This window comes from Pseudorhizobium halotolerans, from assembly GCF_902153235.2.
Lineage (GTDB): Bacteria > Pseudomonadota > Alphaproteobacteria > Rhizobiales > Rhizobiaceae > Neorhizobium > Neorhizobium flavum.
This window is the reverse complement of record NZ_CABFWE030000011.1, coordinates 2,589-59,207: the sequence shown is the minus strand read 5'-3', so window position 1 is coordinate 59,207 and position 56,619 is coordinate 2,589. Positions and strand designations below refer to the sequence as shown.

At 58.4% G+C, this 56,619-nt stretch carries 56 protein-coding genes and 1 pseudogene; 22 read left to right on the top strand and 35 right to left on the bottom strand.

The features are described 5' to 3' along the window. Window positions 1–107: 107 nt before the first annotated feature. The 8 genes from FN060_RS23155 to FN060_RS15650 all read right to left on the bottom strand — a co-directional run bounded on the left by FN060_RS23155 (window position 108) and on the right by FN060_RS15650 (window position 5,453). Window positions 108–512 carry a PDZ domain-containing protein gene (locus FN060_RS23155; protein ID WP_244665828.1) on the bottom strand — a complete coding sequence of 135 codons (405 nt, stop codon included), beginning with the start codon at window positions 510–512 and terminating at the stop codon, window positions 108–110. Further along, on the bottom strand, window positions 509–1,498 hold the full coding sequence (locus FN060_RS15675) for a trypsin-like peptidase domain-containing protein (protein ID WP_244665827.1): 990 nt from the start codon (window positions 1,496–1,498) through the stop codon (window positions 509–511). The genes FN060_RS23155 and FN060_RS15675 overlap by 4 nt, the downstream gene beginning before the upstream one ends. A gap of 11 nt (window positions 1,499–1,509) precedes the next feature. Further along, window positions 1,510–1,833 (bottom strand): DNA-directed RNA polymerase subunit omega, encoded by a 324-nt coding sequence (locus FN060_RS15670; RefSeq protein WP_183950037.1) that lies wholly within the window; start codon window positions 1,831–1,833, stop codon window positions 1,510–1,512. Between the two features lie 8 nt (window positions 1,834–1,841). Next, window positions 1,842–2,471, bottom strand: coding sequence for an NADH dehydrogenase ubiquinone Fe-S protein 4 (locus tag FN060_RS15665; RefSeq protein ID WP_244665826.1), 630 nt, complete (start codon window positions 2,469–2,471; stop codon window positions 1,842–1,844). A gap of 182 nt (window positions 2,472–2,653) precedes the next feature. Continuing rightward, window positions 2,654–3,160 (bottom strand): Hsp20/alpha crystallin family protein, encoded by a 507-nt coding sequence (locus tag FN060_RS15660; RefSeq protein ID WP_142588927.1) that lies wholly within the window; start codon window positions 3,158–3,160, stop codon window positions 2,654–2,656. 90 nt (window positions 3,161–3,250) lie between these two features. After that, window positions 3,251–3,730 (bottom strand): Hsp20 family protein, encoded by a 480-nt coding sequence (locus tag FN060_RS15655; RefSeq protein ID WP_142588926.1) that lies wholly within the window; start codon window positions 3,728–3,730, stop codon window positions 3,251–3,253. A gap of 268 nt (window positions 3,731–3,998) precedes the next feature. Continuing rightward, window positions 3,999–4,502: a DUF6653 family protein gene (locus FN060_RS23465; protein ID WP_142588925.1), complete on the bottom strand. Its 504-nt coding sequence runs from the start codon at window positions 4,500–4,502 to the stop codon at window positions 3,999–4,001. A 36-nt stretch (window positions 4,503–4,538) separates the two neighbouring features. Next, window positions 4,539–5,453: a LysR family transcriptional regulator gene (locus tag FN060_RS15650; RefSeq protein WP_142588924.1), complete on the bottom strand. Its 915-nt coding sequence runs from the start codon at window positions 5,451–5,453 to the stop codon at window positions 4,539–4,541. A 218-nt stretch (window positions 5,454–5,671) separates the two neighbouring features. On the opposite strand from FN060_RS15650, the gene FN060_RS15645 reads away from it, so the two are divergent. The 9 genes from FN060_RS15645 (at window position 5,672) to FN060_RS15605 (ending at window position 12,844) form a co-directional block, all read left to right on the top strand. Further along, on the top strand, window positions 5,672–6,286 hold the full coding sequence (locus tag FN060_RS15645) for an NADPH-dependent FMN reductase (protein WP_142588923.1): 615 nt from the start codon (window positions 5,672–5,674) through the stop codon (window positions 6,284–6,286). Window positions 6,287–6,344: 58 nt separating this feature from the next. After that, on the top strand, window positions 6,345–7,541 hold the full coding sequence (locus FN060_RS15640; RefSeq protein WP_142588922.1) for an MFS transporter: 1,197 nt from the start codon (window positions 6,345–6,347) through the stop codon (window positions 7,539–7,541). A 231-nt stretch (window positions 7,542–7,772) separates the two neighbouring features. Next, window positions 7,773–8,024 (top strand): FitA-like ribbon-helix-helix domain-containing protein, encoded by a 252-nt coding sequence (locus tag FN060_RS15635; RefSeq protein WP_142588921.1) that lies wholly within the window; start codon window positions 7,773–7,775, stop codon window positions 8,022–8,024. After that, window positions 8,021–8,452 carry a type II toxin-antitoxin system VapC family toxin gene (locus FN060_RS15630; RefSeq protein ID WP_142588920.1) on the top strand — a complete coding sequence of 144 codons (432 nt, stop codon included), beginning with the start codon at window positions 8,021–8,023 and terminating at the stop codon, window positions 8,450–8,452. The genes FN060_RS15635 and FN060_RS15630 overlap by 4 nt, the downstream gene beginning before the upstream one ends. A 323-nt stretch (window positions 8,453–8,775) precedes the next feature. Further along, a complete protein-coding gene (locus FN060_RS15625) occupies window positions 8,776–9,387 on the top strand; it encodes a hypothetical protein (RefSeq protein WP_142588919.1) in 612 nt (203 codons plus the stop codon). An 80-nt stretch (window positions 9,388–9,467) separates the two neighbouring features. Further along, complete coding sequence (locus FN060_RS15620; protein ID WP_142588918.1) at window positions 9,468–11,342, top strand: methyl-accepting chemotaxis protein; 1,875 nt, start codon at window positions 9,468–9,470, stop codon at window positions 11,340–11,342. Window positions 11,343–11,543: 201 nt separating this feature from the next. Next, complete coding sequence (locus tag FN060_RS23555) at window positions 11,544–11,699, top strand: hypothetical protein (protein ID WP_425312189.1); 156 nt, start codon at window positions 11,544–11,546, stop codon at window positions 11,697–11,699. Next, complete coding sequence (locus tag FN060_RS15610) at window positions 11,650–12,135, top strand: LysR substrate-binding domain-containing protein (protein ID WP_425312188.1); 486 nt, start codon at window positions 11,650–11,652, stop codon at window positions 12,133–12,135. The genes FN060_RS23555 and FN060_RS15610 overlap by 50 nt, the downstream gene beginning before the upstream one ends. Before the next feature lie 376 nt (window positions 12,136–12,511). Beyond that, complete coding sequence (locus tag FN060_RS15605; protein ID WP_142588915.1) at window positions 12,512–12,844, top strand: WGR domain-containing protein; 333 nt, start codon at window positions 12,512–12,514, stop codon at window positions 12,842–12,844. 165 nt (window positions 12,845–13,009) lie between these two features. Here FN060_RS15605 and FN060_RS15600 read toward each other — a convergent pair whose 3' ends face one another. The 4 genes from FN060_RS15600 to FN060_RS15585 all read right to left on the bottom strand — a co-directional run bounded on the left by FN060_RS15600 (window position 13,010) and on the right by FN060_RS15585 (window position 16,055). Further along, entirely contained in the window at window positions 13,010–13,354 is a 345-nt protein-coding gene (locus FN060_RS15600) for a hypothetical protein (protein ID WP_142588914.1), read from the bottom strand. Window positions 13,355–13,718: 364 nt separating this feature from the next. Beyond that, a complete protein-coding gene (locus tag FN060_RS15595; protein ID WP_142588913.1) occupies window positions 13,719–14,774 on the bottom strand; it encodes a hypothetical protein in 1,056 nt (351 codons plus the stop codon). Between the two features lie 96 nt (window positions 14,775–14,870). Beyond that, window positions 14,871–15,233: a phosphoglycerate kinase gene (locus FN060_RS15590; protein WP_142588912.1), complete on the bottom strand. Its 363-nt coding sequence runs from the start codon at window positions 15,231–15,233 to the stop codon at window positions 14,871–14,873. A 36-nt stretch (window positions 15,234–15,269) separates the two neighbouring features. After that, on the bottom strand, window positions 15,270–16,055 hold the full coding sequence (locus FN060_RS15585; protein WP_142588911.1) for a hypothetical protein: 786 nt from the start codon (window positions 16,053–16,055) through the stop codon (window positions 15,270–15,272). Between the two features lie 292 nt (window positions 16,056–16,347). On the opposite strand from FN060_RS15585, the gene FN060_RS15580 reads away from it, so the two are divergent. After that, complete coding sequence (locus FN060_RS15580) at window positions 16,348–17,457, top strand: hypothetical protein (RefSeq protein ID WP_142588910.1); 1,110 nt, start codon at window positions 16,348–16,350, stop codon at window positions 17,455–17,457. 1,156 nt (window positions 17,458–18,613) lie between these two features. Here FN060_RS15580 and FN060_RS15575 read toward each other — a convergent pair. The 13 genes from FN060_RS15575 to FN060_RS15515 form a co-directional block, all read right to left on the bottom strand. Further along, window positions 18,614–19,981, bottom strand: a complete 1,368-nt coding sequence (locus FN060_RS15575) for an amidase (protein ID WP_142588909.1) — start codon at window positions 19,979–19,981, stop codon at window positions 18,614–18,616. An 89-nt stretch (window positions 19,982–20,070) separates the two neighbouring features. Next, entirely contained in the window at window positions 20,071–20,670 is a 600-nt protein-coding gene (locus FN060_RS15570; protein WP_142588908.1) for an ANTAR domain-containing response regulator, read from the bottom strand. Continuing rightward, on the bottom strand, window positions 20,670–21,803 hold the full coding sequence (locus FN060_RS15565; protein ID WP_210310811.1) for a transporter substrate-binding domain-containing protein: 1,134 nt from the start codon (window positions 21,801–21,803) through the stop codon (window positions 20,670–20,672). Before FN060_RS15565 ends, FN060_RS15570 begins: the two co-directional genes overlap by 1 nt. After that, on the bottom strand, window positions 21,800–23,164 hold the full coding sequence (locus FN060_RS15560; protein WP_142588907.1) for an amidase: 1,365 nt from the start codon (window positions 23,162–23,164) through the stop codon (window positions 21,800–21,802). The genes FN060_RS15565 and FN060_RS15560 overlap by 4 nt, the downstream gene beginning before the upstream one ends. Window positions 23,165–23,304: 140 nt before the next feature. Beyond that, window positions 23,305–23,991 carry an ABC transporter ATP-binding protein gene (locus FN060_RS15555; protein ID WP_210310810.1) on the bottom strand — a complete coding sequence of 229 codons (687 nt, stop codon included), beginning with the start codon at window positions 23,989–23,991 and terminating at the stop codon, window positions 23,305–23,307. 4 nt (window positions 23,992–23,995) lie between these two features. Beyond that, window positions 23,996–25,813, bottom strand: coding sequence for a branched-chain amino acid ABC transporter ATP-binding protein/permease (locus tag FN060_RS15550; RefSeq protein ID WP_142588906.1), 1,818 nt, complete (start codon window positions 25,811–25,813; stop codon window positions 23,996–23,998). A gap of 8 nt (window positions 25,814–25,821) precedes the next feature. Further along, complete coding sequence (locus FN060_RS15545) at window positions 25,822–26,688, bottom strand: ABC transporter permease subunit (protein ID WP_142588905.1); 867 nt, start codon at window positions 26,686–26,688, stop codon at window positions 25,822–25,824. 147 nt (window positions 26,689–26,835) lie between these two features. After that, window positions 26,836–28,047 carry an urea ABC transporter substrate-binding protein gene (locus FN060_RS15540; RefSeq protein WP_142588904.1) on the bottom strand — a complete coding sequence of 404 codons (1,212 nt, stop codon included), beginning with the start codon at window positions 28,045–28,047 and terminating at the stop codon, window positions 26,836–26,838. 430 nt (window positions 28,048–28,477) lie between these two features. Continuing rightward, on the bottom strand, window positions 28,478–28,813 hold the full coding sequence (locus FN060_RS15535) for a hypothetical protein (protein ID WP_142588903.1): 336 nt from the start codon (window positions 28,811–28,813) through the stop codon (window positions 28,478–28,480). 449 nt (window positions 28,814–29,262) lie between these two features. Beyond that, window positions 29,263–29,994 carry an FtsH/Yme1/Tma family ATP-dependent metallopeptidase gene (locus FN060_RS15530; protein WP_142588902.1) on the bottom strand — a complete coding sequence of 244 codons (732 nt, stop codon included), beginning with the start codon at window positions 29,992–29,994 and terminating at the stop codon, window positions 29,263–29,265. Continuing rightward, the gene (locus FN060_RS15525; RefSeq protein WP_142588901.1) at window positions 29,987–31,969 is read right to left on the bottom strand and encodes an AAA family ATPase; all 1,983 of its coding nucleotides are present in this window, start codon (window positions 31,967–31,969) and stop codon (window positions 29,987–29,989) included. Before FN060_RS15525 ends, FN060_RS15530 begins: the two co-directional genes overlap by 8 nt. Beyond that, window positions 31,969–32,349, bottom strand: coding sequence for a hypothetical protein (locus tag FN060_RS15520; RefSeq protein WP_142588900.1), 381 nt, complete (start codon window positions 32,347–32,349; stop codon window positions 31,969–31,971). The genes FN060_RS15525 and FN060_RS15520 overlap by 1 nt, the downstream gene beginning before the upstream one ends. Before the next feature lie 88 nt (window positions 32,350–32,437). Next, window positions 32,438–33,337: a hypothetical protein gene (locus tag FN060_RS15515; protein ID WP_142588899.1), complete on the bottom strand. Its 900-nt coding sequence runs from the start codon at window positions 33,335–33,337 to the stop codon at window positions 32,438–32,440. Between the two features lie 892 nt (window positions 33,338–34,229). Between FN060_RS15515 and repA the strand changes: the two genes are divergently transcribed. The 3 genes from repA to repC all read left to right on the top strand — a co-directional run bounded on the left by repA (window position 34,230) and on the right by repC (window position 37,821). Beyond that, on the top strand, window positions 34,230–35,444 hold the full coding sequence (gene repA, locus FN060_RS15510; protein ID WP_142588898.1) for a plasmid partitioning protein RepA: 1,215 nt from the start codon (window positions 34,230–34,232) through the stop codon (window positions 35,442–35,444). Then, a complete protein-coding gene (gene repB, locus FN060_RS15505; RefSeq protein ID WP_142588897.1) occupies window positions 35,441–36,451 on the top strand; it encodes a plasmid partitioning protein RepB in 1,011 nt (336 codons plus the stop codon). Before repA ends, repB begins: the two co-directional genes overlap by 4 nt. A 155-nt stretch (window positions 36,452–36,606) precedes the next feature. Continuing rightward, window positions 36,607–37,821 carry a plasmid replication protein RepC gene (gene repC / locus FN060_RS15500; RefSeq protein ID WP_142588896.1) on the top strand — a complete coding sequence of 405 codons (1,215 nt, stop codon included), beginning with the start codon at window positions 36,607–36,609 and terminating at the stop codon, window positions 37,819–37,821. Between the two features lie 386 nt (window positions 37,822–38,207). On the opposite strand, the gene FN060_RS15495 is transcribed toward repC, so the two are convergent. The 4 genes from FN060_RS15495 to FN060_RS15480 form a co-directional block, all read right to left on the bottom strand. After that, window positions 38,208–38,417, bottom strand: coding sequence for a hypothetical protein (locus FN060_RS15495; RefSeq protein ID WP_142588895.1), 210 nt, complete (start codon window positions 38,415–38,417; stop codon window positions 38,208–38,210). Window positions 38,418–38,608: 191 nt separating this feature from the next. Next, window positions 38,609–39,760, bottom strand: a complete 1,152-nt coding sequence (locus FN060_RS15490) for a site-specific integrase (protein ID WP_142588894.1) — start codon at window positions 39,758–39,760, stop codon at window positions 38,609–38,611. Further along, window positions 39,750–40,166, bottom strand: coding sequence for a type II toxin-antitoxin system VapC family toxin (locus FN060_RS15485; protein ID WP_052642616.1), 417 nt, complete (start codon window positions 40,164–40,166; stop codon window positions 39,750–39,752). The genes FN060_RS15490 and FN060_RS15485 overlap by 11 nt, the downstream gene beginning before the upstream one ends. After that, window positions 40,166–40,492 carry a type II toxin-antitoxin system Phd/YefM family antitoxin gene (locus FN060_RS15480; protein ID WP_425312178.1) on the bottom strand — a complete coding sequence of 109 codons (327 nt, stop codon included), beginning with the start codon at window positions 40,490–40,492 and terminating at the stop codon, window positions 40,166–40,168. The genes FN060_RS15485 and FN060_RS15480 overlap by 1 nt, the downstream gene beginning before the upstream one ends. A gap of 99 nt (window positions 40,493–40,591) precedes the next feature. On the opposite strand from FN060_RS15480, the gene FN060_RS15475 reads away from it, so the two are divergent. Then, window positions 40,592–41,758 carry an RHE_PE00001 family protein gene (locus FN060_RS15475; protein ID WP_052642620.1) on the top strand — a complete coding sequence of 389 codons (1,167 nt, stop codon included), beginning with the start codon at window positions 40,592–40,594 and terminating at the stop codon, window positions 41,756–41,758. Window positions 41,759–41,818: 60 nt separating this feature from the next. Here FN060_RS15475 and FN060_RS15470 read toward each other — a convergent pair whose 3' ends face one another. From FN060_RS15470 to FN060_RS15455, 4 genes are read right to left on the bottom strand one after another with little or no spacing between them, the layout of a single operon-like run. Then, window positions 41,819–42,439, bottom strand: coding sequence for a PIN domain-containing protein (locus FN060_RS15470; RefSeq protein WP_052642622.1), 621 nt, complete (start codon window positions 42,437–42,439; stop codon window positions 41,819–41,821). Then, window positions 42,414–43,604, bottom strand: coding sequence for an XRE family transcriptional regulator (locus FN060_RS15465; protein WP_052642623.1), 1,191 nt, complete (start codon window positions 43,602–43,604; stop codon window positions 42,414–42,416). The genes FN060_RS15470 and FN060_RS15465 overlap by 26 nt, the downstream gene beginning before the upstream one ends. Then, the gene (locus tag FN060_RS15460; protein ID WP_244467743.1) at window positions 43,588–44,982 is read right to left on the bottom strand and encodes a 7-cyano-7-deazaguanine synthase; all 1,395 of its coding nucleotides are present in this window, start codon (window positions 44,980–44,982) and stop codon (window positions 43,588–43,590) included. Before FN060_RS15460 ends, FN060_RS15465 begins: the two co-directional genes overlap by 17 nt. Then, window positions 44,963–45,535: a hypothetical protein gene (locus FN060_RS15455; protein WP_052642625.1), complete on the bottom strand. Its 573-nt coding sequence runs from the start codon at window positions 45,533–45,535 to the stop codon at window positions 44,963–44,965. Before FN060_RS15455 ends, FN060_RS15460 begins: the two co-directional genes overlap by 20 nt. Window positions 45,536–45,975: 440 nt before the next feature. On the opposite strand from FN060_RS15455, the gene FN060_RS15450 reads away from it, so the two are divergent. The 8 genes from FN060_RS15450 to FN060_RS15420 all read left to right on the top strand — a co-directional run bounded on the left by FN060_RS15450 (window position 45,976) and on the right by FN060_RS15420 (window position 55,125). After that, window positions 45,976–47,784, top strand: a complete 1,809-nt coding sequence (locus tag FN060_RS15450) for an ATP-dependent nuclease (RefSeq protein ID WP_280514340.1) — start codon at window positions 45,976–45,978, stop codon at window positions 47,782–47,784. Next, complete coding sequence (locus tag FN060_RS15445; RefSeq protein WP_142588891.1) at window positions 47,781–49,529, top strand: UvrD-helicase domain-containing protein; 1,749 nt, start codon at window positions 47,781–47,783, stop codon at window positions 49,527–49,529. The genes FN060_RS15450 and FN060_RS15445 overlap by 4 nt, the downstream gene beginning before the upstream one ends. A 166-nt stretch (window positions 49,530–49,695) precedes the next feature. After that, window positions 49,696–51,231 carry an ATP-dependent nuclease gene (locus FN060_RS15440; RefSeq protein ID WP_142588890.1) on the top strand — a complete coding sequence of 512 codons (1,536 nt, stop codon included), beginning with the start codon at window positions 49,696–49,698 and terminating at the stop codon, window positions 51,229–51,231. Next, a complete protein-coding gene (locus tag FN060_RS15435) occupies window positions 51,231–52,073 on the top strand; it encodes an HNH endonuclease (protein WP_142588889.1) in 843 nt (280 codons plus the stop codon). The genes FN060_RS15440 and FN060_RS15435 overlap by 1 nt, the downstream gene beginning before the upstream one ends. A gap of 65 nt (window positions 52,074–52,138) precedes the next feature. Continuing rightward, window positions 52,139–53,317 carry a hypothetical protein gene (locus FN060_RS15430; protein WP_142588888.1) on the top strand — a complete coding sequence of 393 codons (1,179 nt, stop codon included), beginning with the start codon at window positions 52,139–52,141 and terminating at the stop codon, window positions 53,315–53,317. Between the two features lie 10 nt (window positions 53,318–53,327). Next, on the top strand, window positions 53,328–53,450 hold the full coding sequence (locus tag FN060_RS23405; RefSeq protein ID WP_280514334.1) for a hypothetical protein: 123 nt from the start codon (window positions 53,328–53,330) through the stop codon (window positions 53,448–53,450). Between the two features lie 62 nt (window positions 53,451–53,512). Further along, entirely contained in the window at window positions 53,513–53,848 is a 336-nt protein-coding gene (locus FN060_RS15425; RefSeq protein WP_142588887.1) for a Pepco domain-containing protein, read from the top strand. After that, window positions 53,845–55,125 (top strand): M48 family metalloprotease, encoded by a 1,281-nt coding sequence (locus tag FN060_RS15420; protein WP_142588886.1) that lies wholly within the window; start codon window positions 53,845–53,847, stop codon window positions 55,123–55,125. The genes FN060_RS15425 and FN060_RS15420 overlap by 4 nt, the downstream gene beginning before the upstream one ends. 208 nt (window positions 55,126–55,333) lie before the next feature. Here FN060_RS15420 and istB read toward each other — a convergent pair whose 3' ends face one another. Continuing rightward, window positions 55,334–56,146 (bottom strand): IS21-like element helper ATPase IstB, encoded by an 813-nt coding sequence (gene istB, locus FN060_RS15415; RefSeq protein ID WP_142588885.1) that lies wholly within the window; start codon window positions 56,144–56,146, stop codon window positions 55,334–55,336. Next, a pseudogene (locus tag FN060_RS15410) lies at window positions 56,136–56,619 on the bottom strand (IS21 family transposase); the annotation flags it as partial. The gene istB and the pseudogene FN060_RS15410, both read right to left, overlap by 11 nt.

Here is a 56,619-nt window from a genome sequence, read left to right as displayed (position 1 = left end):
TCTTGAAGCGGCAAATCATCTGCATGAGTCATCTACCAGATGGCAGCCGGTGCGCCACAATCTGGTCCGGTGCGGCCTCTTCCGGCCGCTCGGCCGCCCGTCAGACATTATTTGGCAATCAGGAGCAGATGCCTCCCATCTCGGATGATCTCTAAAGCAAGAGTGGATGGCCGGGCAGCAATTGCGTTCTGCAGCGCCTCTACCGACTCCACGCGGCTGCGGTTGACGCTTACGAGGATGTCTCCCTGCCGCAATCCGGCACGGTCTGCCGGGCTGCCTGGATCGATTCGCTCGATCATCAATCCGGCCCCGTCTGCCGCCCGGCTGAAGGTGACGCCGTCCAGCGGCGTCCCGGCTGCGTCTATGGAAGCCAGATTGTCAGCCGTTATGACAACTTCTATGGCAAGCTCCTCGTCGCCGCGCGTCACAGATAGAACCACCTTGCTGTCCACGGGCATGAGGCCGATGTGGTTCCTGAGATCCCGTGCACTCTGGATGGTGCGCCCGTTCACAGGGGTACCACGTCTCCGGGTTGCAGTCCGGCCTGTTCCGCAGATGAACCAGCCTCAACATTTGCGATAAGGGCACCTCGCAAGCCGGTCAATTGGAGGGCTTCCGCAATGTCAGGTGTGAGGTCTTGAATGGCGATGCCAAGTCTGCCGCGTCGAACTTTACCATGGTCAATCAACTGCTGAATGACAGACACTGCGATATTGCTCGGAACAGCAAAGCCGATCCCGACATTGGCTCCGGCCGGACTGAGAATGGCCGTGTTGATCCCGATCAGTTTGCCGTCTAGGGTCACCAAGGCTCCTCCTGAATTGCCCGGATTAATGGAGGCGTCCGTCTGGATGAAGTCCTCATAGGATTCGATATTGAGCCCACCTCGCCCAAGCGCGCTGACGATCCCGGAAGTAACGGTTTGGCCGAGACCGAACGGATTTCCGATCGCGACCACGTAGTCGCCGACTTTTAGCTTATCGGAGTCGCCGACCGCGATGGCGCTCAAATTATCAGGTGCAATCTTCAAGAGAGCAATGTCGGTGTCCTTGTCACTGCCGATCAGTTCGGCGGCAACCTCACGACCGTCTTTCAGAGTCACCGAAATCTCGCTTCCTCCTTCGATGACATGGTGGTTGGTCACGACATATCCTTCGCTGGCGTCGACGATGACACCGGAGCCAGCGCTCATTTTTGTCTGCGGCCGCTGTTCAGGCAGGCTGAAGAAACGCCGAAAGTTGGGGTCGGCATATAGGGGATTGTCATGGATCGGTGTCCGCGTCAGGACCGAGATGTTGACCACTGCCGGCGTCACATTTTCCAGCATGGGCGCGAGTGTCGGCAGGGAGGTGGAAGACGATGGCGCCGCTTCCGACGACGCGGGTATGCTGCCGGGCGTGAGCGCGGCGGTCGCTAAAGCGAGTGTCATTACGGCGGCAACCTTGCAGGCTCTTATGGACGTCAGCACCATCGTCTGCTCCTTCAGTTCTTTCGCCAACCTTCTCCGTTTCAAGTTCGGCAATTCGCCGCATCCGCCAAGGAGTATCTGGCGGGACCCGACACGCCCAGTTTCGCTGCATTCGTTCGGCCGACCGCAGGCGCCGCCAGCTTTGCCGCGGGCATTTGATCGGTCAGAACAAGCGCCAGTTCATGGCTGGCGAACGCGCCGTTGGCGATCTCCTGCAAGGCGATCTCGGCGGTACTTGCGTTGGCTGCCGTTGCTCGTGGTTCCGCACCCGCATTCAGCGCGTGAGCGCGTGCGGCGGCGGCAATTGTCAGCACAAACGGGTTTGGCAGCACTTTCTGACACATGAAGACGACATGAGGATCCATGGCCCACCTCAAGCAGCTTCTCGCTCCACAGCGTCCTCTTTGCGGCCCGCCTGTCGTTCCAATGAGAGCAGTGCGTGCTCGACCTCATCCAGCCGGGCCGGCCGCCTGTATTCCGGCATACCCTCGCTTGTCGCCTGATCGACGAGATACTCGGTCCACGCCCAGTTCATCAAGATCGACCGCTTCTCCGACAAGGACAGTGCCGGATCGTTGACCACGTCCATTGGCGAGGACCAAGTCCCCGGCCGTGCTGCCTCGCCGGCGTGATCAGCGTCATCCAGGGCCTGCCCGTAATCCTGCTGAAGGGAAGCAAGCCCCAGCCGATCCAGCGTGGCGTCGGTGAATGCCGCAGATGGTTTGTGTCCTTGGCGGCTCGCCTCTCCCTTTGCCCCGGCACGACGCTTGTCAGGTTTGCACTGTACCACATAGGCCAGTCCATGCCGCTGCGCATAGCTGACAGCGGATCGGAGCGTTGGGAAGCTCAGCTCCACCTGTGGCAGCGGATCCCTGCATCCAGTATAGCCGATGAGAGGATCTAGGAACGGGCGGCTGCGACGCTCGAAGGCAAGCCGCCAGCCCTTGGTGAGGGCTGTTCCAGATGTCGTTACCGAGCGGGCCGGCTTATAGATGCGCGCCATTGAGTCGGCTGGAAAGATGGATCGAGTGGTGCTGCGCCGGCAAGTATCATTCGAGGGGCCCAGCCCGGCGAATAACTCAGTAGGGGTAGCGTTTTCCTTTACGATTTTCTCCATGGTTCATCCCTCCCGCAATTGCGAAGGACCTGGACGGCCGCCTGATGCGCGGCCGCCCGCGTGTTGGTTCAGTGCCTGATGGTGATGCGCTTCATCCTCGAGTGCGCCTTCTCCGACTTCGGCAACACGACGGTCAGAACACCGTTCTTGAACTGAGCGTCGACTTTGTCCTCCTCAACCTCGTAGCTGAGAGGAATTCTTCGCTCAAAGCGGCCATAATGGCGCTCGGAGAACTGCCGTTCCTTGTCCTCGATTTCCGAGCGCTTCTCGCCTCTCAGTGTCAGGACACCGTCGTTGAGCAGGACCTCTATGTCCTTCTCGTCCATGCCGGGCACTTCGGCCGTCACCTTGATCTCCTGGTCGTGGTCGGAGATCTCGACGCTCGGCCATACGTTACCGAAGCCAGCACCGCCATTCAGTGAGGGAAGGCCTACACCGAAGCCGCGGAAGACGTCGTCGAACAGCCGGTTAACCTCTCTGTGCAGGGAGAGGAAGGGGTCGCGCCCTTCATTGAAGACCGTGGGTGTGGAATGGCCGTTATTGCGGCCCCAGGGGATCAGATCACGAATGGTCATATGTTCCTCCTTTCTGTTCCTCGAAACCAGACGCCGACCTGGGCGCCGGGTGTCACCCCGGCGCCTGCCGTCGTCTCTGATGTTGTCGGTTTAGGCTGCGACCTTGTCGCCTTCGATCTGCTTCGTGTCGTTCCCAGGAAGAGCCAGATCGCTCTTGATCTCGATCAGGCGAGGCTTCATTTCTTCCGGAACCTCACGCTTGAGATCGACCGTCAGCAGGCCATCGGCGAGGTTGGCACCTGTCACCTTCACATGGTCAGCGATCTCGAAGCGACGTTGGAACGACCGTCCCGCGATCCCGCGGTGCAGATATTCGCCGTCTTGGTCGTTTGCTTTCTGGCCCGACACAAGGAGCATATTCTGCTCCTGTGTGATGCTCAACTCGTCCTGAGAGAAGCCGGCGACCGCCATGGTGATGCGATAGTCGTCATCGCCGGTCTTGACGATGTCATAGGGCGGCCAGTTGTCGATCGTTTCTATACGGCTTGCCGCTTCGAGAGCGCCAAGCAGCCGATCGAAGCCAACGCTCGACCGGAACAGGGGAGAGAAGTCAAAAGTCGTGGTTCTCATAGCCACATCCTCCTTTGAAGCAACATGGATACAAGAGAAGCGCCAAGTCCGAAGCGTCCTCGACGCCAGCTCAGCATTGCCGGATCACCATTGTGCATCCGGCTGAAACTATCTAGTAAAGCGGCTTTTTACGTTCAAGGGTGTCGCGTGCGGCCCGCTTGGCGGCAGGAGGATTATTAATGGCTTCAGGTACTCAGGCAGGTGGTGCCGGCCAGTCCGACCAAGCCCACGGTCTCACTTCCAAACATGCTTGCAGCACATGAGTCGGTCAGCCGTGGCGGCCAACATCGCTGGAACAGCTTCGTTTGGTCTCGTACAGCCAGGCGAAGCGATCGAGTAGCCACGCCTGTCCAAAAAACATGCCAGCAGCGCCAAATGCAGTTGCCCAAGGGTCGAGCCAAACCAGACCTATGATGAGTGGTACGCTGCATAGACTGCTTCCGGTTGCTATCCACCGTACTGCCCGCAGATGATCATCCCGTATGGCGGTAACGTCGCGATCGAGCCAAATCCTCTCTCCGAGGATCGCCCGCGTCTCCCACCGCTCGTCGGTTTGGGCTGGAGCAAATATCCGTGTGTTGAGCCAAAGGAATACGATGATCACAATGACGGGCAGGAGGCTCCACCACCCGAGCCACATCCGAGCGTATACTGCCAGCGCAAATGCCGGGATAGTCGCAAGGCGGGTCCAAACGCTCCATGGATTGGCATGACGTTGCCATTCGTCACTGTCCATACCCATTGCGCGGTTTATGACATGGTCAAGTCTCATCGTTCTGTGCCCTTGTTCAGCGCTGGCAGGTGCGCGTTAGCATGTTCGACAGTACTCAGAGGAAACTGATGACCGGCTCCGCACTGCCGATCGCAGCGCCTCCGCTAGTGCCCGCACACCTGGGCTTGCTCCCACAGCGTCACGGAAGACCAGAAACAGTTCAACGGATCTTCGTGCACGTTCAGCCATCGGCAGTTCCTTCAAGGCGCCGGTCTTGAGGTCCTCCTCGATGAGAGTCTCCGCGAACCAGCTAAACCCCAGACCGCGTCGTGCAGCCTCGATCGATGTCGACGTCTGAGAGAACACGATCCGGTTTTGTGACACGTGCCAGGCACCTTGGTCGGCCCGGCGTTCGCCGCTGTCTCGAATGATGAGATGATGGTGATCTCGAAGGTCATGCAACGTCACTTGATCAAGCTTGTGGAGGGGATGCGTTGGCGCCGCAACCGGCAGAAACGATACGCGCATGATTGGCTCGCCGAGGAACCCGTCGGGAACTTCAGGCGCAATTGCCAGATCGACCTTTCCATCTTCAAGAAGCCCACTGAAGCCAGACACGACTGTTTCAAAGACTTCGACACGAACCGTTAGTCGGTTTGCGGCGTGACGTTGGATGGCTTCTATGAGAATGGCTGGGGGAAACATGATGTCTGCCGCCAATCGCAATTCGGCCTCATGACCAAGAGCCATTTGCGCAGCAGCTTTTTCCAGTCGGTTTGTCTCGGACAAGAGATATCTGGCGCGGAGGTATACTGCCTTGCCTTCGGCCGTCAGAACCGCCTTCCTCCCCTGGATCCGGAAGATCTGGACGCCGGTCCGCTCTTCGATCTGTGCCACTGCATAGCTGACGGAGGACTGGCTTTTGCCAAGCGCCTCTGCAGCCAAGGCGTAGCTTCCAGCATCAACGACGCCGACAAGGGCACGCCATTGCTCAAGTGAGATTAGAAGCATCCACTCATCCGATCGATTTGGTCAAGAAATTGCGCTTTAATATCCATCCACATGATCTATCTTCTCTTCAGCCCTGACGAAAGGGCTCAACCAAAGCAGAAAGAAGTAAGTCAGCTAGATCGCGCGCACGAAGCGCGTCGGCTCCGATCGTGCAGATCCGTGTGGACCACGCATCCGCCTGCCGGCGCTGCAGTACCTGTGATGAAGGAGAAAGGATCATGTCAGCTAAGCCAATCCACCTCGCCATCCTCGTGGGCAGCAATCGCGAGGGCCGACTCGCGCCCACCGTTACGGAATGGTTCATCGAGCAGATTCGATCGGACGACAGCTTCTCGGTTGATGTTATTGATCTGGCAGAGGTCGATTTGCCGGGGGTAATTTCGGACACGCCCGGTCCTGAAGCTGTCGCGTTCTGCCAGCGTCTTGCCGATGCCGATGCCTTTGTGTTCGTTGTGCCGGAGTACAATCACAGCTTTCCAGCTGTTCTCAAGCACGCCATCGATTTTGGCTATCAGGAATGGCAGGCCAAACCGGTGGGATTCATCTCCTACGGCGGGTTTGGGGCAGGCCTCCGCGCGGTGGAGCACCTGCGGGGTGTAATGGCGGAACTGCACGCGGTGACGATGCGCGACACCGTCAGCTTCCGGAACGCATGGGATGCCTTCGATGATCAAGGACGGCCGGTTGACCCAGCGAGTTGTGCAGGGGCCGCCACTGTAATGCTGCATCAGTTGAAGTGGTGGGCCACGGCCTTGCGTCGGGCGCGCGCCGACGAGCCTTACACGGCTGCGCCAAGCAAGAATGAGGGAGGTGAACTGGTCGACGCCGCATAAACGCCGGTCGCAACTTCCCATCCGTCGGCACATCCTTTGGTTGTGGGAGACGTACATCATGTCTGTTGCACATCATCTTGAAAACGCCCGTACGGGGCGGGTAGGCTGGCTTGTCGTATTTGCCGTTGCCGGGACAGGTGTCGTTTCCGCGCTGCAAGTGGGAAAGGCACCGATTGCGCTAAGCCTCATCCAAAGCGACTTGGAGGCCAATCTTGTTGTTGCTTCCTGGGTCATCTCTGCCTTCTCGATCGTTGGGGCTACTTGTGGCGCGCCGATCGGACTAGCGGTGGATCGGCTTGGTGCCAAGCGTATGGTGGTGGGAGGGCTTTTGTTGCAAGCCCTGGCATCTGGACTCGGCGCTACTGCCGGCGGCGCCGGAGATCTGATCCTGTGGCGTGTTCTGGAGGGATTTGGCTTTATCTCAGTGTTCGTGGCCGCGCCCACATTGATCTTCGCCATTCCTTCGCCGAAGCTACGCGAGTGGGCGATCGCCATCTGGGCGACCGTCATGCCCGTCGGAATGGCGCTAGCCATGCTTTGCGCGCCGCTGTTGAGCTATCTCGAATGGCGCGGGTTTTGGATGCTGAATGCCGTGCTCCTGCTCGGCTACGGATTAGTTTCTGTCGCGTCAATTCCGGCAACAACAGTTGGGATGAAGGACCGGTCGGTTAAGGAGCAATTGGCACAGGTCGCTGTCGCACCTGGACCTTGGGTTCTAGCTGCACTTTTCGCGGCCTTCTCCACGGCCTTCTTTGCGATCTTTGGCTTCCTGCCAACGCTGCTTCAAGAGCAGGCCGGGCTCAGCCAAAACCTCGCAGGGGTCGTTTCCGCCATCTCGATAGCGGCTGGTGGGATCGGAAATCTCGCCTCCGGCTTCCTGCTTGCAAGGTGGAAACGCCCGACCCGCGTTTTAACGGGAGGATTCCTCGCAATGATGGGATTTAGCTATGGCATCCTGGCAGCCGGTCTGGCTTGGCAGTTCGTCGTCAGCTTCTCTGTTCTGTTCTCCTTCATGGCCGGGTTGGTCCCGGTCGTGCTGATGACATGCCTGCCAAGACTGGCACCTAGACCGGAACTGGTTGGCGGGACTATGGGCCTGGCCATGCAAGGCAATAATGTTGGGATGCTCGTGGGGCCCGCAATGGCTGGTGCGCTCGCGCCCAGCTTCGGCTGGGGCAGCGTCGCGCTTGCCGTCGCTGCCCTCCTGGCGGCCGCGATAGCAGTGGGCCAGGTTTGGCTACCGGCCAAGACGTGAGCAGTCGGGTTGATCCCCCGCCGGGCCCGCTGAAGAGGCAGGGTCCGAGGGATGAACCTCGCACCATGTGGTACTGTCGGCCGGAGTCGATGGACCTGCGCGGGTTCGATACCTGTCAAAGCGGAGAGAGGCGCCTCTGATCTTCCTCCTACCTCTCCGAGAGCCACTTGAACAATGATATCACATGCACTACCTTGATATCATTGTTGGTGACTAGATGAGGTCGTGAGGATGCCGGCAGTTACCATTCGGAATCTTTCTGATGAAACCCACCGCGCATTGCGTGTGAGAGCAGCTCATCATGGCCGAAGCACTGAGGCGGAAATTCGCGACATCCTGGAGGCCGCTGTTCGCCCGTCTCAGCGCGTAAAGCTTGGCTCATTGCTCGTGGACATCGGTCGGGAGGCCGGCCTGTCAGACAGGGATGTTGAAGCTCTGCAAGGGCGCGATAAGACGCCAGCTGAACCGATGACTTTTGAATGATCTTGATAGACACCAACGTGATTTCAGAGCCGTGGAAGCCGGCTCCTTCTGCAGCGGTTGTGGCTTGGCTGGATGCCCAAGCGATCGAAACGCTCTTCATCTCTGCGATATCGGTTGCGGAGCTTCGGTTTGGCATAGCATCAATGCCTATCGGGCGGCGTCAAACCATCCTCCATAACCGTCTTGAGGATGAGGTGCTACCACATTTTGTTGAGCGTGTTCTGCCCTTCACCGTAAGCACCTCGCGGTTCTACTCTGACCTGATGGCAAGCGCGCGAGTATCCGGCAAAGCGATCGGGAAGGCCGATGGATTCATCGCGGCCATAGCTGCAGAGAGGGGTCTAGTTGTGGCAACGAGAGACACAAGCCCGTTCAAGGCCGCTGGATTGAAAGTCATCAATCCGTGGAATGGTCAGAACTTCGACTAAGAGGCCGTCGGTTCAGATCCCATCAAGAGCGAAGACGCGGGTCAGGAAGCTGACTCGATGCCCTCTGCTGCTCACGATGGTAGCCAGAACGCTTGAGGTGACGCCATACGCGCGACCCAGGTTCAGAAATGGGGGCCTCACGATATGACCGCGAGGTGGAGGTTTCGGGCTAGGGCAGTAGGCGGAGCTTACCGTCGCAGGATCCCCGGAGGTTCAACGGCATTGTCGAAATCTAGATGCTGTCCGCTGCCAGTAAGGTCAGCAACTACATTAAGGAATCCTTCAAGGAGGCGTGCGAGATTCGGGTTCCAAAGGGGACAGATATGACTTCATCTCGCATACTCCTATCCGCGGCATTCGTCGTGGCAATAACCCACACAGCGCAGGCGCAGCCTCCCACGCCGGACGCGGAGGCGCTGATCAATGCGAAGGTTCTCCGGGAGATCAGCGACTGGATCAACACCGACATTGTCCGGGTCACCATCGCCGCCCAGAACAAGCGCTACGACAAGCTCGACGCGTCGTCGATTGCAGCGCTTGATAATCAGTGGACTCAGGAACGCGAGAGCGACGACAAGCCCCTGATTGCGGCCACACTGTCGAACCCCTTGTCAGTCTATCTGTCGCGCATGCAGGGAAGGTCGCTCGGCCTCTATGCAGAGATCTTCGTGATGGACCAGAATGGCCTCAATGTCGGTCAAAGTTCCATCACCAGTGACTTCTGGCAAGGCGATGAAGACAAGTTCCTGAAGACTTTTAACGTCTCCGCCGACGCCGTCTTCATCGATGAAGCCGAATTCGACAGCGACTTCGGCATCTGGCGAGCCCAGGTAAGCATGACTGTACAGGATGCCCAGGCGACGACCCCAATAGGCGCGGTGACGGTGGAACTGAACCTTACGGAGCTCGAGCGCCGTTCGGTATCTGGAACGTGAGGAAGCGGTCGCTATCGGCGCTACCGTTCATCCACGAATGAATTCGGAGCCTGAAGCGGCTCAAGTACAGGACTTCCCACATGATCAGAAATATCTCTGTTACCACCAAGGGCCTGGTAGCATTCGGCATACTGGCGGTTATCGCCGTCGCATCCAGTGCCTACATCTTCAACCGCGCTGTGGTCGCGAATGAGCTTGTTGAAAACAATCAGACGATCATGTCGCTGCTGAGCGATACCGACGACCTGGCGGCTACGGTCACGGCAACCGACCTGGCTGTGAAGAGTTTTCTATTGACCGGCAATCGCGACTTTGTCGACATTTACGACACCCTCGGCACCAAGTGGGCTGAGCAGTCCAAGTCACTTGAGCAACGATACTCCACTCACGCTGCTGATCAACTTCCGGCCCTTCGGGCGGCGTTCGCTGGGATCCAAGACTGGCGGACAGAGATTACCGATCACCAGATCAGGTTGATGCGGGATCCGCTCACGGTAGAGTTGGCTCGCGCATTGGAAGCGACCGACGCTGGCGAGGACGCGCTGAACAGCATATCCAGTCAGCTTGGAGAGATCAGCCAGGCTCTGGAAAAGCACGCCCAAGACGCGGCTACAGAGCAGAGAACAGCTTTGGACCTGGTGACGTTGATGGGAGCTTTGTCGGCAATCCTCACCACCTTGATCGCGGTTCTTATGGGTTATCTGAACCTCCGGCTGGTGTCGCGGCCCTTGCGCCAGCTCAGCGAGATCATGTCCCGACTTGCCGATGGTGACCTCAATGTTCCCTCTATTAAGGCGGGGCGAGACGAGATTGGGACGATGGCGTCGACACTGGAAATTTTCCGGGATGCTGCCGTCGCCAACAAGCGTCTGGAGGCTGAAGCTGAAGAAGCTCGTCAACGCGCGGAGAGCGACAGGCTCTCGGCGCAGGAACGTGCGGAGGCGGAGGCGGCGGAGCGCCTGCAGATCGCAACTTCCGGCCTGGCTGCTGGTCTCAGAAGGCTCGCAGATGGCGACCTTTCTTGCCAGCTTGATGTGCCCTTCGCTCCCGACTTTGAGCCCCTCCGCCACGACTTCAATCAGAGCGTGGCTCAGCTTGCTTCGACCCTGTCGGCCATTTCCAATGGTGTGAGCAGAATGGAGGCAGGCACTCAGGAGATCGCGCATGGAGCCGACGATCTTTCGCGGCGCACCGAACGACAGGCTGCTTCTCTAGAAGAAACTGCAGCGGCCGTTGAACAGATCACAGTCAACGTTGCGAACTCGTCGAGGCGCACAGGAGAGGTGCGAGACGTTGCTGCTCGGGCAAATACTGCAGCATCGCAGTCCTCGCAGGTGGTCGGGAACGCAGAAGAAGCAATGCGCCGGATCGAGGATAGCTCCAAACAGATCTCCAACATCATCGGCGTCATCGACGAAATCGCGTTCCAGACCAACTTGCTCGCTCTGAACGCCGGTGTCGAGGCCGCCCGCGCCGGAGATGCCGGAAAGGGCTTTGCCGTCGTCGCTCAGGAAGTGCGCGAGTTGGCGCAGCGATCGGCAAATGCAGCCAAGGAGATCAAACAACTAATTCAAACGTCCTCAGCTGAAGTGTCTGGTGGTGTTGATCTTGTCCGCAAGGCTGGCGAAGCTCTTAGAACCATCGGCGGCTTCATTGAGGAAATAAACACGCACGTCGATTCGATTGCGACTTCTGCGATAGAGCAGTCGACGGGCCTGAGTGAGGTCAACCAAGCTGTGAACTCGATGGACCAGACCACGCAACAGAATGCAGCGATGGTCGAGCAATCGAGCGCGGCTTCCGCCGCCCTTGCATCCGAGGCGGCAGGTTTGCAGCAGCTTGTCCAGAAGTTCCGCCTTTCTGACGACACCGGCAGAGCGAAGCCACAGGAGATCGCTCTGCACATGCCCGCTACAACGCAGGCTGTCGGGAGGCGGGCAGTCGTTCACAGGTAGTCTAGTTTATCTGACTTGCTGGGCTCGTCTACGAAGGGAGCGTCATATTATCGGCCATTAGGTGGTGTCGGTATTGTGTTCCCTCCGTCCGGAGAAGCCAGCCTTAGAGGCGAATATCCTCCGCCAGTACCAGATATCAAGGCCGGCACGTTTGGCGATACGCTTTTGAGGGTCGCCTTTCCGCATAGTCTCTCCACCACCATGCTGCCGCCCGTTATTGCCCGCTTCCGCGCCGAGCATCCACAGGTCACCGTCGAAATCCTGAGCGGCCCCTATGATGCCATCGAGCGGATGGTGCAATACGCGCATTGCCGATCTGGGCTTTGTCCGGCTTCCTGCCGAGCAGCACTCGTTTGAGGCGCGCCCGCTCATGTCGAGCGGCACAACATGCGTCATGCCTGCCGGCCATCCCCTCGCCTCAAAGCCATCGGTTGGTGTGAACGATCTTGCCCGCAACGACTTGATCCTGCTGGGCCGCCAGCGCGTCAATCGAAACGAACTGGAGCATGAACTGCGCCGGATGGCACCAACCTATCGTTGCAGCCTCGAGGTCCATTCGGTCGAAACGGCCTGCGCATGTGTTGCCCAGGGCCTGGGCCTTGCCATTGTGCCGACCTTGATCGCCGAGTTCTTCCGCAGTGACGCCGTCGCCATGCGCCGCTTCGTGCCAGACAAGGCGGCTGACTATGGGATCATAACCTTGTCGGGTCTGCGGCTATCGTGGACTGCCGAAGCGTTCATCGGAGCGTTGAGCGACAGCCGGTACCAGAAACTTGTTGTCGAATCTTCTTAAGCCTTGAAGTTTACGGGCACGTTCTAACGGTTATAGCTCTATATCGTGACCTGCCATGCCATTGTTCCAATTGCTATCGCGGTCTCGATTCTTCATGCAGAAAACACTGCTTTCTTGCGCGGGGGCAACGCTATTAAATCATCGCTGGGCTAACGCGCTCCCTACAACTCCCGTTGCAGGGAGTTAAATGTCATTGTCAGATGAAAACTTCTGCTTGGGCGTGCAGGCCGGATCCTGATCCTTTGCGGCGACGGCGATGCTGCACAAGCTCGGCAGAGATTACCAACGTAGAGATATCAACGATCTGAATCGGTAGGGTGCGATCGATTCAAATTAGTCGTTAGACCGGCAGCGCTCGATCCTCGAAAATAGCAGCATGGATACTGACGCTTCCGCAATCAGCCTTGAACGAGTCGACGGCAGCAGAAACATGGCGCGCTTTTATCAGCTATCTGTCGAAATCGACTTGTTCGGACATGTCGTTTCTGTGCGTCGCTGGGGTCGGATCGGCAGTCATGGACGGCAGGTCACGTTTCTTCAACGCTCAGTGGCCGAAGCGCTAAGCGAAATTCAGCGACGCGCTGACGAGAAACGGCGTCGTGGCTATCACGACGTTGAGCCCTTACGGCCGGGAGGCACAGCTGAAACTGCCTGCCTTGCCGGAGTTGCGGCGCAGGAGAAACCGATTCCGCTGCAAACGACGTTATAAGAAGTAACGGGGGGACACGGACGGTCAGGAAGATCGACGTTACCGGACCTAAGGGAACAGCGAACGGAAACTCGCAGGTGGCCGTAAGGCAGCGTAACCCGGTGAAGCTTGCGTGGTCACCGTGCGCTCGCTCCCTACGAAGCCACGGCTGACATTCCTGATGCCTCATGCATCCGCAGTGGGATCGCCAGGTTCAGAACCAAGATGGCGCTTTGGCCGGAATGGATAGATGCCATCGGAGTACTTGCGTACCAACTTGTCAAAGACATCGTAGCTTTCCTGGTCGTCAAAGCCCTGCTGCTCAAGACCGGCCACGATCTTGTCTGCCATCTTCCCGATCAGCTCCTTGCCCTTCGCCCCATCCTTTTGAGCATCGGTGACCACCTGCCAGAGCCACAGGCGGGCAATATCATCGCGCGACGGCCGGCGCACTGCCCGGGCCTTCTTGCGGACTTCCTGTTGGCGACGCGCCTGCTCGGCATTGCGTTGCTTCTTCGACCGTGCGGCCATGGTTTGATCTCCTTCGTCTAGACCCCGCGTCCCATTGAGGTCGTCGATTGTGTGCAATCCGGCTCAGTTGGAGCCGGCGTGAAAACGTTCATCTCCGCCCAGCTTAAAGCAGCACGCCGTTTGCATCGGAATCGCAATTGCAGAAGCTGGAATCGAAAGTTCTGAACCAGGAACCGCGCCAGCGTAAATTGAGATGACGCAACGTGAGGTGCAGGCAACGTATGACGATGTTCGGACAATCGATCTGCCGTGCCGCAGTGATGACTCGACAAGCGCGACTGCACGACGGATGTCGCGGCCTCGCAGTCCCCTCCGCTGCGACTGAGAAATCTCGCTGCCCTGCCGTCCACAAGTCTCAAGCAATTCAGGACCCATGGCATCCGCCAAACGAACCCACTTGCAACGACACCGGCCGCTCATCCCATGCTTCCCGAAGGAATTCGATGACGGTTCGCGCATTCTGCGCGTCATCGATGGCTTCTGCGATTGCCGAGCCGCGGCCCAATTCAAGGACGCGTTCTGCCGCCTCAAGGCAGCTTTCATTGAAGCTTGATCCATTCCGGAGGTGATCAGCCGCGGCAGTTACTTCCCCCAGCAGCTCACGTTCGTCTGCCAGCCGTGACAGGTAGTGGGCCACCTCGTCGACAGATAATCGCGCGATGTACTGCTGCACCAGGTCGGGCACGTAGCGATTTACCAGTGCCACCCGTTCATGGAGGTAGGAGGGAGAGAGCTTTTCCGCATCGATGATCTCGACCGCAGGCTGAGCGGCAGGTGTCCTTCCCTGGATACGGCTTGCGAGATCGAGGGCTTCGGGGAATTCGCGCAGCGAAAAGCACTGGTGCGGAGCCAGCGTCTGCCAGGGGGTTCCGTGTTCGAAGTAGACGTGGCCGAACCGGGAAACGCGGATGAGGGGTTCTTGAGAGCGCAGAAAAAGGTACCCCCCAATCAAGGCATAGCGCTGCAGAACCTCGATCCGTTCAGCAACTTGAGCATCAACCAGAGCCTGATCATAAGACCCGCGCTTGCGATCTCCGATCCGTCTCGGTTCGGCGATACCCCTTTTATTGAATAGGACCTTCAGAGCTTCTCGCTCCGTTCGCCCGAAGAATTTTGCGACGTCTCTCATCCGCAGCAGGCCGGGCAGGTCAAAACGCCAGTCACCGAATCTTGCCCTGAATGTTGCTTCATCCGCCGGCAGACGCCCCAGCTGCCAGTAGAACTGTCCCGTCCCGTCAATGCGGAACTCGTCGATCAGGCCGCGCATGCGAGAGACTCTTGCCGCCACAGGCACGGTTGCCTCTTCCAGCTCCGGGATACGAACTGTCAGGTCGAGCGTTCCCATGATCAGCTTACTGCCGCCGCCGCGGGAGAACGCTCTCGTCACGACGGGAAATTCAACTTCGATGTCGGTGGTCATGTGGTACACTCGCTTCTTGGACTGCGGAGCCTGGCGCTCATTAACGCAGTGATCTGGTTCGCTAGGAAGACTTTGGATGCGAAGTCTCGACAGTTGCTACCACCACGAGGAATAGTAGACCGTGTACCCGTCGCGGATGGCCGCACGAGCCAAGGCTACAAATTCCAGGTCACCCTCCACCTCGGTGCCGTCGCTTTCTCCAAAGAAGAAGCCCGCGGTATAGGGTAGGTTGCCCTCCCGAATGTCTGTCTCCAGGCGATCGAGGTCATCCAGCGTCAACCGCACGGGCGTGAGGTTGAATACACGCTTGCCGCCTTTGCTGACGTAGAGATCTTCCATCCAGCCGTGCAGATCGGGATGTTTGCGCCAGTAGTAGAACTCTTCGTATTGATCGCTCTTGAAGTCCACCATTTTGGAGATCTTCTTCTTCGTCTTCCTTGCATACATGTCCAGTCCCATAGGGCATTCCTTCTGCTGTAGAATGTTCAGAAATATTCACGGTAAGTTGCTGAGGGTCTCTCGTCGGGCGAAGCTCTCCCGCGCTGCCTCTCGGACAAGCCGCGGCGGACAGCCTGTCCTGTATCGCGCTGGCTTCTTGACCTTTGCTGATGTGTCGTTCCTCTGAGGCGGTTGGTATTCCTGGCCGGATGCGGAAATGATTTCCGCATCCAGTTCTTCCTGCGCCAGGTTGGCGGACGTAAGCCTGGTCGTTCCCGGCCGGCCTGGAGCGACAGCTCTGGCTGCCATCGCCATCACCTCCATCCGGGATCCGGAACGGGAGAAGCTTTCAGCTTCCTCTGCCATTCGTGCCTCTGCGACATCGTCTGGAAGATTGGCGGAGCGTCCGTCGTGGACTGGTTCCTGAAGTGCCAAAGCACCCCCTCGACGACTGGAATTCCGTCTGCGAAGTAGTTTGCCGCGTTGGCCTTCTCGACCAGCGTCGCGCAGCCGGCCCAGGATCAGGGCGGGCAATGGGCGATCGATCAGAGCCGACATCCGCCGACCAGCCGTGCAGCCTTCAGGAAGGGGAATAGAAACGAGGTACGGCTTGGGGGCAGTATAGAGGTGCTCAACCCGGATCCCACCACGCGCAGAGATGTAGAGCGTGAAGCCAGATAGGGGATAATCAGGACCCCAGCCCGCAAGGTCGATGACGGTATCATTGATCGATCCTGGCGCCGCCGCGAGCTCCGCCCACACGTCGGCCGTTTGACGCGCTTCCCGCACTGGCTCGGAGCGTGCATTGGACTCTGCGATGGCTTGTGCGAAGTTGTGAGTCATCCGTAACCCTCTCTTACGAGGGCGGAATTCGGCGCCTGGATGCCGACGAAGAACCGCCCGTTTGCTGATCCAACTTATGCCTGACACCACCTTCGGTCGATAGGTCCGGCGCGGAACACGCTGGACGCGCGGGACACGCGCGGATAAAATGCAACTTCAAGAGGTGCGCACGTCAGCTCTACACGTCGGCTCCAGCCACTAAGACGTGCCGATTATTAGGCTATCCTTCACCTTACGAATTTGGGCACCGTTAGGAGATTGACTGTAGGACGTTTGGCAGAAGGAGAGCCCTATGCGAGACCAGGTTTCAGACGAAAAAGGCGTGCCGTTTGATTGGCAGGCTGCGATGCGGTCAATGAAGACGAGCGATCCGAACGATCCCGACGCTGACGGATACCAGGAATTCTACATGTGGCGCGAGATTCTGATCGAGAACGTCCGCAGAGGTATTACGACACCCGACGAAGCGGAGAAGATCGTTGAAGCTCGGAAGGCATCGCCTTTGCGCAGGATCCCTGAAGGGATCGATCGATTCAGCCCTGAGATGAGGCTTTGGACGCCTGAGATGTTGCTCGCATGGATAGCTGCACGCGATCCTGCGGACGTCCATCGCCACTTTCCCTCATCCTATGAGGGTGTCCATGTCTGGACCGAAAGCTTGTACAGGTATTCGGTAGAGACGCAAAAATCCGTTCTAAGGGCCGCGCGGAGCGTACCGCCAAGCACCTTTGAAAGCGGCTCTACTCCTCAGGAGTTGCGAGAGGTCTCCGGCATAGTCCGACCCGGCTATCAACTTCACGAGTTGCGAGAAGTCTTTTATCCGGACGGCTACCACGGTTTTGACGGCGAGCAGAAGGATTTCCCCGATCTCCAGGCCGTCTTCCCGGAGCTCCGGACGCACCTTGAACGGGGCACGATTGAAGCAACCGGCCTACCGCAGGCTAAAGGCGAACCTTATGAGATCGACAAGAGGCTTTGGGGGTATGCGGCCTTCAACGTAACTCGAGCGTTGGGAGGCGTCCTTTCGCTGAACGGTGTCGATCAATACCACCGGGTGAAATTCAAAGCATCGGGAGTTCTGATGGCGTACCCCCCGAAGCCAGGAATCCACCTGTCTAGGATTACTGTGCAGCGGTGGACGCAGATGATCCAGACCGATGGAGATTACAAGGAAAAGATCCTTCGAAAGTTGCAGGAGAAATATCCCGACGGTCTTCCCTTCACGAAGACGGTCAAAGAGCGCGATGAGCTGATCCGTCAGGCTCTGGATGAAAGCCATCTTGAGCGATGGAGGCCTACCCATGATGCCGCTCGCGATCTCGACAACTTCCGAAAGGCTATGGACAGAATCGTCAAACCCTATCTTGAGGAGGATGCGGTAGAGATCTTCAGATTCTCCTGAAGGTAGGTGACCAATAGCCAGTAATGCGATTCAGCTGCAAACGGCGTGATAAGGAGTAATGGGGGGAAGACACACCTCAACGACAGGACGTCGTTTGCACGAAGCTGCCAGGGCAACTGGGCGAAATCGCCGCGACGCTGGGGCAAGAGTGGTCCGTTGGCACGGTTGATGTCAGCATCATGTCAGTCAACGAGATGCTGCTTCGGGCGAAACGGGAAGCGTCCGCTCGGCTGGCGGATCATCAGGTTTCGGAAGACCTTGTCACTCTCATGTAGCCGAGGCCCCCCACTCAGTGCCTTCAGCCTCATCCTAAACCGGCTAGACGGCCCGCATATCCCGCCGACTTGACTGGACAGCATGGATGGTTAGCCACAGAGCATCCTTCCGAAATCATACGGCCTCTCCCTCGCCTCATCGTCAACCCGCTGCAGACCTACCTTCCCTTCTTGAACGCCTGAGACCGGCCACCGGAGAGGCAGGCAACAGAACTCAAACGGCGTTTGGATGGGAATCGCGAGTTCAATGTTCAGAATCGAAAGGTCGCAATCCGGAATCGAATCTTTCTGATTCGGAATCGCCTCAGGGTAAATTGAGACGACCTACCTCGATTTGCAGGCAACGCGTCCTCAGTTGCCAGCGACGCATATCGCTTCATGTCCGGCGAAGGTGGTTTGAATCGAGCGGTCGAAGCTATACCTTCGCCGGCTGGTTGGGAGGTGGGGGCAGCGGTGCGCGCAAGGTGCACCAGGGCAATCCCAGGGATCGGCCTTCTTCAGTCGCGGATCAAAGGCTCGGCATGCGGCATCCTTCCGCCCTGTACAACCAGCGCCCTCACCTGCTCGCCATCAAGCACAGGATGCTCATTCAGCTCGCGGGCGACATTCAGGAGTCCTCGTTCGTCCGGGAGTATGGTCGTCGCCGGCTCTATCTCTGCCTCCTTGATCGTCGCGTGCTACAGTCAGCACGCGCGGGCTCCTCAGCGAGTCCCCGACTAGCACGAGAGCGGATAGGCCGCGGATTGTCAGCCACGAGTGGTGCGTCGCGTGCTAATGGAAGGTCAACACGGTTTCTCAACATCATCATGACCGGCTGCCGACCGGCTCGATCGTCGGCAGACCTACGGACGGACCAACTGCACGAGTAAGTGGAATTCTCCCTATTCGGAAAACCCCGAAATTGCATCTTCCACGGCAAGCGCGGCGCCTAGAAGACGATCGTCATTGTTGGCAAGGCCGGACAGCAACAGACCCACTGGCATGCCCGCATCTCCGAAGCCACACGGTAAGGATACCCCGCACCAGTCGAAGAAGTTGCCGATCAAGGTATTGCGTAGTGTTTTCGCATTCGTCTTCACGAACGCGTCGTCGTCCTCGAGCAGCGGCGCGATAACGGGCGCGACATGCGGCAATGTCGGGGAGACTAACAGCTCGTCGACACCGATCTCGTTGGACAGTTCGGCGATCATGCGGTTCCGCGCCGAAAGGATCTCGACATACTTAGGCATCGTCGTGTTTTCGCCGAGACGGGCCCGCGCCACCACCCTGCGGTCGATTTCCGCAGCATCCGGGCCAGTGAGCCGCATGCGGTGTAGGGCAAAGGCCTCTGCAGAGACCAGCGGCCCATGGCTAGCCATCAATGCGAACAACTCCGAGAACAGCGAAAAGCGGGCGCGGCGGATCTGTGCACCGCGCCTAACCAAGCGTTCGACGGCGGCTTCGAATGCCGCATTTACGCCTCCCTCCGCCTCATCAAAGAAGATTGTCTCTGGAATGACGAGCTTCATGCCCCGCAGATCGGCGCGCACCGCCAGGGGCGTCGTCTGTCCCCGCATGGCGGCATCGACCCAAATTGCATCCGAGACAGTGCGGCATAGGGGACCGAGGGAATCGAGACTGCGCGACAGCGGATAGACGCCTTCCATGGAATAGCGGCCGCGAGTGGCCTTGTATCCCACCACCCCGTTGAATGCGGCTGGAATGCGGATTGAGCCGCCGGTGTCGGTTCCAATGGCGACGGGCACGAGACCGGCCGCCACCGCCACTCCCGCGCCGGACGACGAGCCGCCCGGCAGGCGCGGCGTGTCCCCCGAATGTGGATTAACCGGGGTCCCGTAATGCGGGTTCAGCCCCAAACCCGAAAAAGCAAACTCGCTCATATTGGTACGCCCGACCGCAACCATCCCAGCCGCGCGGAGATTAGTGACGACTGTGGCATCGGCCCCCGCCGGCGCTTCCCGAGCTAGTACCCGCGAGCCTGCCGTTGTGACGACACCTTCGAGATCGAACAGGTCCTTCCATGCCACGGGTATACCCTCGAGACAGCCGAGGGACCGGCCGCTGCGCAATCGCCGACGGGAAGCCTGCGCCTCCGCCAGTGCCCGATCCCGAGTAATGCAGGTGAAGATGGCCGGATCCTGATGCCCTTCTATAGCATCCAAAGTCCGTTCCGCCAGTTCAATCGGATCCAGTTTACCGCCCTGGATTTGCACCGCCAATTGCGCAAGGGATTGTCCGCCTTTTTTCATCTTTTTTCCAATGTCTTGCAGTTGAAATGCGCGTTCCAGCAAGCCGGCTGCTGTGTTCTGGCCGCATGGCCGCCCGGGTCCGTACCGCGTCAGATTGCATGCGCCGCGATGACGGCCGTCGCGATGGTGGCGATACTCTGCTTCGAATCCATTGATCGTTCGCGCAGCCGTTTGTAGGCTTCCGCTTCGGTGATCGAACGCGTCTCCACCAAAATCTGCACCGCCTGCTCGATTGTGCGGCGGGCCTTTAAGGTTTCGTCAAGCGATGCGACACGCTTCTTCAGCCGCATCTCATGGCGGGCAAGGCTCACGGCCGTCGTCAGCACGGCCAGCACGCCGAAGAGACGGATTGGTTTCGATAAGACACCATGAACATGGAGCCTCTCCAGCTCCTGAAGGATTTCCGGGGTTTCGAAGCTGATGATACCGACCCGCGCTATGTTGTCGGCAGTGGCCATCCAGGCCAGCGCACCCCTATCGTGAATCCGGTTTACGACGAACAGAACGACATTAACCTGTTCCGGCAGGCTGGCCGGCGCCGGCCAGACGCTTTCTACCTGACATCCGATCCGCCGAAGATGGGCGAGAAACATTTCGCGCTCGCCGTCGTCGGGATGAATTACAAGGACGCGCATCCGCCGTAAGCGGCGTAGCAAGTTGTCGCTTCTCTCCGTCAGGTCTTCTGTCATTAAGACATCCGCTCCGAAACGGTTCGGTCATAGCTAACGAGATAAGGGTCCGGCGCGACGACGGTCGCGCTTCGCCATAGGATTTCAAATTGCCCGGAACGGGTGCTTCTTCCGATCATCGGACGCAGAGTAGCATGGTTGGTCTGAGTATCTAGGAAGACGTCGCCACCAGGACTCTTGAAGACGGAACCGGAAAGCGAGGATAACAGGGCGTCGGTCTCGTCGCCTCCAGCCTGCCGTGCGGCATCCGCGAGCATGTGAACTTGCCAGTAAGGCACCTCACTGTAGACTCCCGGCTCGCAGTCCTTGCCGAAACGGGCCAGATATGCAGCGCGAAACGTTTCGTTCAACGGTGTTCTTAGCGTCGAAAAATAGGAGGCAGCCGAGATGTGGCCCGCCCGCGCCTCGGGACGCATGCACGCTATTTCGGATTCTGTCGCTGTCAGCGAGGCAATTGGCAGTGCTTGCCCATCCAGACCAACATCGCAGAAGGCGTTGTACAGCGTCACGCTGTCTTGTCCCACCACTGTCGATATTATCGCATCAACTTGGCCGGGTTCGAGCCGCGAGAGCACGACTTGAAAATGATCGTCGCTAGCACCGATAGGGAGGTAAACCTCTTGTGTGACCTTGCCGTCGCTTCCGGCCAGGAACTCCTTGACGATGCGATTGACCTCTCTGGCATACAAGGTTTCCGAACCGATAAGAGCGATGCGTCGGCCCTCATTTTGGTAGAGATAGTCCAGTAGCGGCAAAACCACCTGGTTGGGAACGGCGCCACCATAGATCACATTGGGGGAATATTCGAAACCCTCGTAAACAGAGGGGTAGAAGAGAATGCCGTTGAAGCGCTCTACAACCGGTAGCACTGCCTTTCGGCTGGTGGAAAGGCAGGCTCCGAAGATTACGTTAACCCGGTGCTTAACGAGCAGCTCCGTCGCCAGCGCCGCATATTTTTCGTCTGATCCCGCTGGATCAAGAATAATCGGATCTATCATCCGGCCCTGTATGCCGCCAGCGCGGTTGATCTCCTCGCAAGCGAGTAGAACACCCTTTAGATGCGCATTCTCCGTCACCCCCATCATACCCGACTGCGAAAACAGAACCCCGATCTTCATCGCATCCTTGCTCACTGCAATTCAGCTCCCCTCAACCGCATGTCGATCATCTTGGCGATTGCTAGAAGCTCCTCGTCTCTTCCGGGGCGTCCCATTAGCATCATGCCCACTGGTAGGCCGGGGACGGGCACTGGAATCGAGATAGAGGGAAGTCCGGCGAGATTTCCCATCCAGCAGAACCAGGTCATGCTGTCCTGCGTGGTGATACGTCGTCCCCCGAACTCCTGCCAGCTCTCATCCTGCCTCGGCGCAACCACCGGCAGCGTCGGCAGAACCAGCGCGTCCCATTCTCCAAGTCCATTCAGAAGCCGCGTCGTAAACGATGCCCTGATGGACTGAGCATGGAGATATTCTTCGGCAGTGAGGAAGCGGCCCGCCTCCAGATGCGCTCTCGTCACCGGATCGAATGCCTCAGGCATTTCGCTGAGGCGCTGTTTGTGGAACGCCGTCGCCTCGCAATGCATGATCGCCTCCCACGCGGCGAAATAGCTGCTCAGTTGAGACAATTGCTCTGTTGAAACGGACATCCCGCTGCGTGACAACGCCCAGGTCACCTCCGCATCGACCTCATCCGACCTTTCAAGGCCGGGGCCGCATAGGGCCAACAGCCGTGGTTCAGCCGCAGGCGCTGTCACGGCGCGCGCTTTCAGTGCTCCAAAGGTCGCCGGATCAGATGGGTCGCTGCCGAGGAGATGGGGAAGCAAGAGTTCGAGATCCGCAAACTCTCGCGTGATAGGTCCTGGCGCGTCGAGCGACCAGCTTAGTGCCAGGATGCCGTCGCGCGAAGCACGGCCATAAGTCGGCTTGAAACCGTATACTCCGCATGCTGCCGCTGGAATACGGATTGAACCGCCGGTATCGCTTCCGAGTGCCGCGCCGACGATTCCCCCGGCGACTGCTGCCGCCGAACCGCCGCTGCTGCCGCCCGTAATACGCGTCCTGTCACACGGATTGGCCGTGGGCCCAAAGGAAGACGTGCTGTTTGTGGCACCGTATGCCCACTCATGCATATTGGTCTTGCCAAAGATCACCGCGCCCGCCCGCCGGAGATTGGCGACAAGCCGCGCATCTCGCGTGCCGTCATCAACGACGCCAGTTCGAGAACAGGCGGTGGTGGGGAAACCCGCGGTGAAGAAGTTGTCCTTGACGGCGATGGGGATGCCGTCAATGGGGCTGAGCGGTCGGCCGGCATCGCGCCTCGCTCGCGCGGCTTTTGCCTGTGACATCACAGCATCTTCGTCCAGCGCCACAAAGGCGTTGAGATCCGCCATTACCCGGGCCTTGTCTAGTGCCCGCGCCGCGAGCGAGACGGCCGTTTCGCTCCCGTTCGTTAGCGATCCGACTTGGCCCGCAACACTTTCATGACTGTTGTTCATCGAAAGCCTCCGGCCGAAAAATATGAGCAGGTTCGTTCGTCTCGGCGCCGTCAAAGCGCGCCAATCCGGCTCGGATACGTTTGAGAGTCGCAGCAATTCGACCTGCACGGTCCGGACTCGAGGGATGATTTTTTTCCATGTCAGACTCCCAACAATTCTTGCTGAAGGGCCTTGTCGTTCCGAAGACTTTCTCGATCTGTCTCCAACCGGATCGCTCCCTTCTCCATGACATAGGCTCGGTTCGAGATCGAAAGACAGAAATCGAGATCCTGCTCGGCCACCAGAACGGAAATGTTCCGCTCCTGGTTTATCCGCTTCAGAATGCCCGCCATCTCATCGATGATAGACGGCTGGACGCCCTCCGTCGGCTCGTCCAGCAAAAGGATGGAGGGGCGGATTGCCAAGGCGCGCGCGAGAGCGAGAATCTGCTGCTGCCCACCCGAGAGACCCCCGGCTAGATCCTGCGCCTTAGGTTTGAGCATCGGGAAGTCGACGAACGCCTCCTCAACAGCACGTTTGCCGGGATGCCCGTTAGCTTCCGCGGCCACGGCAATATTTTCCGTCACCGTCATCCTCGGAAAGACGTAGCGACCTTGCGGAACATAACCTAGCCCCTTCTGCGCTCGTTTGGCTGGTGTCGGGGGCGCGGGTTGACCATCGATCTCGACGGCGCCTTTCATCGCTGGGATCAGCCCGGTGGCAAAACGCATCAGGGTGGATTTGCCGACGCCGTTGCGACCAAGAAGAGCGACGATCTCTCCCGGGTTAACCTCGATCGATACATCACGGATGATGATTGTCTTGCCGTAACCGCCGGTCGCGTCCACGATCTTAAACATGCTGTCGTCTCCCCAGATAGATATCGAGGACACGCTCGTCTGCACGCAGAGTCTCGATATCTCCTTCAGCAAAGACCGCCCCCTGGTGGAGCAGTGTCACATGACCGTCTAGCGTCCGCACAAATTCCATGTCGTGCTCCACAACGATGACGGTGGTGAACTTTGCCAGGGTCCGCACGAGCTGAGACAGCTCACGAGTTTCCTCGTTGGTCATGCCGGCCGCTGGTTCGTCCAGCAGCACGACGCGCGGCGCCAAGCACAGGACCATGCCGATATCCAACCATTGCTGCTGACCGTGCGAAAGCGCCGAGCCCCTCACATCGGCCTGTCCTTCGAGCCCCAGCATCGTCAGGACCTTTTCCGCGATCGCACTCGCCTTCCGACGGTCGCCCACCCGGGCATAACAGGCGATCCAGAGGTTTTCTCGCACCGATAAGTCACCGAAGACTTGAGGTTTCTGGTTTTTCACGCCCATGCCCGCATGCACGCGTTGGAAGACCGGTGCACGGGTGATGTCCAGGCCACCGATGGCGAGCGATCCTTTTTCCGGCCGGTAGACGCCTACGCAGGTCTTGAGGAAGGAGCTTTTGCCGGCACCATTCGGGCCGATCAGCGAGAATGGCTTCCCGGGTCTAAATTCCAGCGAAACGTCGTTGACCGGGACTACGCCACCAAATTTCTTATAGAGATGCTCTGTCTTCAGAACCTTGGCGCGACCGGCCTGGCGCTCGGCTTCGACCAGAATGGTCTCAAGCTCCTGCGGAACGATCGCGACCGGACCGGCTGCGCGAGCGGCGGCATCGGGATCAGGCAGCCTCGCCGCCCAAAGTTTTGCCATGGTCCCTACGATGCCGTTCTTCAGAAACAGAACGAGCAAGATGAGCATGGCACCGAGGATAAGTGTCGTCTGCCCACCGACGGCGCCGCCGCCCAACCAGAACGATAGTCCCCCAATCAGCAGCGCGCCGACGAACGGACCTGCCAATGTTCCTAGCCCGCCGACAAGCACATAGATCGGCACCAGCAAGGCTTCCTGAACGGAAAAGATAGACGGATTGAGATAGTTGGCCCAACCGGCGAACAGAGCCCCCGCCAGACCCGCCAGCCCGCCCGACCACGCGAAGGTAAGCAGCTGATACTTGCGAACGTCATACCCAAGAAGCTCGGTCTTCTGGATATCAAGACGGATGCTATCCACGATTTTGCCGAACGTGCTTCCCATCAGGCCGCGCGTCGCGAAGAAGGCGACGGCTGAGACGATAACGACCAGGATCAGCCCGTCACCCGGCCCAAGCGTCTCGGCCTCCGGGCCAAAGCCTAAGATATATCCAGGAATGTTCGACATTCCGTTGTCGCCGCCAATGACCGCCGAGCCGATTTCAATTTTGAAGGACTGGCTGACTGACCATAGCAGCAGCGTGAACGTGTAGGACAGGATAGTACTCTGCAGCGGCCCCATGCGCGCGTAGAAGATCACCCATGCCAGCGCAGCGGCAACCGCTGCGCCAAACAGGGTGCCGGCGGGCAGCGTCCACAGCAGAGAATGCCCCGTCACTGCTGACAGGTTGATTGCGACGATGCTGCCCACATAGCCGCCGAGACCATAGAACGCGGTCTGAGCTAAGCTCAGAAAACCGCCCCGGCCCCAGACGACGTCGAGGCTCATCCCCAACAGACCGAAGATGACCCAGGAAGTCGCGACATAGGCGAGATAGGGATCGATGACCTTGGCGAGGAGTAGCGCAAGAACAACGGCCAGTAGGGGAAAGATTAGTCCGGCGCGATGATAGAGCTTTTGTGAAACGGTCATAGGACGCCTCAAACCTTACGGCGCCAGTTGGCCGAGATTCCAATCGGAAAAAGCCAGAGCAGGGCGGCGGTAACAAGGAAGAAGAAGATGTCGCCGGCGACCGATGTCAGGAAGCTGGCAGTGATTGAGGCCCCGCCACCCAGTCCGATGGCCGTGAGCACAGAACCGGTTAGCGTGACCGGTCCGGCCACGACGACAGCAAGGAACGCCTTGATGACAAAAGCGAATCCCATCGAGGGAGTTGCCGGAACGATGGGAAGCAGCACCGCACCGGCAAAACCAGCCAGACCGCAGCCGATCGAGAAAGTCAGCGTGTTCACTCGAGAGGACTCGATGCCGATGGCCTGCGCCATGGCGGGCTGCTGGATCGACGCGCGCGCCTTCATTCCGTAAACTGTCTTTGTCATCAGCAGATAGATGAAGCTGCCGGCGAGCGCCGCGACTACGATCATCAGCAGTGGATAGCCAGCAAGGCTATAGTCGCCGATCCGGATGCTGTATTGCGGCATGCCGATACCGGGCGTCACGGTCCCAAAAACCAGCACCGCGAGCTGATAGAATACGATGCTGATGCCCCAGGTGGCCAGCATCGTGTCGAAGATACGACCGTAAAGCCGCCGGATGATTAGAAATTCCACCACCGCACCGATCGCCATGGTCACGGCCACCGCCACAGGGATCGCAAAAATGAAGGGAATGCCCATCTGCGTCGCCGTCAACGCCGAATAGGCTCCGATCATAAGGAACTCCCCATGCGCGAGGTTGATCACTCCCATCAGGCCGAACACGACGGCGAGGCCGATGGTTGCGATTAGCAGGATGGACGCGCTGGAAAGTGACGACAGCAACACTGTCGCCAGATAATCGATACCCATTAAATCCTCCTGGGCCGGAACAAGCATGAAGAGGGCCTTGCGGCGCGAGAGCCCGCTCCAACGGTCATCGTTGCGATGACCGTTGGAATATCTGCGCCAGTAGGCGAAGCTAGGCTTCGGCCAACTGAACTTCTCGATTTGGCGGGATCAGTTGGTTTCTGGTGTGAAGTGCTCAACTAGGTCGGGGTTCGCCACGAGGTCGCATTTCTCGTTCTCGAACACCGGCGCAACATCGTTGATCGTTTCGAGAATGTTGAAGCTGTGCTTGTCGTCACCCTCGGCGATGTAGATGTTTTGGCGTAGATGATGCGAGCCGGGTTCCAGCTTCACCGTGCCATTAGGCGCATCGAAGGTGAGGTTGCTTTCGAGCGCGGCGATTACCTTATCAGCATCGGCCGACTGCGCTTTCTTTACGGCTTCCGCCCACAGGTGTACGGCATTCCAGGTATCTACGGCTTCGGAGATGATCGGCTCCTTGGCACCGTACTTGGCATGCCACATCTTGACGAATTCCGCATTGGTGGGATTGTCGACCACCTCGAAATAACCTTGGTTGGCAATCAACCCCTTGCCCGCTGCGGGCGAAACAACAACCTGCTGGTTACCCGAACCGTAATTGGTCGAGACGAGGCCGATGCTGTCTTTGAGACCGGCGGCGGCAAACTGCTCAAGGAAGCCCGTCTGGTTTGCTCCAACCGGCAAAGCCACCACAAAATCGGGCTTTGCCGCCTGGATTTTCTGGATGGTAGGCGCGTAGTCCGTCACCGTTAGCGCGAGGATGTCTTCGCCGACAACCTCGGCGCCGTGCTGCTTGGCATACTCATGCACCCAGTGGGCCGAAATGGTTCCGAAATTGTAGTCGGGAGCCATGATAAATATCTTCTTGCCGTACTTCTTCACCGCCCAGTCGACCAAGACAGAAAGCTGCTGCGAGGCGGATGGACCCGTCGCGAAGGTCTGCTTGTCGCAAGCGCCACCTTCATAGAGAGCAGGATAGAAGTAAGGAATATTGGCCTTGCGAATAACCGGACGAACCGCCTCCCGGGCTGAACTGGTCAAGCCTGCGAAGAGCGCGTCGATCTTGTCTCTCAGGATCGCCGTGTTCGCATATTGAGTGTACTTCGAATCCTGTGATTGGGCGTCATAGGTGACGACCGACACCGGCTCTCCCAACAGCCCGCCGCTGGCATTGATTGAATCGACAGCAAGCTGCAGCGCGTTGGTCTGCTGAATCCCATAAATATTCAGGGAACCCGTTAGGTCGAAAATTGCGCCGATCTTGGTTTCGGCATGAGCTGCAGAGGCACCAAGCAGCGCAGACGCTGCGATTACGATCTGACGTGCGGAAATTTTTCTCATAGTTGATGTTCCCTATCTCTGGAGCAGAGCCGAACATCAATCTTGTGTAGGAGGCAACGCAATGCGATTCACAAGACCGTATGTCCAGCTAAGTCGCATTGGATTTTGCGTGCTTCGTCGCACATGATTAAGCTATCTCCGCGACATCATCTTGTCAACACCGCCGCGAAGCGTGCCTTGCTCAGGTTCCGTCGTATTTAGCAGCGAGGCTGGTGACAGCCGCCTTGGCTAGATGAACGGCAGCCCGCGACGGGTGTTCTTCTTCATAGGGATCGTGTCGCTCCCGAACGACGATTCCTGAGCAAACGGCGTGATAAGGAGTAATGGGGGGAATACGCACACAAAATAGCTCACCGGCGTTTGCTGCAGCCTACCAGGAGGTCGCGATCGTCGCTCGCGATCACGGTATCGCTGGCGGCGACTGTCAACGTCAGTGGCGTCGATCCTCTGCCCCACCGAGATGGCGCTTCGGCCGGAAGGGGAAGAGCCCACTCGCATACTTCGCGACCAGGTCCTCGAAGACCTCCTCGCTCTCGCGGACACTGAAGCGCTGCCGCTCCAGGCCTTCGACCACCTCATCCCGCAGCCGGTCCAGGACCGCCCGCACATCCCGCCGTCTTGTCTGGACGCCATGGATCGTCAGCCACAGCAACATTCTTGCCACGTCATCCCTGGAAGGTCTGCGCTTCTCCCTCGCCTGATCACGAACCCGCTGCTGGCGGACCAGCTGCTCCACATTCCGTTGTTTTCGAGATTTCCGGCTCATCTGCCTGCTCCTGTTAGAGCTTCAGGCTGGCCGACGGTGATGCAAGGGACAAAGAGGCCAAACGACGTTTCTCCAGGGATCGCCGATCCGGCATTTGGAAACGAAGGTTGACAATCTGGAATCGAACCTTCCTGGTACGGAATCGCGTGAGGGTAAATTGAGATGACCTATCTTGATTAGCAGGCGATGTTCCCTGAGTTGCCGTCAATCAAACCGCGTCGTCATCCATTTCTGGCGATCTGCAACACCTCTTCGAAGGCGCATTTTTGCGTGACCGCAACAGCGTTTCAGCCGGGCGTTGCCTTATCGGGGCGGCAGCAGGAATCGCCTTTTCTGGATCAGGAATCGAGCTTTCGGCATTTGGAATCTTCCGGGCGCCGGTCGGAATCGGCCTTCCCGTGTTCGGCAACGCTGATTCAGGGAACGGACCTTGATATCCCCTGCCGCTGCTAGTGGCGGCGCTCCGTAACCAGCGCTCTCACCTGCTCGCCGTCGAGCACGCGATGCTCGTTCAGCTCCCGTGCGACATTCAGCAGCGTTTCCTCGTTGTCCCGGAGCAGGGTCATCGCCGTCGCCATCGCTGCCTCAAGGCGTGCATTCACGCGCTCCATGAGCTGCGGGTTGTAGAGGAGCGCGTCAGAGCCCTCAGGCGGCCGGTAGAGAAGCGGCCTGTCCCTGGATACGCCGAGGCTGGTCTCCGCGTCGACCGCCAACGCCGTCGCTCGCGCCAGATCGCTTTCGGGATTGCCGCCAGACCCGACGAGGACTGCATCGAAGAGAATGGTCTCAGCCGCACGCCCGGCCAGCATACAGGCCATCAAGCGCATCAGCCCCTCCTCGACCTGCAGGACCTCCTGGTTTACACGGGCCAGCACCTTGCCGCCCTGGGGCGTGCCGATCATCACCGTCTCGACGTCGCCGACGTCGAGCAGGATGTAGGCAACGGCGTGACCGGCTTCATGAACCGCCATGCGCCAGCGAAGCGCGTCGGAGACTTGATCGGCCCGATCCCGCAGAGCCTCCTCGATATCATTCCACGCTATCGGACGGCCCGCCCGGCTTGCACGCCTGCGCACCTCCCGGACAAGCCTCTCGATGTCTGCACCGGTACGTCCGGTTGCGAGCAGCGCCAGAGGGCGCAGGGATCGCAACCAGTTGGCTTCTGTTCTGGTCTCAGTCATGGGCGGGACCTTTCTGTTCTTCTACGAGCGAACCAGTCACAGGTGTGGTTGGAACGGCTTTAGGTAGAGTATCGGCGAGCTTCTCAGCTTTTCTCGGCGAGGTGGCGGCTGGTGCGGATTTCAGAACGGCGGCAAGATCATCTCCGAGATGATGGACGAGGATGCCGACCATCGCGTCGGTGTCTGGCGGCGAAATGACGACATGCTTCTCCAGCCGTCCCGACCGCAGCAGCGCAGGATCGATCTTGTCCGGAAGATTGGTGGCTCCCACGACGATGACACCTTCCGTCTTCGCTGCACCGTCGAGCAGCTCGAGAAGCCTGTTGATCAGGGATGCCCAGTAGTCATCATATTGCTTTCCGGTGTTTGTGCCGCGGCTGCCGATATTGTCCAGCTCGTCGATGAAGAGAATGCAGGGGGCCCTCCTCGTCGCCGACGCGAATGTTCCCGTGATGGATTTCAGCACATCGCCCAGATAGCCCGGCTCGAGCCATGTCGCGACCGAGGTTGCGACCAGCGGCACCTGCAGCGTATTGCAGAGTGCCCGTGCAAAGGTCGTCTTGCCCGTGCCAGGCGGACCGGACAGCAAAAGACGTGTGCTCATTTCCGACCAGTCGAGCTGCCCCTCCCGCCAGAGGTTCAGGTCTTCCTTCAGATCGAGCGCCCACTGCCGCGCCTCGCCGTAGCCGGTGAGCTTCTCGACACGCAGCGGTCGCCGGGGTGGCCGGGGCTTGAGGCACTTACTCGTCCCCTGCCCTTCCACTTCCGTGACCTCCAGCGGCTCCGGCTCGATCACCTCCCCCGCCAGGGCACCTGCCTTCCCTTTACCCGCCGCGCCTGATCTGCCTGTCGAGGACAGTCCTTCGGTCCAGCTTTCCTCGCCGTCCTCTTCCTTGACGCTGCCGCGGTTTCTCTCCGCGAGCTCGCCAAGCAGGCGGATGACCTCCGCAACATGCCTCCCCGGCCGAACTGCCAGCGCCAGGTCATCGAGGCCGAGGCCTGCGGGATCGAGCTTCATGCCTTCCATGACCTTCAGGGACCGCTTCGGCGCGATGCCAAGGCAGAGCAGCAGGAGTTCGGCGATAAGCTCCCGGTCGATTGGCTGACCGACGAGAGCCAGATCAGGTGTCCGCGCTACCAGCGGAAGTGCGGTGCCCGGTGCCTCGTCGGCAGTAACCAGTGGCCGGTCTGCCGCAATCAGGGCATCCGCGATGTAGCGCCGCAGGGACGGCTCGTTCGCCTTCCGCGCCTCCTGGCCCGACAGCGTAGCGATCTTCCGATGCGGGCGCGAACGCCACTTCTCGTTATAGCGGCCGGAAATCCCCGGGCCTTTCATCACGTCGGACAGGACGCATCGAGACGGGATGATCAGACCCTCCTCGAGCTGCATGCCGAAACGGCGCTCGAACTGACTGACCGGAACGCTAATGGAGAGGAAGGGTGACGAGCGGCGCAAAACCTTGAGAAGGGCCTGAACATCATCGATGCTGTTTCCTACAGCTCGAGCCACCAGCAGTACCACGGCCACCTGAACCGCGTTTGGCCTCGGCAGATGTTCGCGAAGCAGCGCCAGCAACCGGATCGTTGCCAGCCGGCGTTCTCGATCGGCCACTCCATCTTTGTCCGAGGCTCCTGCGGTAGAAGGCTCGCCATCACAGATGTCCTGCAGCACCCGGACGACAGGGTGTTCGCTCTGATGGCTGAAGTCGTACATCTCCGTCTCGTCGGGAGGTGCGATCGGCCTTGCCCGTTGAAGTGCCCTGGCAACCGCTGCTCGATCCTTGTCCGGATCACCGGTCAGGAGGGCCATGGCAGCGTCGGTGATGCTCCAGGCGGTTCCACTGTCCTCGCTGTCATCGACGAACCGAGACGTCAGCAGCTCCACGACGGCGGCGCTCTCGTAGAGGTCCAGCACGGCCCGCCGACGGATACGCCTGAGGAGATAGCGGCCGATGCGATCGGTGACGGTTTCCATTACATCCCCTCCCCGTCGCTGGGGGCCCAACCGAAATTATGTAGATGGCCGTTCCCCTCGAGCCAGTCGCGGACCACCCGTGCAGTCGGATCACCCTGGTCGCAGAGTTCGAGCAGCCACTTGCGCATCTGCGGTGGCAGCGACGTCAGCGAGCGGCCCTTGCGCCGGGCAAAGCGGATGGCTGTGCCGATGACGGTCTCGGCGAACTCCTGCTGTGCCTCGGAGGAGGCTCCGCCCGGTGGTGTTGCCATGGCCAGGGCGATAGCTTGCGCAGCCGGCGCAGGTTCGTGGGAAGGAATGGCTTCGTTCAGACGGACGGAGCGCGGTTCAGCGCCGGTGGCTCCATGATGGGGGAATGCGATGATGTTCGATGTCTTCACGGCAGACGTCTCCCTTGCGACCGGCCCAAGGGGGGCGGCGCGATCATGTCTCAGTCATTGTGGGTTCGGGTATGGACGAGCTTGCGGGCTATCCTGTCCTGGCGATCGGGATGCGGGCAAAGCCGAAGCGGACGACCCCTTCGGGCGCTGGACCGGCATCGGCGTCGGGCGGACCTGCGACAGGCGTCTCATTCGCCTGAGGCGGCGAGGCAGCGGTTGCAGACACTCCCCTGCTCTCGCCGCGACCTGTTACCTGCTGGAGCGCCTGCTTCCAGTTCTGCTCGATCCGGTCGCGGAACGCCTGCTGGAGAGACTTCATCATCTCGCCTGCACCCGCAACTTCCAGCAGGTGATCGAGATGCGAAAGTGGCCATACACCACCTTCGATATCTGTCCGCTGGTTCTCGGCATTGAGGATGACGACGCGGACGTCCTCCGCGACCAGCCGGCGGTGTTCCTTGTAGAGCAGGTCTGGCACGATCAGCGACGCCGCCAGCATGCGGGTCTTCAGATCGGTGATCCGAGACGTCTCATACGAGTTGAGGCTCCGCTTGACGTCCACGACATGCGCTACATGCGTTTTGCGGTTGAGGACGATGAGGTCGGGCGTATAGCTCTTCCGTCCACTGCAGTCGGCGTCGAGCGTCAGCGACCGGTATTGAGCGGGTCGGTTCATCTCCACCAGCTCGACGGCAGCCTTGCTCACCGGCAGCCGGATATTCTGCGTCAGCACCACGAGGTCGGGATTGAACCCGGCGAGCATGGCGATGCCGCGCTCGAGCAGCCGCCCCTCATGCGATGGAACGGATCGTACGATGGTCCCGACAGTATCGAGGCTGGTGTTCAGCCCAGTCGCGATCGCGTCGACAGAGAAGACGGCATGCGCGAGCTCCTCAACGAGCGCATCGAAGCGAGGCCTCACCTCGTCAGTGTCGATGCGGTGGGTATAGGTGGGCGTGTCTGCCTGCGGCAGCTTGGTGATGGTCATCTATGTCTCCTGGATATGATCGAAACCGACAGCCACACAGGACGAGCGCCGTCATCGAAGGGGAAATTATTTCCGCATCCGGCACACTAGAACGGGGCTGATCGCTGGTTCGATTGCTGGTCGCTACCGGGGAATGGCACGAACCGGTCGCGTGCGGAGGCCGAGGCTCGCATGGAAGCGAGCAGCCATCTGCACCCGGTACGGCACCGGGGCGATGACGTCGGTTTCAACAGGAGATGGTGGAGACATGGCTTCCCCGTTGTGCGGGGAGAGGTTAAGGGTCGACATAGCCCAAGGCCTTTCACAGGAAGGTTGCGGGTCAGGCCCTCGTTGGTGTTGGAAGCACCGGCGGGGGCCGCTAAGTGCCTGCTGCGACTTCAGTTTCAGCTGACGAATGATACCTAGTCCGGAACAGACCCTGCAGCAAGTCGACAGAACGCATCCGGAACGGGAGAGCTCGCGTATGGTTAACGGGGCACGTTTGCCTTTGCAGTGATGAGTTCGATCTCGTGAAATGCACTTCTATTAGTATGCCAGTCATAGACTTAGGTCGTTGGACAAAGTGCGCTTTCACCTTACAGATCTCTATAAGAGTGCCCACACTTCCGCGCGTAGACTTTTGACGTTCCTTGCCGGGTGCCGCTGCACTTCCAGCATTTGGTAAAAGCCGTCAGTAAGTCAGCCGCCGGAGCACGGCATCATTTGCCCGTTGCAGAATGTTCCGTCGCGCAGGGTTGGCGCTAGAGAGCACAAGTTGGCCGCGGCCAACTCCGCGCCACAATGCAAAACGCCACCGTTATGAACCCTCATTGGCATTGCTGCCGAATCGTGTAATCCTGCAAACGATATTTTTGCGCTTGTCGGTCTAAAAGCGTATCGACAAGGAGAGCCGATGTTGCAGGAAAATAACGATTTGCGGATTAAACGCTCTTCTGACGCTCGCATAGCGAATCACGCAAAGCGGCTGTCGGAGCAACTTCAGATGTTAAGCGAAAGGATGTTTCCTCCGACCGCTCAGAAGTCCTTGAGGACCTTTTCGTCCACAGAGGCAGCCGCTCTGGTTGGTGTATCGGATGGTTTCCTGAGGGCCCTTTCCCTGGAGGGTAAAGGTCCCTCGCCTGATCTTTCTGATAGCGGTCGTCGGTCTTATTCTCTGGCACAGGTCAATGAGCTTCGCCAGTACATGGCGGCCGCGAAACCAAAGGACGCGGTCAACTACCTCCCTCATCGTCGTCGCGGCGAAAAACTTCAGACGATTGCTGTAGCGAATTTCAAGGGCGGCTCAGCAAAAACGACGACGACGATCTATCTTGCTCAGTACCTTGCTCTGCATGGCTATCGCGTGCTGGCTGTAGATCTGGATCCTCAGGCTTCGCTGACATCGCTTTTCGGCATCCAACCTGAGTTCGATCTCGGTGATGGCGACACGCTTTATGGGGCCATCAGGTATGATGACAAGAAGCGCCCCCTGAAGGATATCATTCGCAAGACTTATTTCGACGGTTTGGATTTGGTTCCTGGCAACCTTGAACTGATGGAATTTGAGCACGACACCCCGACTGCCATCCACCAGCGCAAGACTGGCGCTCAAGAGATCTTTTTCAGACGTGTAGGTCTCGCACTAGCTTCGGTCGAAGATGACTACGACATAGTCGTCATCGATTGCCCACCACAGCTTGGTTACCTGACGCTTGGTGCTGTTTGTGCTGCCACTGCTCTACTGATCACGATCCACCCGCAGATGGTGGACGTCGCGTCGATGTCGCAGTTCCTTTTAATGACCTCTGACCTTATGTCGGTAGTTAGAGATTTCGGCGGCGAGTTGAACCATGACTTCATCCGCTATGTGGTGACGAGGCATGAACCCAGCGATGGGCCACAGGCTCAGATTGTGGGCATGTTGAGGAGCCTATTTGGAGAGGAAGTCCTAACATCCACCGCAGTGAAGTCGACAGCCATCGCAGATGCGGGGCTCACAAAACAGACTCTGTATGAACTGCCGAAGGGTCAAATTTCTCGGAAGACCTACGATCGGGCGGTCGAAGCGATCGACGCGGTGAATTCCGAAATTCTCGCAGAGGTCCAGAAGGTTTGGGAGAGATCATGAGCCGTAGAGACAAGCTTGCGGGTATCTTCAGCGACGCTGCCGCCGAGACTACGCAGAAGTTGGCCGCGGCCAACTCTGAACCAACCCTCAAGGAAAACTACAGGGTTCTGGCGGGTCCAGTTCGCTCAATGAGTTTGTCACTTGATCGAATGGATCAGGAAGCCAAGGCTCTAAGCGAAGCGCTCCAGAGCGGCGAAAAAGTCGTAGAGCTCGATCCTGAGCTGATCGAAGTCTCGTTCGTCAGAGACCGCTTAGACGGCAGACTGACCCTTCAGGATGACTTAGTACGATCAATTGAAGAGAACGGTCAGGAAGTTCCGATCTTGGTCCGCCACAACCCGTCAGCCGATGGTCGCTTCCAGGTTGCCTACGGTCATCGACGATTAGCAGCATGTCGACTGCTAAAGCGGAAGGTGAGGGCCGTGATCAGGCCTTTATCAGACGATGAACTCGTTATCGCTCAAGGTATCGAGAACACAGCTCGAAGGGATCTTTCCTACATCGAGCGGGCGACATTTGCTTTGAACCTCGAGGGCAGGGGATTTCCCCGTGACGTTATCATGCGGGCGCTCTCGACGGATAAGACCGAGCTGTCCAAGATGCTGTCCGTAGCCAAGAGCATTCCGGCCGACGTTATCTGCGCTATTGGAGCCGCCCCAGCTGCTGGTCGTCGTCGTTGGATGGAGCTGGCTGCGAAGCTTGAGGACGCGAATATGCTCAAAAAGGCCGATGCAAGCATTCAAAAGGCCGGCTTTAGCGAGATGGATAGCGATCAACGGTTCGTTCGGTTACTGGCAGAACTGACGAATACTACGAACACTGATGATGCAGCAGATGCTTGGGCTCCCGCGGATAAATCAGTCACCGTTGCCTCGAAGTCGAAGGCGAAGGCCTTCATGATCGAGCTGACGGACAAGAACGCGAAGCCCTTTGGCGAATGGATCAAGACCAATCTGGATGACCTCTACGAGGCGTTCAGGAAATCGGAAAAGAATCGAGGAGACTAGAACCGCAAAAGAAAAAGGCCCCCAAACGTCACCGTCCTGGAAGCCCTTCTCTGTCTCTTAGCAAAGCAAGAATCGCACTTCCTCGAATCACAGTCAAGAGTCTTGGCGCCGTTTTGGTGAGCGGATTTCTTTTGCCCAACTAAAGGTGAAAGACAATGCAGGTTGGAAGTGTGACGACGCCCTTTGGGCGGCGGCCGATGACGCTTGCCATGCTGGCAGCGCAGGTGGCGACAAAGGACGTCAGGGACGACGCTTGCGTCGACAAGTGGAAGCTTTACAGGGCGCTGTGTGAGGCACGAGGCAAGCTGGGCATCACCGATCGCGCCCTGGCGGTCTTGAATGCGCTCCTGTCGTTTTATCCCAAGCAGGAGCTGAGTCAGGAGCAAGGACTGATAGTCTTCCCTTCGAACGCCCAGCTCTCGCTGCGGGCGAACGGCATGCCGGAGGCGACGCTTCGGCGGCACCTTGCTGTGCTGGTAAGCGCGGGGCTTCTGATCCGCAAGGACAGCGCCAATGGCAAGCGGTATGCAAGACGTGACGGAGAAGGCAGACTTGATGAGGCTTTCGGGTTTTCGCTGGCACCGCTTGTGGCGCGTGCAGAGGAGATAGAATTCAAGGCTGCCGAGGTCATTGCGGAGCGCCTGCAACTACAGCGGCTTCGTGAGCAGTTGACGATCTGCCGCCGCGACGTGGTCAAGCTGATCGAGACGGCTTTGGATGAGGGTGCGCCTGGCAATTGGGATGCAATCCACCAGGATTACAGAGCCGTCATGGCCTCGCTGCCGAGGAATTCGGGTGTGCAACAGGTGACAGAAACATTGGGCCGCATGGAGGAACTACGGAGTAACATCGTCATCCGATTGGAAAAGCTGGCAAATGTTCGAAAAACGAGCGGCAATGCCTATCAAAGTGAGCGGCACTTACAGAATTCAAAACCCGACTCTATTTCTGAACTTGAACCTAGCTCTGGACATGAGCTGGGGGCAAAACCTGAGGAAGAGCCGCGACGTGAACCCGAGCCGTTGAAGCCTTTTCCCTTGGGTATGGTCCTGCGTGCTTGCCCGGACATCTCCGCCTATGGACCTGGCGGCGCGATCTCCAGCTGGCGCGACATGATGAGTGCGGCGGTGGTGGTGCGATCAATGCTGGGTGTCAGTCCTTCAGCCTATCAGGAAGCCTGCGAGGTGATGGGGCCTGAGAATGCGGCGACCGCGATGGCCTGCATCCTGGAGAAGGGGGGGCAGATCAACTCGGCCGGCGGCTATCTGCGCGACTTGACCCGTAAGGCGAGCCGTGGTGAGTTCTCGCTCGGACCGATGCTGATGGCATTGCTGCGGACTGCAGGCCTCGAAGTCAGACGCGCCTCATGATCGCAATCTGCTTGTCCTTGGCCCGTAGCTCACCCCGGATGTTTTTCGCGTGGGCACCCGTACAACCTGCTAATTTAGCTGCTGCGATGACCAGGCGAATCCTGTATTCATCCGGACGTGAGGCCGGTGAGGTGGGAGTTCAGCATGACGCCTGAACAGCGCAGGGCAATCTTTGATCGCGTTGTCGATCGTTGGGCTCAGCGAGGTTTTCAGTTTGAGACCAGTCCAATATTCCGCGCCAGCGTTGACGACTGGATTGAGGGCCGGATTTCAATCCAGGACCTGAAACAGCGGTACTCAGAATTCCTTCGCACCCAATCCTACCGGGCCTCTGGTCTTCCGCCAACGGCAACGGAGTTCTAGGCGGCAACGTTCAAGCGGACTGATTACTCCTCCTCGAGCAAGCCATCGAAAACCTCTAGCAGGGCGTCGACAATCACCTGTCCGAGTGCATTACCGGTTTCAGCGATCTGCCCCTCATCCATGTCGCGTGCCGCCAGCGCCAGGTTGCTCCCTTGCTCCGCGACGATGGCACGGGAACGTTCGATCGCCCATTGAGCGAATTCTGCGCGGTTGCTGATCGTGGTGGTTTCCATGGGAATCCAATCTTTAGCTGATCGTCAATGATTGCCGGTTATCGTCTCTTTGCGCGAGGAGTTGTGCGTTCGCGCGTCTTTACCGTGGTCGACACCCTCTGAACCGCAGGGGGCGCAAGCCGACGTATTCCGCGTTCTCAATGGTCTCAAGGCCAGAACGTGGCATTGAGACCCTCTTTGTCCCGCGGCTGTTAATCGAGAAGACGCGCGGCGCGTCCAGTCCGTCTGTGAGCGTTGTTGTAGTAGCTCGACGCCTGCTGCACGGAACGATGGCGTGACTGCTCCATCGCCTCGGGGAGCGGGATACCGCGGTTGGCCGCCTCGGTCAGAAATCCGGAGCGCAATCCATGGGCAGAAAACTCTGCTGGCTCCAGGCCAGCCAAAGCGGCGCGATGCTTGACGATGTCGTTGATTGCCTTCGGATCGAGCGCTCGCAGTGAGAGGTTTCCCCAGCGATCAATCGCCCGAAACACACTGCCGCTTTCGATCCGGGCGGCATCAAGCCAGGCGTTCAGTGCCTCCACCGGTCGACCGGTGAGGTAGACGACCTCGTCATTCTCCACGCCACTGGTCTTGGTCCGGCCAAGATGGATGGCAATCGAGGGAAGGGGAGGGCGGCCCTCCAAAATGATTGGCGCCTCCGCAGTCAGCTGCTCCGTGCGCATCCCGGCGATCTCGCTGCGACGGCGGCCGCCGGAAGCAAAGGCGACCATCAGGATCGCCCGATCGCGTGTGTCGCGCAGGCTGTTGGTCCTGCAGGTCGCCAGCAGCCTGGCCAGGACATCACCGGTCACAGCCTTGGCGCTTCTGCGTTTCCTCGGCCGTGGCGTTGCGCGAATCGCGAGCCGAAGAGCGGATTTGAGGGCAGGGGAGCTGAAACTGCCCTCAAGGCCGCGCCATTTGGTCAGGGTCGACCAGGTAGCGAGCCGACGGCGCACCGTGTCAGGCGCATGCGGCCCGGCCGACCTCAGGAACCCTTGCATGCGTAGCCTGTCCTCGACATCCGCCGGCATCCCGTGCTGCGGGTCGATCACACGCCGTTCCGGATCCCAAAGATGATGAGCGACGAACTTGAGCAGCAAGGCTTCCGGTGCCGGCCAGGGCAGGGAGGATCCGTTAGCCGCCAGCGACCAGGCCTGCAGATAGGCCAGGTCGGAGGCAAGCGCGCGGAGCGTGTTCTCGCCCATCCCCTGGTTTACGAGGTGGCGGAGTGTCTCGACGTCCTGGTCGCTGAGCAGCTCGGCGAGTTCGTCGCGCCGCTCCATCGGCAGCACGGCGGCAATGGTGTCCAGGCTTTCTGCCCGGAGATCAACCGCACTCCTCCCCGGGCGATCAGTCGCCATGGGCGAAGGGTCCAAGCACAGTCATGCCTTCCTTGCGCGCGGCAGCGGCAAGCTTGCGATCAAGCGTTGCCAGCGGTACGTTTCGATTGAGGGCAAGCGCCAGATAGGCGGCGTCATAGGCGCTGAGTGCGTGATTGGCAGCCAGCAGCAGGACAAAACTGTCGCCGCCAATGCCGGCATCGTCGAGCGGCAGGCGACGAACCCGTTCCATGTTGACCAGCGCGCCGCCGGCAGAGACGCGACCGCGGCGTTCGGCCATGGTTAGAATGTTGCGGATTTCGAAGAAGAACAGCGACGGCACCGGGCAGGGGGCGTTGATCGACGCAATGACGATTTCGGCGGCGTCTGAATATTCCTCCGGCAACAGCCAGGCAGCCGCCATCGAGGCGTCAATAACAAACGCCATCAGCGACGGCCCTCGTCACGCCAGGAGAGGATTTCCTCATGGGTGGAGGCGGCAGCTTTCTGTCGGGCGGCGCGTACCTCTGCCAGCAGCAACTGCATATCGGTTTCCTTGGCGATACGCGCCAGGCGAATGATGGGGTCGTTGCCGCGCGCGATAACAATATCTTCGCCAGCTTCCGCGCGAACAAGCAGATCCGATAGATGGGTTTTGGCTTCAGAGATTTTTACCGTCGTGGTCATCGCGCGCCTTTCGGAGTGATTTCCCGTAAAAATACGCGCACCCTCGCAGTTGGTCAACCGGTTGGTCTCCTCACCGCCGATAAGCATTACTTATCGCATGCGAGCCGCGTGGGGCTTCTTTATGTCATGTGTAGAACTCTTGTCGCACAGTAGCTTTCGTTTAAGACATCGTTTACCATAAAAACAATGCCTTACGACCTCGCCAAATTGCCCATCTCAACCCTGCTGAAACCCGTCGCCGACGCCAGCAGCGCCCTTGCCCGTCTCGACGAACGCATCGCCCGCTCCCCCGTCGGCCCAGGCTTCCTAGAACGGCAAAACTTCACCGACGCCTGCGCCTCCCTCTGGATCGACGGCGAACTCGTCCATCTCGAAGACCTCGTCCTCCACGACGCTCTCCGAGACATCCGTACCCCAACCCACGAACTCACGATCGCCCGCGACGTTTTACGAACCCGCCGGCGCATCGCCGACCACCCACCCGCCTGGGCTTTGTCGGAAGAAGGCCTGCGCGGCCTGCGCCGGCCGTGGGCCGGGGCATCTTTGGGAGAGGGAGGCACCGGCGTGGCCGACCAGCCCACCGCGGGTGAAGTGGTTGACGGGGGAGGGGAGGGGCTGGAGGACAGGGAGGAAAACGGCGAGGCCGGCGAAGATGTGCTGGATGCCGAGCTCGCCGCCATTGACGCGCTGCTCGCCCGCTCCGAAGCCGCCATCGAACAGGCCAGGAAGCCAGGTCCCGCCAAAAGCGCTCCCGGCTCGGGCGCCGGCCGGGAACGCGACCCTCTCGTCTACGATCTCGACTGGGATGAGGATGCGCGGCTGGAGGAATGGCGCGCCGTGCTGCGCCAGGCGCAGGATTTTCCGGCGGTGCTGCAGGCAATCGTCGCGCTCGACGCCTGGAACGAGATCGGCGTGCTGCAGCATGCCGCCTGGATGGGCCGGCTCCTGGCCGCCTCCATCCTGCGCCAGGGTGGTGTGACCACGCAAAATCATCTAGTCGCCATCAACCTCGGCCTGAAAACGATTCCCGTCGATCGCCGTCGCCATCGCAACCGGGAAACCCGGCTGCTGGCCATCGCCCAGGGGTTTTTGGCGGCCGCCGAGATCGGACTCAAGGAGCATGACCGGCTGGCGCTGGCGCGAACCCTTTTTGAGCGCAAGCTGGCGGGACGCCGCGCCTCGTCAAAACTACCCGAGCTAGTGGAACTCGTCATGGCGAAGCCATTGGTGTCGGCCGGGATGGTGGCAAAGACGCTCGAGGTGACGCCGCAAGGGGCGCGGCGGATTGTATTGGAGCTGGGGCTGAGGGAGATGACCGGGAGGGGGAGGTTTCGGGCGTGGGGAGTAATGTAGCCAGCCTGTCTGCGATTGCGCGCGGCGCTGTGCTAAAGGAGCAAGCGGGTCCACACGCTGTTACCGCTGATCGCGGCGTGCGAAAAGCTGCTTGTAACCCGGCAGACAGGTGCAGTATTCGGCATTTTCGATGCCTATGATACTGACAACATGGGACGTGCTTTCTGGAGGAATGCGCATTCGACCGTCGCGCAGTGCCCGGAATAGGGCCTCCCTGTGACCCTCAGCTCCCAGGCTATCAGCAGTAACCGGATGAAGAACGAGATCGAGCGACCATGCCGGTTCGACACCCATGATCGCATTGGCACGAGTACGGCCGCGTTTCTCGTCTATTACCGGGAAGAGGCCTCTCGCGCTTGCGAGCGCGATCGTCGCCGCTTCTCCGTCATCGAGCGAAGGCGAAACTGAAGTGAGTTCGAAGAACATCTCAAATTCCTGATCCGTGAGATCAAGCAATGAGACGTGTCCAGCCGCAGAAAGTGCACCCAGGAACGCCTCCTCGCCGTTGCGACGGCTCGTCTCGTTTTCAAGCTCGCCAGCTACGACGTTCGCGACGATGATCGGATTGGGAATCGAAGTGAGGATATCTACACCGCACCGGGTGGCATGCAGGTTGATCAGCACGCTGGTATCGAGAACCAAGGGGACGTTATTGTCACTCAGGGAATTTGAGTAGGTCATCCGTCTCTTTTTCCTCAAGCTCGATTTCGTCGACGATCTCGCGCAGCTGCAGCCTAGTGATTTTCAGGAGTTCGGCGAGTTGCCCCTCAGACATCAGCTCGCGCTTCCAAGCCGCATGTGCCATCAAACTCATTCGTTGTGAGACCAACCGATCTGCATCGGCCTTACCGGCGTCGCGCCGGTCTGCGGCGCTTCCGAGCACTTCTCGTGCGTGCTCATCCGTGATACCTCCGTTATCTTCGAACCAGGACCACGTTCCCTTCTTCACAAGTCCCAGCTCTTCCAAACGCAGAACACAGGCTTGGCGAGAAATCCCGTATTGGTCAGCAAGGAGGATGACGAGGCGGCGCGTCGTCTTCCCAGTGATCTCCTTCAGTTCTCGAAAGCTCTCGCCAAAACTCTCCGCCGGCGTGACGAAAGCGCGGCCGAAGGCATTTGCGTAGCGCTCGTCCCGCGACAGAAATTTCTCATCCTCTTCTAGGACCTCAGGAATTTGCCGCGTCCCATAGAAATGCCCCGTTTCGTGTGCCAGGGTCTGAACCCGACGAGGCAGCGGATGGTTTGCGTTCAGAAGAATGCAAGCGCCCACGTTTTCATCGTAAGTGAACAAACCCGCTACCCGAGACCGTGAAGAAAGGCGCCGCTGGTAAAGGCGAATGCCAAGCCCCTGCTCCACGATGGAAAAGATATCTGCGATCGGGCCCGATCCTAGGCCGAGCCAGTCTCGAAGCTCTTTCGCATGGGATTCCCCTAAAGCGACTGCGTCACCCTCGTTGACGCCCCGTTCCGGAGGATAGTTTCGGCGGCGCTGTATACCGAGAATGTTTTCAAGCTCCACGTCTGCTTTAATGAGCTCGTTGAGCAGCCGTATTGCCTCTAGCGTATGTTCGTCTTCCGTCTTCCGCAGCTTGCGGAACCGCGGCATCAGGTCCGTATGGACGGCCTCGCGTCGCAGCAGTGCATTTACCGACACGCCGTAGTGGCGAGCCAAGGTCTGGATCTCTTGGATGCGAACGCGCCTTACGCCCTTCTCGATAGAGACCAGCGTCGGTCGAGAGACGCCGATGAACTGCGCAGCGTCATCTTGGCGAATATCGGCGTTCTCACGGGCAATCCGGAGCCGGCGACCGATTTCTTGCGCGCTCAGCTCATTTAGAACGGTCATAGCGGCCTCCGCCCATCCAGCTGTTCAAGAAGCTTTTTTCACCTTGCGCGGACAAGAAAGTCCGCCATTCTTGGGCATGCGTCATCAACATTATTCTCAGGTTTCGAAGAGTTTGCTCATAGGCCTCACCAGTCGCGGCGGCAATCTGTGAAGCGAATGGCCGTAACGCTGCATCTGCCAATGCGGACATCGTGGCGAGGTGGTCGAGATGGCGGGCCCCCACGCTTCCGTATTCAACCATGATGTCGCGATCAGCGTCGTCGGTGATGCTCGCGAGCGCCGAATCAACTTCCGAAGCGGATAGATCCGAGACGACATAGGTGTCACTCGGCTCTACGATTTCTGCGGCGTGAAGACTCATTCGGCGCAAAAGGCAGGCAGCGCAGAGACCGCATTGCCGCCGGTGCTCGGCATTGACGATCCTGCGCGTCTGCCAGCACGAACGGGTATTGATCAAATGCTGGTGTTTCCTGCCTGGCAAACCTAGGAACGCCTTCATCGTCTCACCTTTGGTCGACCATAGGCGTGGCTGTTCGAATTTTATGCTGCAGTCGAGCAAGGCCCGAGTGAACCGCTCCATCTTTCTGAAGAATGCCGGAAAATTCCGGTAATCAGTGTAGATATTGTAGAGCGGCACGAGAACCGGTCCGAGAGCACCTTGTCCGCTCTCGGGCACGATGATCCTGCTTATATTGGAAAGATGCGAAGCAATTGTCGCCATTGCCGCGAACTGGAAACCACGAGATCGGAAGCTACTCTCCTTGCCCTTGAAGCCTTTCACTCGGAAAGGAATCTGAGTGAAGTGGCTGTCGCCATCCATCCGGCGCTGCTTAGTGCTGGCAACACGGATACATAGTGCCTCGGAGGCCGGGCCGCTCAGCGCAGATACTGCACGCGAATCCAATCCGTTGCTGTAGGCGATCGCGAAAGTCTTCGGCTGCTCAAACATAAGCGGGACCTGCCGCCAACCGACTGGGGACGCGTTCGCGGCTTTGACAAAAGTGAAACGCCAGCTGTCGCCGGTCAGAAAGTTCATGGCGCTTCGGAGTGACGACTGCACCTCAGGCCTCGACCAACATGCGTGGTCGATGACAGGGATCGTAACATGCAGATTGCGCAGCCATGATGCCGGTCGCCTCCACCGGCGGTCGGCGAACTCGATCGCGGCTGCCAAGACCATCAGGTCATAGTGTTTGGCGGCAAACCCTTTTACGTCAAAAGTATCAAGAATATCTGGAACGAACTGTATATGTTTGCCTATCTCGGCAACGACAGCTTTATCCAACTCCGGATGTCGAGCTGCCCGGCCTTTCTCAACAGCGAAAAGGTGTTTTTCATGATGGACTTCAGAGTGCGATTCAGTCTTCATCCGGTCCATCGTTCACATCCGTGCGCGCGGTCCGACGGAACGCGTTCTTGTTGCCATTTTCGAGAGCAGCACACACGCCGCCAACATCGATACTCGCGAAGGTTTCTCGATTGCGTTGAACGCCTTTTGCAAAATCCGCTGGGCTCATATCGCCAACATCTCTGGCGCGAAGACATTCCTCGTGAATGCGATTCTCAGCGTTCTCCAGAAGCTCACTCACAGCGCTTCCAAGGGCCGCATCGAGTGACTTTCTCTCCGACATCCCTTCGCGGAGATTGCTGAGTAGATTTCGTTCGAGCGCGTCGCTGAGAGACGAGCGCTCGTAGTTGTCGAAGATGGATTCCGTCGCGGCTACTGAATCCAGATCCATCTGGTCACGAGATGCACGAGAATCCAGCTCACGATAGAGCCGATCGAATGCCTTCATATCGATGGCACTAAGAACGCTGTGACAGGCCTGCTTAGCACGCTCGTCCAGCGAGGCCGCGTCATTGACGAGGTCCCGTCCATACTGCTTCCACTTATTGCTCAACGCAGAATTTCGGAAAGGTCCGTCGGTCATCATCGCCTCCAATGTTGGCAATATTCACTGCAAAGCTGACAAAGTCAATTTACAAGAAGAAAAATCTGACAATCGGGGATTCAATCCATGAGCCAGCAAAGATGGCGGCGAACATTAAGGCCGATAAGCCGAGCCGCCGGGCCTTCCGAGTTCCTTTAAATCGAAAGCGGAGCACGTTATCAGAGGATTGAATAGAATCGCCAGCAATAGATTTGACGGACATGGTTACGTACTCATCGCTGCGTCGCGGACAGCTTGGCGGGGACAGCTGGCACCGACTCGAGGGCTTTCGTTTCGAACTTTGGTCGATAAACGCCTTTGAAGGGGTAGGCAGAGGATCCCTTACTCTGAGGCTGTGCGAGATTGATCACACGCTTGTCTTGACCATCCCTTTGATACAACCATGAATCGCGGTGTTTGGTCGCGCGACAGCCGGGGGGATGATGCGAGTAGCTCGAATAGTGATCCAGAATTTTCGCACATTCGCGTCACTCGACGTGAATGTCGCGGATGATCTGTGCTGTATCATCGGAGAAAACAATACTGGCAAGACCGCGATCCTTCGCGCAATCCAAATTTGTCTAGATAACATGCTGCCGTCGAGTTTCCGGGCGCTGATGCGCGAGGACATCCACTCCGCCATCGATATCGCCCAGCCCAGCCAGGTTCTGATAGGAATTGAACTGGCTGGGTTCGAGGGACGTGTGAATGAAGAGGCGCTAGTTAGTACCTGGAAGACGGCTGCGGACCGCGCGCGTATATTCTACCGCTTCCGTCCGCGGCCAGCTGTCCGGGAGCAGCTTGTAAGTGGCGATATCTTACCCGGGGCGCTGACCCTCGAAGATTATCAGTGGGAAATCCGCGGTGGCGGTGATCCTGCCATCGACCTCACGGAGATTGCCTGGGATGACGACGGGATCGGCGAGTCGGTGCGCTTTGCAGATCTGCAGTCTTACCTTCTTGTTCATCTGCCTGCGCTCCGCGATGTCGAGAGCGACCTGCGTAATCCCCGCCAGTCGCCACTCATCCGTCTGATCGAGGCGTTCGAGATTGATGCGGCCGAGCAGGATGCCCTAATCGCCATACTCGACGAGGCCAATCAGGCGATCGCGAACTCGGCGACTATTGCCGAAATAGCGGGGGCAATTGACGCACGGTTCAAGGATGTCTCTGGCCCCGCGTTCGAGATGGACGCCACTCTCGGCCTCTCCGCAGCGACCTTCCGCGCGATCATACGCAACCTCAAAATTATTCTATCGGACCTTTCACTCACCTCGTTCGAACCTGGCCGCAACGGTCTTGGGATGAATAACATTCTCTATATCGCGATCCTGATGGAATACCTGCAGCGGCGGATCGCGCTCAACCGCTCGGCCGGCCAATTGATACTGATCGAGGAGCCAGAAGCGCATCTTCATCCTCAATTGCAGTTCTCATTGATCGCGGCACTACGCGCGATCAACGTGCAGACCATCCTGACCAGTCACAGCACCCAGGTAACCTCTCAGGTTCCACTGAGCAGTATTGTATCTCTCACCAAGCGCGAGGACGCGACCATCGCTGCCGGCAATCTCGCGCTCAATGCCGCGCTGACCGCGCCAGAAATTGCCGATCTCGAACGCTACCTCGACGCAACCAAGAGCGCCTTACTCTATGCGCGCAAGGTCATGCTGGTCGAAGGTCCAGCCGAGATGTTCCTGATCCCGGCGATGATCGAGCAAGTGTACGGCGTGAGGCTTGAGCGGCTCGGCATCTCAGTTATCGCGATTCATGGCGTCCACTTTGACGTCTATGCCAAACTGTTCCGCGCCGGATCGCTCGAGAAGAAATGCGCCATCGTGGCCGATGCTGACATGAAGCCGTCCGACGCCGAGGACTTCGATCCGGAAACCCACGCGCCCGATTTGGTGGCACTAGAAAACGACTTTGTATCCACGTTTGAGGGCGCCACCACCTTCGAACGCGAGTTGGTATCGCTCGGACGCCTGCCAATGCTGATCGAGACCGTCCGCGCTCTCGGCGCGCCGCAGATCCTTGCGCAGATGGAGCAAGGGTTCGCAACGCTTGCGCTCGGGGGACTGAGCCCCGCCGACGAGACAGCGCTACGCATCGAACTTGGCCGTATCACGCTCAATACCGCCAAACGCTTTGGTAAGGCGCGTTTCGCGCAGATAGCTGCGCGCTACGCTCACCTCGCGACCGATCTGCCGACCTATATTGAGGAGGCGTATGAGTGGCTCACCGAATGATCCGGCTGACATCGGAACAGCGCGAGGCCGTCGAATACGACGGCAATCTGCTTCTCACTGCGTGCCCAGGAAGCGGCAAGACGCGGGTCATTCTCGCCAAGCTACTGACGCTGGCCGATCAGGTTGTCGGTACGCCACAGTTCATCGGCTGTATCACCTACACCAATGCTGCAGTCGACGAAATCGAGACCAGATTGCGCGCCTACGGCAATAACGCGATCGCAGACCGCTGTGAAATCTCCACGATCCACGCTTTTTGCCTGCAGTTCATTCTTCGTCCCTATAGCTGGCTGTTACCCGAGGTGCCGGCGTCGTTTCAGGTGCTCTCCCGGGAGAACAGTCAGTTTGAGCAGATCGTAACGTCAGTCGAGGACGCTTTCGGTCGCATGCCCGTCGGGCAGGTGTTCGAGGATTATGAATCTCTTCGCATCGACGTGAACGGCGGACCCTGCGGCCAAGGGATCGAGACAGGCATTGTCACTGACGAATCTGCCGCGCTCTATTGGGAGCGGGTCCGCGCCCACGGATACCTCGATTTCGCGATGATCCTCTATTATTCATGGAAGATTCTCGAACAACATCCGTTCGTCGGGCGCGGCATCGCGAGCCGCTTTGCTTGGCTGCTCATCGACGAATTTCAGGACACCACGGACATCCAGATCGCCATCTTCGGAGCACTCCAGGATTTCCTTCACACGCGCTTCTTTCTCGTCGGTGACCAGAATCAGTCGATCATGCGCTTCGCAGGTGCTCGTCCCGAGCTCGCGGATCAGTTTGGAGATCAGATCGGCGCGCACCGCGACACATCCTTGACCGGTAACTTCCGATGTGGGCTAGCGATTGTCGAGACTGCATCAACACTGATTCCGACCGTCCCCGCGATGCAGTCGGTGGGCCATGCTGCCCAGATCGCGGCGCAAGTGAACTACGTTCATGTTAGCCGGCCGATTGATGCCATCACCGACTATTTTCTGCCCGCACTGCAGGATGCCGGCATCCCGCTCGGCAAGGCAGCAATTCTTGCACCATGGTGGACGCATCTCGTCCCAGTCGCCCGCGCCCTCCGAGAATTAGACGTGCCGGTATTCGGTCCGGGCGCACGGCCCTATCGACGTCGGCGACTGCTTGCCGGGCTCGCCGAGCAACTCGGAGCATGCGCCGAGGCTGGTAACTACCTTGGGCTCCCGGGTGTCGAGCGGGCTCTGTTTCGGCTCATCGGCGACCTCACCGGAGAGTCGCGCTACGACATGTTCAGCTATCAGGGGCGCCGTGTGGCGCTCGGCCTGATCTATCTCGCTCGTGGACTTGCTGACCAGCATCCCGGCGGCGTCGCCTGGCTGCGCGCTATGGCCGACGAGGCAGGTCACTACCTCGAAAATGAGGAACTGTTGCCGGGTAGTGCCAAACAAACGCTGATCGATTCGGCCGAAGAGATGTTGTCTGACATGCAGGCCAGCAATGTCGATCTCCCGAATCTGCTCATTTCGGATATGGGTCTTTTCGCCAATCCCGAGCAGGCGCTCAAGCTAATTACGCTGCACAATTCGAAGGGACGTGAATTTGATGGTGTTGCCCTGATCAGTATGAATAATGGCAGTATCCCGCATTTCTCGACGTCGACGCAGGAGGCATATGACGAATCTCGGCGATTGTTCTATGTTGGCCTGACCCGGGCCAAGCGCATCCTACTCGTCGCATCCGACCAGTCCCACTGGAGAAACAGACCGACACCCTTCATCGCATAAGCCGGCTTTGGATGAGACTTCTGCCTCCTTGAATTCGTTGATGCTACTAGAACCGTGGCGCGTTGACGGAAAATGCTAGTGCTCAGTAGTTCAGCGATCTTGTCAAGCACCACCAGAAGCTGCAGTCTATGGGCAATAATGATTTGCAGGAAGCCCGTGAATTCTGATGCGTTTTACAGTTATCCCTTATTCTGAGCGCGCAAAGAAGTACGAAACCATCAGCGGCCAGGATGAGGTGTTCCTGCTTCGAGATAATTGGGACGATTACGGCTTTAAGACCAAATGCTCACTCATCTACTTTGATGAAGAGGGTGAGCGCTTCGATGTGGGTGAAGTGAAAATTATGCAGGCCGGCATGACCGGCGGCTATACCCGGATGGATGAGGCGTTTGAGACACTCGATCCAGACTATGCCTCACTTGGCCAGGGACAAGAATATTACGAGAACCTGCTGGCGTTAAAGGAAGAAGCTCGGTTCGCCATCCTGAACAATCTTCGTGATGTCGTGTGGAGCGCCGTGATTCGTGCGGCGGTTGACGACGAGCAAGCCTATGGAACGTCCTTGATGAGGAGCGTGGGCGAGAAGCGCTTTGCAAAGCTTGATTCCATAGTTCACCATAATCCGGAATTGACCCCCTTCAATTTCACCTACCTGTTTCCAGGCTCGACCGAGAAGATGAGCATTTCGGTCACTCCCCACAGCCTTCCGCCATCCAACATTCATGTTGTGATCGGCCGTAACGGCGTTGGCAAAACGCGTCTTCTGACTTCGATCAGCGCGCTTTTGCGCAATGGCCGCGACAAGCGTCTCGGCCGGCTTCGTTTCAAAGATGAGGACGAGACGGCACCAAAGGATCAGTTCGCAAACCTTGTGACTGTAGCGTTCAGCGCCTTCGACAAGTTCGAACCTCCCCAGCGATCGGCTGCCGGTCGCCTGCGAAGCCTAAAGGCCGGAACGAAAAGCGGTATCGAATACACTTACGTCGGCCTCAAGAAGCGCGTTCGCCGTGGTGAGGAACAAGCAATTGCCAACAAAAATGAAGCGGACCTGCAGAAAGATTTCGTTGGAAGCACTTTGCGCTGCCTGAGGAGCGCAAGCAGACCGCGGTGGCAGGCAGCGATGCGTACGCTGGAGGCAGACCCGCTTTTTGCAGCCCTACAGTTGTCCGACCTTGCAAATCTCCCGGTCGAAGAGGTTGAAGATCGTGCGGGAGAGCTCTTCGACACAGCTAGTTCCGGGCACAAAATTGTTTTGTTGACCCTCACACAGTTAGCCGAGGTCGTCAGCGAGCGAACCCTTGTTCTTATTGATGAACCAGAGGCCCATCTTCACCCGCCGCTCGTCATGGCATTTGTCCGCGCTCTTTCTGACCTGCTAATCAAACGAAACGGCGTTGCTATTTTAGCGACCCACTCGCCGGTTGTTGCACAGGAGGTTCCGGCCGATTGCGTATCCCTAATGTTTCGGCCGGGAGGCTCGATACAGATCGAGCGGCCGGAAATCGAAACCTTTGCAGAAAACCTTGGAGCCCTCACAAGGGAGATATTCCGTGTGCAAGTCACGGAAAGTGGTCATCACAATCTGATCGCCAGAATCGTCAACGATGCCGAAGACATTGATGAAGTCCTTGATCGGTTCGGTAACAAGGTGGGCGCAGAAGGCAGGGCGTTGGCTAGAACAATGCTTCGGACGGGCCGCTAATGCTGAGCATCGCATTGCCTGAGGACGATGCTGGCGTCGTATTCTCCGCCTGCGCTACTCGCACCAAATCGGTCGTAAAGAGGGCGGCGTTACTTGCCCAGCGCGCTTGGGTCGAGGAGCGCGCCGCGCTCTATATCGAGCATGCTCAGCAAGATTCGCTTCACGCCTTCGCTCCGGACGACCCCGTTGATATCGAAGCCGCCGAGCTCAGCGGCATATACGGTCGCGTGCTGGTCAAGGGAGGAGAACGACCGACTTACCTCCGCTTAAAGGGATTGGCTCGATACGGTCGTTGCCCTCTTTGTGCACAGCGTGACGTCAAGACGCTCGATCACTACCTGTCGAAGGACGATTATCCTGAGCTGTCCGTGTTTCCCGCAAACCTCGTTCCTTGCTGCTTCGATTGCAATCACGAGAAGGGGACCTATCGGGCGCAGCATGCCAATCAGCGGCTCTTCCATCCCTATTTCGACGATTGGAGCCAGCATTCTCTCATACAGGCTTCGCTCAATATTGGGGAAGGCGTCACGGTCACCTATTCGGTACAGCACCCGGACGGTGTCGACCTCGAGGTCGTGACGAGGGCACGTCGCCATTTCAGGAAGCTTAACCTGGGACAGCTCTACAGCGACAATGCCGCTGTCGAGTTGGTGGACAAAAAATTATCCTTTCAGGAGACGTTCGATGCAGATGGGCCGGAAGGTTTGCAGGATGAGATGGAGCGCGAAGCCCGTAGCCGCTGGCGTCGGAACCGCAACAGCTGGCAATGTGCCTTGTATACGTCGCTTTCGTTGAGCGATGAGTTCTGCGGTGGAGGGTTCGAGCGAATTGATGATCTTTGAGACAACGCTGCGTATTTCATCTCCGCTAGCGGCGTATCGCTTCCGACCGAGCTTGGGGTCTTAAAATGATCGGATATCGCAAGAGATCTTTTTTCCTTGCCCATAAGCTCCTGACAAACCTGAGGATGGATCAGGACGATCTTAAATCGCTAAGAGGCTTGCAGGTGCTTCTCGCGCACGAGATCGTCCGCACTGAGCGCGGTGTCCGCAAACTTAAAGCCGAACTGAAGGGGTCTTCAGTCGATGACAAACGCCAAACCTATCTGCAAAAAAGGATCGAGAGCTGTAGATATTGCGCTTATGTCTGGCGATCTTTCGGCGATGCGATTGCCTTCGTTTACCTCGACAAGTTCGCCTTAAAACATACCTACTATCAGACTGGGAAAAAAAGCCCGAAATCTGACGCAGGTTTCCTCAGTGACAAGGATGGCCTCGAGCACGAGTTACGTCTCTTGTTCACTGCTCTCGATCACAATGTGCCAGCAATTCTGACTGATCTCACAAATACGATCCGCCACGGCGATGTTTGCCTTATGGGCGCCAGTGATCCTTTTCTCATGGAGGTCAAAGCCACGCCTTCGCGAAACGAGCGTGCGCGGAGGCAGAAGGACAGCCTCGATATCCTGCATAACTTCTTCGAGACAGATGGATCGACCAGGCTTTGGGGCAACCCGGATTTGCGTCGGGAAGCTCTGACGGACCCCGAGGTCGCGTACATCCAACAGCTGAATGAATGCATCAGCTCATCGTTGGCAGCTGGCTTTGGGTCCGCAAGCCCCGAAAGCGGCCTACAATACTATGCGCTCAGGTCCGATAAGAGTTTACCCAAGGCAGTAGCAACTTTTGGTGACGCGAGAGCACCATGGGCCTTTGTGTGGAACGATCCCTTCGGCCGGCGCAATTGGATGCCCTATTTACCACCAGTCTTGTCTATCGCGAATTCGGATCACTTATGGGCATTTGTACGTGGAGAGATCGTGATCATGATTGTCGTGGACATGATCACTCTCGAGGAAATTGTCGCAGAACTTGGTTTCGAAGGTCGTTTCGATCCTGAAGAGGCGAGCCACCCGCTGAGCATCAAGTTCGGCAACGACGGTGGCGGCATGTGGATCTCCGAAGATATGCTGGGGCGCATCGGTATGGAGTGTGCGTCACCACTGGATGACCAAAAATGGTATCGAGACCATTCTGCGAGCGACGTCGGAAACTTCGAAGGTCCTGGATGGAGACCTTGCCTCTAATGGCCTCCGGATGATGGATGAGAAGTCCAGGCTGGAGCTGGTTCGCATGGGCATGCCGGAAGACATGCAGGTTGTTATCAAAATGGATGCGATCCTCGATGAGGCCAGAGGGCACCCAGGAAAATATCAGTGACAGCGGATTGCTGACGGCGATGTAGGGGACCATCAGCGTCCCAACTACTCAAGGAAATGGAAATGTCTGGCAATATCGACGTCATCGTAACGGTCAACACTCCTCTTACCGCCGAGGAGAGAGTGCGCCGTGCTCTACCAGGCAGCAGCGCAGTAGCGCAAACCGCCCATGTCTCACTCGACAGTGCCCGGGTCGAAGAGAATATGATCGAACTGATCAACAAGTTCGGGAACCGATTGCTGGCCCCGCCGCCGGAAATGCAACCGTTTCAGGTGGATGAAATCGAGCTAAGCCTTTCGATCGATGCGAAAGGCAAAGTCTCATTGATTGGAAGTTTTGAAGTAGGTGGCCATGCCGGGATCAAGGTCAAACTGAAGCGTAAGGCAGTCGACAAGTGACCCGAGCTTCAGCAGGGCGAATCAAGAGACGACAGGAAACGGACACGCTCTCCTGGGTTGCAACAAGGGTTGAGCGTGCGCGCAATAGCAAACGAAAGCTCGACCCGGACAAGCTCGCCCGTGGCATGGTCACGCGGGCGTGGAAGGAGGCCCTTCGGCGAACCCATCAATGCTTCGGGAGGTCGATCGACAGGTTTTTCCGCCTTGAAGTATCGCCGGAAGGTTCAGACCTCGCATCAATTGACCTGTCGAGCGTCCCCTATCAGGTCAATGTCAGCATTGGCATGCCCACCTTTCTATACAAGATCACAAGGCTTCTTGCGGCGCGGTCAGCACCATTCTCGGATGGGCAAGTGCCAGGTCAACACGGGCGCGACGTTACTGTCCCGTACGACGAGTCGGTTCTACGGATGAACCGAGCGTTCTTTTGGTACTCGGCGACACGGAGCTCCACCGTGTTTCAAGATTTTGACATTGATGAGCATCAGGCAGTCGTGGCCGGAATGCTGGCCATGGAAGCGGAGATCTTTTTGATTTGTCACGAGCTCGCTCACGGGCTTCTGGCTGATATGCCGCCAGGTTCTGACGCTTTTCTCAAAGAGCTACAAGTCGGCTTGGGCGGACTTTCCGCGGACTGGCGAGAGGAATTGTCGGCTGATCGACTTGCGCTGTTCCTCGCAATTGGAAAACGGCCGGGCCCTCGAGACGGTCATCAGCTCTCGATGCAATATGCAGGCTGGGAATTTTCCCTTCTTTTGCACCGTGAATGGGAGCGTTACGAAGAAACGGTGACGTCCGCGAGCGTGAGCTTTACGACGCATCCGCCTGCACGGGATCGTGTGCAAGATTTACGCGACACGCTTCGCCGGTACACGGGTTTGCCCGAAGCATCGAATGCATTTTCCGCCGCTGAAGCCTTTGCAACGGTATTCAGTGGAATGGTAAACTCGATGTTCTCCGAAGAGTTTCGACAAGGCGCGGCTCGGCGTGATGAATTGAGAGCCAATAAACTTGTCGCCCTGGCGCATATGTGTTCCGCTGGCGCGGTCCCTGACTATTCGCGGTTTGTGCCTGAAGCGATGGATCTGTTGCAGCAGGCGGAAGGCTGGACGCTTCTCCAGCACGTTTGCGACGCAACTGCACCTTTGCGCGATGAAGTCGCGATGGATTTTAAGAATTTGCAGGTTGCAAAGCTGATCTGGCGCGCCTGCGAAGGCTTGGAAGAGCCTTTGTACTCGGTATTCAAGAGGGTGACTGCACTTCCAGACCTGTTTTGAGCCACCGACTTCTCACTGTCGATTGATCAAGGACTTTATCTCGTATTTTCAGCACCGTAGATTTAGCTGGTTAACGGGCCGCAGGTTCAGATCCGTCTCAAGAGCGAGGCTACTACCCCTTTGCGCCTTCATTGCGGTCGTATACGCCATCGTTTGTTGATTTCCACTGAGAGCTGACCCGGCGTTTCCACCGAGAATTGACCCGCCTTTAGGTATCGTTCGTGTTGTTGGTCGGGGTCAAGTTCCTGCGTTTCTCCTTGGTTGTTTTGGGCTGATGGGCCGAGCTGTTCTTGAAGCGGAAGCTGTCGTTTCCGGTTTCCAGGATGTGGCAGTGGTGGGTGAGCCTGTCGAGTAGCGCGGTGGTCATCTTTGCGTCGCCGAAGACGCTTGCCCATTCACTGAAGCTGAGGTTGGTGGTGATGATGACGCTGGTGCGCTCATAAAGCCTGCTCAGCAGATGAAAGAGCAATGCGCCGCCTGAGGCACTGAATGGCAGGTATCCCAACTCGTCGAGAATGACGAGATCGGAGTGCACGAGCCGATTAGCGATCTGCCCCGACTTGCCTTGAGCCTTCTCTTGCTCGAGCGCGTTGACCAGTTCGACTGTCGAGAAGAACCGCACCCGCTTGTGGTGATGCTCAATGGCCTGAACGCCGAGCGCGGTGGCGATGTGCGTCTTTCCCGTGCCGGGACCGCCGACCAGAACGATATTGTTGGCGTCATCGAGGAAGTCACAGCGATGAAGCTGTTGCACGAGCGCCTCGTTGACCTCGCTACTGCCGAAGTCGAAGCCATTCAGGTCACGGTAGGCCGGAAAGCGTGCTGTCTTGAGCTGATAGGCCGTCGATCGGACCTCGCGCTCCGCAGTCTCCGCCTTGAGAAGCTGCGACAGGATCGGAAAGGCAGCCTCGAACGCCGGCGATCCTTGTTCGGTGAGTTCACCGACCGCCTGGGCCATGCCATGCATCTTCAACTGCCGCAACATGATGACGATCGCGCCGCTTGCTGGATTATGACGCATGGCGAACCTCCGTCTTTCTCAAGGTATCGTATCGTTCGACATTGGCCTTGGGTTCATTGGTGAGCGTCAGTGCCTGCGGTGCGTCAAGGGTCGGCGGCGTGAAGGATTTGCCGTCGACGAGGCGATGCAGCAGGTTCAGCACATGCGTTTTGGTCGGAACGCCAGACTTCAGCGCCATGTCGACGGCCGACAGCACGGCCTGTTCGTCGTGCTGAAGGACGAGTGCCAGGATATCGACCATCTCGCGGTCGCCACCCGGCTTCTTGAGCAGGTATTGCTGCAAGGTTCGGAATGCATCGGGAAGCTCGGTAAACGGTGCACCGTTACGAAGAGCGCCGGGCTTACGCTGGACAACAGCCAGATAGTGTCGCCAGTCATAGATGGTCTGTCCTGGCCGATCATGGGAACGATCGATGACGCGACGGTGCTCGCAGACGATCTGGCCTTCTGCGGCGACCACGACACGATCCGGA

Bases quoted from the DNA above. Each gene is read 5' to 3' on its own strand.
- FN060_RS15630 (WP_142588920.1), top strand. From the start codon at position 8,021: ATGATCTTGATAGACACCAACGTGATTTCAGAGCCGTGGAAGCCGGCT.
- FN060_RS15470 (WP_052642622.1), bottom strand. From the start codon at position 42,439: ATGACCTACTCAAATTCCCTGAGTGACAATAACGTCCCCTTGGTTCTC.
- FN060_RS15450 (WP_280514340.1), top strand. From the start codon at position 45,976: ATGATGCGAGTAGCTCGAATAGTGATCCAGAATTTTCGCACATTCGCG.
- FN060_RS15645 (WP_142588923.1), top strand. From the start codon at position 5,672: ATGTCAGCTAAGCCAATCCACCTCGCCATCCTCGTGGGCAGCAATCGC.
- FN060_RS15515 (WP_142588899.1), bottom strand. From the start codon at position 33,337: ATGACCATCACCAAGCTGCCGCAGGCAGACACGCCCACCTATACCCAC.
- FN060_RS15490 (WP_142588894.1), bottom strand. From the start codon at position 39,760: ATGGCGACTGATCGCCCGGGGAGGAGTGCGGTTGATCTCCGGGCAGAA.
- FN060_RS15585 (WP_142588911.1), bottom strand. From the start codon at position 16,055: ATGACTCACAACTTCGCACAAGCCATCGCAGAGTCCAATGCACGCTCC.
- FN060_RS23405 (WP_280514334.1), top strand. From the start codon at position 53,328: ATGATGGATGAGAAGTCCAGGCTGGAGCTGGTTCGCATGGGCATGCCG.
- FN060_RS15455 (WP_052642625.1), bottom strand. From the start codon at position 45,535: ATGACCGACGGACCTTTCCGAAATTCTGCGTTGAGCAATAAGTGGAAG.
- FN060_RS15550 (WP_142588906.1), bottom strand. From the start codon at position 25,813: ATGACCGTTTCACAAAAGCTCTATCATCGCGCCGGACTAATCTTTCCC.
- FN060_RS15600 (WP_142588914.1), bottom strand. From the start codon at position 13,354: ATGGCCGCACGGTCGAAGAAGCAACGCAATGCCGAGCAGGCGCGTCGC.
- FN060_RS15530 (WP_142588902.1), bottom strand. From the start codon at position 29,994: ATGACTGAGACCAGAACAGAAGCCAACTGGTTGCGATCCCTGCGCCCT.
- FN060_RS15595 (WP_142588913.1), bottom strand. From the start codon at position 14,774: ATGACCACCGACATCGAAGTTGAATTTCCCGTCGTGACGAGAGCGTTC.
- FN060_RS15580 (WP_142588910.1), top strand. From the start codon at position 16,348: ATGCGAGACCAGGTTTCAGACGAAAAAGGCGTGCCGTTTGATTGGCAG.
- FN060_RS15495 (WP_142588895.1), bottom strand. From the start codon at position 38,417: ATGGAAACCACCACGATCAGCAACCGCGCAGAATTCGCTCAATGGGCG.
- FN060_RS15635 (WP_142588921.1), top strand. From the start codon at position 7,773: ATGCCGGCAGTTACCATTCGGAATCTTTCTGATGAAACCCACCGCGCA.
- FN060_RS15545 (WP_142588905.1), bottom strand. From the start codon at position 26,688: ATGGGTATCGATTATCTGGCGACAGTGTTGCTGTCGTCACTTTCCAGC.
- FN060_RS15540 (WP_142588904.1), bottom strand. From the start codon at position 28,047: ATGAGAAAAATTTCCGCACGTCAGATCGTAATCGCAGCGTCTGCGCTG.
- FN060_RS15605 (WP_142588915.1), top strand. From the start codon at position 12,512: ATGGATACTGACGCTTCCGCAATCAGCCTTGAACGAGTCGACGGCAGC.
- FN060_RS15475 (WP_052642620.1), top strand. From the start codon at position 40,592: ATGCCTTACGACCTCGCCAAATTGCCCATCTCAACCCTGCTGAAACCC.
- FN060_RS15425 (WP_142588887.1), top strand. From the start codon at position 53,513: ATGTCTGGCAATATCGACGTCATCGTAACGGTCAACACTCCTCTTACC.
- FN060_RS15535 (WP_142588903.1), bottom strand. From the start codon at position 28,813: ATGAGCCGGAAATCTCGAAAACAACGGAATGTGGAGCAGCTGGTCCGC.
- FN060_RS15640 (WP_142588922.1), top strand. From the start codon at position 6,345: ATGTCTGTTGCACATCATCTTGAAAACGCCCGTACGGGGCGGGTAGGC.
- FN060_RS15480 (WP_425312178.1), bottom strand. From the start codon at position 40,492: ATGCTTATCGGCGGTGAGGAGACCAACCGGTTGACCAACTGCGAGGGT.
- FN060_RS15445 (WP_142588891.1), top strand. From the start codon at position 47,781: ATGATCCGGCTGACATCGGAACAGCGCGAGGCCGTCGAATACGACGGC.
- FN060_RS15465 (WP_052642623.1), bottom strand. From the start codon at position 43,604: ATGACCGTTCTAAATGAGCTGAGCGCGCAAGAAATCGGTCGCCGGCTC.
- FN060_RS15460 (WP_244467743.1), bottom strand. From the start codon at position 44,982: ATGGACCGGATGAAGACTGAATCGCACTCTGAAGTCCATCATGAAAAA.
- FN060_RS15625 (WP_142588919.1), top strand. From the start codon at position 8,776: ATGACTTCATCTCGCATACTCCTATCCGCGGCATTCGTCGTGGCAATA.
- FN060_RS15670 (WP_183950037.1), bottom strand. From the start codon at position 1,833: ATGGATCCTCATGTCGTCTTCATGTGTCAGAAAGTGCTGCCAAACCCG.
- FN060_RS15525 (WP_142588901.1), bottom strand. From the start codon at position 31,969: ATGGAAACCGTCACCGATCGCATCGGCCGCTATCTCCTCAGGCGTATC.
- repA (WP_142588898.1), top strand. From the start codon at position 34,230: ATGTTGCAGGAAAATAACGATTTGCGGATTAAACGCTCTTCTGACGCT.
- FN060_RS15430 (WP_142588888.1), top strand. From the start codon at position 52,139: ATGATCGGATATCGCAAGAGATCTTTTTTCCTTGCCCATAAGCTCCTG.
- FN060_RS15590 (WP_142588912.1), bottom strand. From the start codon at position 15,233: ATGGGACTGGACATGTATGCAAGGAAGACGAAGAAGAAGATCTCCAAA.
- FN060_RS15655 (WP_142588926.1), bottom strand. From the start codon at position 3,730: ATGAGAACCACGACTTTTGACTTCTCTCCCCTGTTCCGGTCGAGCGTT.
- FN060_RS15435 (WP_142588889.1), top strand. From the start codon at position 51,231: ATGCTGAGCATCGCATTGCCTGAGGACGATGCTGGCGTCGTATTCTCC.
- FN060_RS15575 (WP_142588909.1), bottom strand. From the start codon at position 19,981: ATGAAAAAAGGCGGACAATCCCTTGCGCAATTGGCGGTGCAAATCCAG.
- FN060_RS15560 (WP_142588907.1), bottom strand. From the start codon at position 23,164: ATGAACAACAGTCATGAAAGTGTTGCGGGCCAAGTCGGATCGCTAACG.
- FN060_RS23465 (WP_142588925.1), bottom strand. From the start codon at position 4,502: ATGAGACTTGACCATGTCATAAACCGCGCAATGGGTATGGACAGTGAC.
- repB (WP_142588897.1), top strand. From the start codon at position 35,441: ATGAGCCGTAGAGACAAGCTTGCGGGTATCTTCAGCGACGCTGCCGCC.
- FN060_RS15650 (WP_142588924.1), bottom strand. From the start codon at position 5,453: ATGCTTCTAATCTCACTTGAGCAATGGCGTGCCCTTGTCGGCGTCGTT.
- FN060_RS15440 (WP_142588890.1), top strand. From the start codon at position 49,696: ATGCGTTTTACAGTTATCCCTTATTCTGAGCGCGCAAAGAAGTACGAA.
- FN060_RS15620 (WP_142588918.1), top strand. From the start codon at position 9,468: ATGATCAGAAATATCTCTGTTACCACCAAGGGCCTGGTAGCATTCGGC.
- istB (WP_142588885.1), bottom strand. From the start codon at position 56,146: ATGCGTCATAATCCAGCAAGCGGCGCGATCGTCATCATGTTGCGGCAG.
- FN060_RS15660 (WP_142588927.1), bottom strand. From the start codon at position 3,160: ATGACCATTCGTGATCTGATCCCCTGGGGCCGCAATAACGGCCATTCC.
- repC (WP_142588896.1), top strand. From the start codon at position 36,607: ATGCAGGTTGGAAGTGTGACGACGCCCTTTGGGCGGCGGCCGATGACG.
- FN060_RS15485 (WP_052642616.1), bottom strand. From the start codon at position 40,166: ATGGCGTTTGTTATTGACGCCTCGATGGCGGCTGCCTGGCTGTTGCCG.
- FN060_RS23555 (WP_425312189.1), top strand. From the start codon at position 11,544: ATGCTGCCGCCCGTTATTGCCCGCTTCCGCGCCGAGCATCCACAGGTC.
- FN060_RS15570 (WP_142588908.1), bottom strand. From the start codon at position 20,670: ATGACAGAAGACCTGACGGAGAGAAGCGACAACTTGCTACGCCGCTTA.
- FN060_RS15665 (WP_244665826.1), bottom strand. From the start codon at position 2,471: ATGGCGCGCATCTATAAGCCGGCCCGCTCGGTAACGACATCTGGAACA.